Annotated in this window: 57 protein-coding genes and 1 riboswitch (2 of these 58 running past the window's edge); of the genes, 40 read left to right on the top strand and 17 right to left on the bottom strand. The window is 72.7% G+C overall.

The annotated features are described in order from the left end of the window. The 5 genes from ACYP53_RS06920 to ACYP53_RS06900 form a co-directional block, all read left to right on the top strand. A protein-coding gene (locus ACYP53_RS06920) for an LmeA family phospholipid-binding protein (protein WP_459646913.1) crosses the window boundary here: on the top strand, positions 1-343 show its final stretch. It extends 392 nt beyond the left edge of the window; 343 of the gene's 735 nt are visible here — the last part of the coding sequence; its start codon lies beyond the left edge, outside the window; the stop codon is at positions 341-343. A 251-nt stretch (positions 344-594) separates the two neighbouring features. Continuing rightward, the gene (locus ACYP53_RS06915) at positions 595-675 is read left to right on the top strand and encodes an Ms5788A family Cys-rich leader peptide (protein ID WP_350517234.1); all 81 of its coding nucleotides are present in this window, start codon (positions 595-597) and stop codon (positions 673-675) included. A gap of 234 nt (positions 676-909) precedes the next feature. Continuing rightward, positions 910-1,746: a sulfurtransferase gene (locus tag ACYP53_RS06910; protein WP_189924809.1), complete on the top strand. Its 837-nt coding sequence runs from the start codon at positions 910-912 to the stop codon at positions 1,744-1,746. 40 nt (positions 1,747-1,786) lie between these two features. Beyond that, positions 1,787-2,077, top strand: coding sequence for a DUF1416 domain-containing protein (locus ACYP53_RS06905; protein ID WP_030059605.1), 291 nt, complete (start codon positions 1,787-1,789; stop codon positions 2,075-2,077). A gap of 92 nt (positions 2,078-2,169) precedes the next feature. Next, the gene (locus tag ACYP53_RS06900) at positions 2,170-2,457 is read left to right on the top strand and encodes a DUF3099 domain-containing protein (protein WP_459646912.1); all 288 of its coding nucleotides are present in this window, start codon (positions 2,170-2,172) and stop codon (positions 2,455-2,457) included. Positions 2,458-2,475: 18 nt separating this feature from the next. On the opposite strand, the gene ACYP53_RS06895 is transcribed toward ACYP53_RS06900, so the two are convergent. After that, the gene (locus tag ACYP53_RS06895) at positions 2,476-2,838 is read right to left on the bottom strand and encodes a DsrE family protein (RefSeq protein WP_189924813.1); all 363 of its coding nucleotides are present in this window, start codon (positions 2,836-2,838) and stop codon (positions 2,476-2,478) included. 368 nt (positions 2,839-3,206) lie between these two features. On the opposite strand from ACYP53_RS06895, the gene ACYP53_RS06890 reads away from it, so the two are divergent. The 3 genes from ACYP53_RS06890 to ygfZ all read left to right on the top strand — a co-directional run bounded on the left by ACYP53_RS06890 (position 3,207) and on the right by ygfZ (position 5,353). Then, positions 3,207-3,791: a heme-binding beta-barrel domain-containing protein gene (locus ACYP53_RS06890; protein WP_189924815.1), complete on the top strand. Its 585-nt coding sequence runs from the start codon at positions 3,207-3,209 to the stop codon at positions 3,789-3,791. A 115-nt stretch (positions 3,792-3,906) separates the two neighbouring features. Beyond that, a complete protein-coding gene (locus ACYP53_RS06885) occupies positions 3,907-4,371 on the top strand; it encodes a Fur family transcriptional regulator (RefSeq protein ID WP_189924818.1) in 465 nt (154 codons plus the stop codon). Positions 4,372-4,390: 19 nt separating this feature from the next. After that, positions 4,391-5,353 (top strand): CAF17-like 4Fe-4S cluster assembly/insertion protein YgfZ, encoded by a 963-nt coding sequence (gene ygfZ, locus ACYP53_RS06880; RefSeq protein ID WP_459647958.1) that lies wholly within the window; start codon positions 4,391-4,393, stop codon positions 5,351-5,353. Positions 5,354-5,529: 176 nt separating this feature from the next. Here ygfZ and dtd read toward each other — a convergent pair whose 3' ends face one another. Then, a complete protein-coding gene (dtd, locus tag ACYP53_RS06875; protein ID WP_459646911.1) occupies positions 5,530-5,970 on the bottom strand; it encodes a D-aminoacyl-tRNA deacylase in 441 nt (146 codons plus the stop codon). 644 nt (positions 5,971-6,614) lie between these two features. On the opposite strand from dtd, the gene ACYP53_RS06870 reads away from it, so the two are divergent. The 3 genes from ACYP53_RS06870 to ACYP53_RS06860 all read left to right on the top strand — a co-directional run bounded on the left by ACYP53_RS06870 (position 6,615) and on the right by ACYP53_RS06860 (position 8,602). Continuing rightward, complete coding sequence (locus ACYP53_RS06870) at positions 6,615-7,235, top strand: RsiG family protein (RefSeq protein ID WP_229929176.1); 621 nt, start codon at positions 6,615-6,617, stop codon at positions 7,233-7,235. Between the two features lie 75 nt (positions 7,236-7,310). Further along, the gene (locus tag ACYP53_RS06865; protein WP_189924822.1) at positions 7,311-8,270 is read left to right on the top strand and encodes an asparaginase; all 960 of its coding nucleotides are present in this window, start codon (positions 7,311-7,313) and stop codon (positions 8,268-8,270) included. Positions 8,271-8,392: 122 nt separating this feature from the next. Next, positions 8,393-8,602 (top strand): dodecin, encoded by a 210-nt coding sequence (locus ACYP53_RS06860; protein ID WP_189924824.1) that lies wholly within the window; start codon positions 8,393-8,395, stop codon positions 8,600-8,602. Positions 8,603-8,678: 76 nt separating this feature from the next. Here the strand turns inward: ACYP53_RS06860 and ACYP53_RS06855 are convergent, their stop codons facing one another. Continuing rightward, positions 8,679-9,347: a biliverdin-producing heme oxygenase gene (locus ACYP53_RS06855; RefSeq protein WP_459646910.1), complete on the bottom strand. Its 669-nt coding sequence runs from the start codon at positions 9,345-9,347 to the stop codon at positions 8,679-8,681. Between the two features lie 260 nt (positions 9,348-9,607). Then, positions 9,608-10,099, bottom strand: a complete 492-nt coding sequence (locus ACYP53_RS06850; protein ID WP_189924907.1) for an inorganic diphosphatase — start codon at positions 10,097-10,099, stop codon at positions 9,608-9,610. A gap of 76 nt (positions 10,100-10,175) precedes the next feature. Here ACYP53_RS06850 and dacB point away from each other — a divergent pair, with 76 nt between their 5' ends. From dacB to folE, 6 genes are all read left to right on the top strand, one after another. Continuing rightward, entirely contained in the window at positions 10,176-11,807 is a 1,632-nt protein-coding gene (gene dacB / locus ACYP53_RS06845; RefSeq protein ID WP_459646909.1) for a D-alanyl-D-alanine carboxypeptidase/D-alanyl-D-alanine endopeptidase, read from the top strand. A gap of 425 nt (positions 11,808-12,232) precedes the next feature. After that, the gene (locus ACYP53_RS06840) at positions 12,233-13,402 is read left to right on the top strand and encodes a zinc-dependent metalloprotease (protein ID WP_189924831.1); all 1,170 of its coding nucleotides are present in this window, start codon (positions 12,233-12,235) and stop codon (positions 13,400-13,402) included. A gap of 321 nt (positions 13,403-13,723) precedes the next feature. Next, the gene (tilS, locus tag ACYP53_RS06835) at positions 13,724-14,851 is read left to right on the top strand and encodes a tRNA lysidine(34) synthetase TilS (RefSeq protein WP_459646908.1); all 1,128 of its coding nucleotides are present in this window, start codon (positions 13,724-13,726) and stop codon (positions 14,849-14,851) included. Positions 14,852-14,922: 71 nt separating this feature from the next. Next, entirely contained in the window at positions 14,923-15,477 is a 555-nt protein-coding gene (gene hpt, locus ACYP53_RS06830; RefSeq protein WP_030059589.1) for a hypoxanthine phosphoribosyltransferase, read from the top strand. Between the two features lie 227 nt (positions 15,478-15,704). Continuing rightward, on the top strand, positions 15,705-17,759 hold the full coding sequence (gene ftsH / locus ACYP53_RS06825; protein WP_189924841.1) for an ATP-dependent zinc metalloprotease FtsH: 2,055 nt from the start codon (positions 15,705-15,707) through the stop codon (positions 17,757-17,759). Between the two features lie 108 nt (positions 17,760-17,867). Beyond that, on the top strand, positions 17,868-18,473 hold the full coding sequence (gene folE, locus ACYP53_RS06820) for a GTP cyclohydrolase I FolE (protein ID WP_189924843.1): 606 nt from the start codon (positions 17,868-17,870) through the stop codon (positions 18,471-18,473). Between the two features lie 86 nt (positions 18,474-18,559). Here folE and ACYP53_RS06815 read toward each other — a convergent pair whose 3' ends face one another. Beyond that, positions 18,560-19,348 carry a ferritin-like domain-containing protein gene (locus ACYP53_RS06815; RefSeq protein WP_189924845.1) on the bottom strand — a complete coding sequence of 263 codons (789 nt, stop codon included), beginning with the start codon at positions 19,346-19,348 and terminating at the stop codon, positions 18,560-18,562. Between the two features lie 118 nt (positions 19,349-19,466). Continuing rightward, positions 19,467-20,621: an alpha/beta hydrolase gene (locus ACYP53_RS06810; protein WP_459646907.1), complete on the bottom strand. Its 1,155-nt coding sequence runs from the start codon at positions 20,619-20,621 to the stop codon at positions 19,467-19,469. A 379-nt stretch (positions 20,622-21,000) separates the two neighbouring features. Between ACYP53_RS06810 and ACYP53_RS06805 the strand changes: the two genes are divergently transcribed. From ACYP53_RS06805 to ACYP53_RS06775, 7 genes are all read left to right on the top strand, one after another. Continuing rightward, on the top strand, positions 21,001-22,842 hold the full coding sequence (locus tag ACYP53_RS06805) for a phosphatidylglycerol lysyltransferase domain-containing protein (protein WP_189924849.1): 1,842 nt from the start codon (positions 21,001-21,003) through the stop codon (positions 22,840-22,842). A 68-nt stretch (positions 22,843-22,910) separates the two neighbouring features. Next, a complete protein-coding gene (gene folP, locus ACYP53_RS06800; RefSeq protein WP_459646906.1) occupies positions 22,911-23,783 on the top strand; it encodes a dihydropteroate synthase in 873 nt (290 codons plus the stop codon). A gap of 28 nt (positions 23,784-23,811) precedes the next feature. Further along, the gene (locus ACYP53_RS06795) at positions 23,812-24,291 is read left to right on the top strand and encodes a nuclear transport factor 2 family protein (protein WP_189924853.1); all 480 of its coding nucleotides are present in this window, start codon (positions 23,812-23,814) and stop codon (positions 24,289-24,291) included. Between the two features lie 247 nt (positions 24,292-24,538). Then, entirely contained in the window at positions 24,539-24,898 is a 360-nt protein-coding gene (gene folB, locus ACYP53_RS06790; protein ID WP_030059580.1) for a dihydroneopterin aldolase, read from the top strand. A 44-nt stretch (positions 24,899-24,942) separates the two neighbouring features. After that, positions 24,943-25,542, top strand: coding sequence for a 2-amino-4-hydroxy-6-hydroxymethyldihydropteridine diphosphokinase (gene folK / locus ACYP53_RS06785; protein ID WP_189924855.1), 600 nt, complete (start codon positions 24,943-24,945; stop codon positions 25,540-25,542). A 336-nt stretch (positions 25,543-25,878) separates the two neighbouring features. After that, positions 25,879-26,367 carry a DUF3180 domain-containing protein gene (locus ACYP53_RS06780; protein ID WP_189924857.1) on the top strand — a complete coding sequence of 163 codons (489 nt, stop codon included), beginning with the start codon at positions 25,879-25,881 and terminating at the stop codon, positions 26,365-26,367. A 122-nt stretch (positions 26,368-26,489) separates the two neighbouring features. Then, complete coding sequence (locus ACYP53_RS06775; RefSeq protein ID WP_459646905.1) at positions 26,490-27,701, top strand: hypothetical protein; 1,212 nt, start codon at positions 26,490-26,492, stop codon at positions 27,699-27,701. A gap of 87 nt (positions 27,702-27,788) precedes the next feature. Here the strand turns inward: ACYP53_RS06775 and ACYP53_RS06770 are convergent, their stop codons facing one another. Both ACYP53_RS06770 and ACYP53_RS06765 read right to left on the bottom strand, forming a co-directional pair. Further along, positions 27,789-28,364, bottom strand: a complete 576-nt coding sequence (locus ACYP53_RS06770; protein ID WP_189924862.1) for a TerD family protein — start codon at positions 28,362-28,364, stop codon at positions 27,789-27,791. Between the two features lie 136 nt (positions 28,365-28,500). Next, positions 28,501-28,998 (bottom strand): hypothetical protein, encoded by a 498-nt coding sequence (locus tag ACYP53_RS06765; RefSeq protein ID WP_459646904.1) that lies wholly within the window; start codon positions 28,996-28,998, stop codon positions 28,501-28,503. Between the two features lie 138 nt (positions 28,999-29,136). On the opposite strand from ACYP53_RS06765, the gene arfB reads away from it, so the two are divergent. Beyond that, positions 29,137-29,571 (top strand): alternative ribosome rescue aminoacyl-tRNA hydrolase ArfB, encoded by a 435-nt coding sequence (arfB, locus tag ACYP53_RS06760; RefSeq protein ID WP_189924866.1) that lies wholly within the window; start codon positions 29,137-29,139, stop codon positions 29,569-29,571. A 28-nt stretch (positions 29,572-29,599) separates the two neighbouring features. Here arfB and ACYP53_RS06755 read toward each other — a convergent pair whose 3' ends face one another. Beyond that, entirely contained in the window at positions 29,600-30,136 is a 537-nt protein-coding gene (locus tag ACYP53_RS06755) for a flavin reductase family protein (protein ID WP_459646903.1), read from the bottom strand. A gap of 373 nt (positions 30,137-30,509) precedes the next feature. Here ACYP53_RS06755 and ACYP53_RS06750 point away from each other — a divergent pair, with 373 nt between their 5' ends. Together ACYP53_RS06750 and ACYP53_RS06745 are read left to right on the top strand one after the other, a co-directional pair. Continuing rightward, positions 30,510-32,297 (top strand): GGDEF domain-containing protein, encoded by a 1,788-nt coding sequence (locus ACYP53_RS06750; protein ID WP_189924878.1) that lies wholly within the window; start codon positions 30,510-30,512, stop codon positions 32,295-32,297. Positions 32,298-32,497: 200 nt separating this feature from the next. Next, entirely contained in the window at positions 32,498-33,505 is a 1,008-nt protein-coding gene (locus ACYP53_RS06745; RefSeq protein WP_459646902.1) for a carbohydrate-binding protein, read from the top strand. Positions 33,506-33,590: 85 nt separating this feature from the next. Here ACYP53_RS06745 and nagA read toward each other — a convergent pair whose 3' ends face one another. Next, positions 33,591-34,787: an N-acetylglucosamine-6-phosphate deacetylase gene (nagA, locus tag ACYP53_RS06740; protein ID WP_459646901.1), complete on the bottom strand. Its 1,197-nt coding sequence runs from the start codon at positions 34,785-34,787 to the stop codon at positions 33,591-33,593. After that, a complete protein-coding gene (locus ACYP53_RS06735; RefSeq protein ID WP_459646900.1) occupies positions 34,784-35,731 on the bottom strand; it encodes an ROK family protein in 948 nt (315 codons plus the stop codon). The genes nagA and ACYP53_RS06735 overlap by 4 nt, the downstream gene beginning before the upstream one ends. Positions 35,732-36,131: 400 nt before the next feature. Here ACYP53_RS06735 and ACYP53_RS06730 point away from each other — a divergent pair, with 400 nt between their 5' ends. Then, positions 36,132-37,370, top strand: a complete 1,239-nt coding sequence (locus tag ACYP53_RS06730; protein ID WP_189919791.1) for an extracellular solute-binding protein — start codon at positions 36,132-36,134, stop codon at positions 37,368-37,370. A 75-nt stretch (positions 37,371-37,445) separates the two neighbouring features. Here ACYP53_RS06730 and ACYP53_RS06725 read toward each other — a convergent pair whose 3' ends face one another. Then, positions 37,446-37,796, bottom strand: coding sequence for a cupin domain-containing protein (locus ACYP53_RS06725; protein ID WP_189920112.1), 351 nt, complete (start codon positions 37,794-37,796; stop codon positions 37,446-37,448). A gap of 114 nt (positions 37,797-37,910) precedes the next feature. On the opposite strand from ACYP53_RS06725, the gene ACYP53_RS06720 reads away from it, so the two are divergent. Both ACYP53_RS06720 and otsB read left to right on the top strand, forming a co-directional pair. Then, positions 37,911-38,138 (top strand): DUF3263 domain-containing protein, encoded by a 228-nt coding sequence (locus ACYP53_RS06720; RefSeq protein ID WP_189919793.1) that lies wholly within the window; start codon positions 37,911-37,913, stop codon positions 38,136-38,138. A 300-nt stretch (positions 38,139-38,438) separates the two neighbouring features. Beyond that, a complete protein-coding gene (gene otsB, locus ACYP53_RS06715; RefSeq protein WP_459646899.1) occupies positions 38,439-39,278 on the top strand; it encodes a trehalose-phosphatase in 840 nt (279 codons plus the stop codon). Here otsB and ACYP53_RS06710 read toward each other — a convergent pair. Both ACYP53_RS06710 and ACYP53_RS06705 read right to left on the bottom strand, forming a co-directional pair. Beyond that, positions 39,265-40,731 (bottom strand): alpha,alpha-trehalose-phosphate synthase (UDP-forming), encoded by a 1,467-nt coding sequence (locus tag ACYP53_RS06710; protein WP_459646898.1) that lies wholly within the window; start codon positions 40,729-40,731, stop codon positions 39,265-39,267. The genes otsB and ACYP53_RS06710 overlap by 14 nt on opposite strands. 58 nt (positions 40,732-40,789) lie before the next feature. After that, the gene (locus ACYP53_RS06705; protein WP_459646897.1) at positions 40,790-41,815 is read right to left on the bottom strand and encodes a glucosyl-3-phosphoglycerate synthase; all 1,026 of its coding nucleotides are present in this window, start codon (positions 41,813-41,815) and stop codon (positions 40,790-40,792) included. A 147-nt stretch (positions 41,816-41,962) separates the two neighbouring features. Beyond that, positions 41,963-42,097, top strand: a riboswitch (SAM riboswitch). A gap of 16 nt (positions 42,098-42,113) precedes the next feature. Between ACYP53_RS06705 and thrC the strand changes: the two genes are divergently transcribed. The 5 genes from thrC to ACYP53_RS06680 all read left to right on the top strand — a co-directional run bounded on the left by thrC (position 42,114) and on the right by ACYP53_RS06680 (position 46,901). Continuing rightward, positions 42,114-43,394 carry a threonine synthase gene (thrC, locus tag ACYP53_RS06700; RefSeq protein ID WP_189919807.1) on the top strand — a complete coding sequence of 427 codons (1,281 nt, stop codon included), beginning with the start codon at positions 42,114-42,116 and terminating at the stop codon, positions 43,392-43,394. A 41-nt stretch (positions 43,395-43,435) separates the two neighbouring features. Beyond that, the gene (locus ACYP53_RS06695; RefSeq protein ID WP_189919809.1) at positions 43,436-43,714 is read left to right on the top strand and encodes a MoaD/ThiS family protein; all 279 of its coding nucleotides are present in this window, start codon (positions 43,436-43,438) and stop codon (positions 43,712-43,714) included. 550 nt (positions 43,715-44,264) lie between these two features. Further along, positions 44,265-44,468 (top strand): cold-shock protein, encoded by a 204-nt coding sequence (locus tag ACYP53_RS06690; RefSeq protein WP_030289665.1) that lies wholly within the window; start codon positions 44,265-44,267, stop codon positions 44,466-44,468. Between the two features lie 322 nt (positions 44,469-44,790). Beyond that, on the top strand, positions 44,791-46,413 hold the full coding sequence (gene groL / locus ACYP53_RS06685) for a chaperonin GroEL (RefSeq protein WP_188308227.1): 1,623 nt from the start codon (positions 44,791-44,793) through the stop codon (positions 46,411-46,413). 131 nt (positions 46,414-46,544) lie between these two features. Then, the gene (locus tag ACYP53_RS06680; RefSeq protein WP_189919811.1) at positions 46,545-46,901 is read left to right on the top strand and encodes a hypothetical protein; all 357 of its coding nucleotides are present in this window, start codon (positions 46,545-46,547) and stop codon (positions 46,899-46,901) included. Here ACYP53_RS06680 and ACYP53_RS06675 read toward each other — a convergent pair. Continuing rightward, a complete protein-coding gene (locus ACYP53_RS06675) occupies positions 46,898-47,536 on the bottom strand; it encodes an HD domain-containing protein (RefSeq protein ID WP_459646896.1) in 639 nt (212 codons plus the stop codon). The genes ACYP53_RS06680 and ACYP53_RS06675 overlap by 4 nt on opposite strands. A 66-nt stretch (positions 47,537-47,602) precedes the next feature. Here ACYP53_RS06675 and ACYP53_RS06670 point away from each other — a divergent pair, with 66 nt between their 5' ends. From ACYP53_RS06670 to ACYP53_RS06660, 3 genes are all read left to right on the top strand, one after another. Then, on the top strand, positions 47,603-47,986 hold the full coding sequence (locus tag ACYP53_RS06670; RefSeq protein ID WP_189919815.1) for a PadR family transcriptional regulator: 384 nt from the start codon (positions 47,603-47,605) through the stop codon (positions 47,984-47,986). After that, the gene (locus tag ACYP53_RS06665; RefSeq protein ID WP_459646895.1) at positions 47,983-48,939 is read left to right on the top strand and encodes a hypothetical protein; all 957 of its coding nucleotides are present in this window, start codon (positions 47,983-47,985) and stop codon (positions 48,937-48,939) included. The genes ACYP53_RS06670 and ACYP53_RS06665 overlap by 4 nt, the downstream gene beginning before the upstream one ends. Positions 48,940-49,040: 101 nt before the next feature. Further along, positions 49,041-49,727, top strand: a complete 687-nt coding sequence (locus tag ACYP53_RS06660) for a copper homeostasis protein CutC (protein ID WP_459646894.1) — start codon at positions 49,041-49,043, stop codon at positions 49,725-49,727. A 41-nt stretch (positions 49,728-49,768) separates the two neighbouring features. Here ACYP53_RS06660 and ACYP53_RS06655 read toward each other — a convergent pair whose 3' ends face one another. Next, positions 49,769-51,820 (bottom strand): HelD family protein, encoded by a 2,052-nt coding sequence (locus tag ACYP53_RS06655; RefSeq protein ID WP_229928852.1) that lies wholly within the window; start codon positions 51,818-51,820, stop codon positions 49,769-49,771. A 313-nt stretch (positions 51,821-52,133) separates the two neighbouring features. On the opposite strand from ACYP53_RS06655, the gene ACYP53_RS06650 reads away from it, so the two are divergent. After that, the gene (locus tag ACYP53_RS06650; RefSeq protein WP_189919821.1) at positions 52,134-52,295 is read left to right on the top strand and encodes a hypothetical protein; all 162 of its coding nucleotides are present in this window, start codon (positions 52,134-52,136) and stop codon (positions 52,293-52,295) included. An 18-nt stretch (positions 52,296-52,313) separates the two neighbouring features. Here ACYP53_RS06650 and ACYP53_RS06645 read toward each other — a convergent pair whose 3' ends face one another. Next, positions 52,314-53,945, bottom strand: a complete 1,632-nt coding sequence (locus ACYP53_RS06645) for a DNA repair helicase XPB (RefSeq protein ID WP_459646893.1) — start codon at positions 53,943-53,945, stop codon at positions 52,314-52,316. A 27-nt stretch (positions 53,946-53,972) separates the two neighbouring features. Here ACYP53_RS06645 and ACYP53_RS06640 point away from each other — a divergent pair, with 27 nt between their 5' ends. After that, a protein-coding gene (locus ACYP53_RS06640; protein WP_459646892.1) for a recombinase family protein crosses the window boundary here: on the top strand, positions 53,973-55,458 show its 5' portion. 164 nt of this gene lie beyond the right edge of the window; only the first 1,486 of its 1,650 coding nucleotides appear in the window; the start codon lies at positions 53,973-53,975; its stop codon lies off the right edge, out of view.

Below are 55,458 nucleotides of genomic sequence, written 5' to 3'. Positions count from 1 at the left end.
GCTGCACGGCACCAAGCTGCCGGTGGGCACCGGCACCAAGCTGAGTCTGTCGTACGGCGGGCCGGGCAAGGTGAAGGCCTCCCTGGGGCCGATCGCGATCGGTGAGGGCACCGTGCACAACGACGGGAACACCGTCACGGTGGACGGCTTCCGGCTGAGCTCCCTGGCGGGGATGGTCGCCGGGGTCACCAACCAGCAGATCGAGCCGATGAGCTTCACCCTCGACACGCTGCCGGCCGGGCTGAAGCTGGCCGCCAAGGACGGCGACAAGGACGGGGTGACGCCGCTGCCGGAGGGCCTCCAGCTGTCCTTCGACGGCAAGGGCGTCAAGCTCCTGGGCTGAGCCCCGCCGGGCGGCCGTGCCGGTCGGCCCGCCGCCGTGCTTCATACCGCCGAAACGTTCCGCTCCGCGAGACGCGCTGTCCAGCGCGGGCCGCGGAGCGGTGTCGTTTCCGCCCGCTCCGCGTCGCCGCGGGGCGGCCCGGCCGGGCTCAGCAGGCCGCGGTGGGGGCAAATCCCACCATGCGGATGTTTTGATCCCAGTATTCGATACGCTGATGACAGCAGGCCGTCGGTGTCCCTAGCATCGTCGGCATGAAGCGACAGACGGATCTCACGAAGCGGCGGGCGGTCGACCTGTGCCGCGTGGCCGCCTGTCTGTGTCGAATGCGCTGAATCGGCGCCCTGGCAGGGTAGTTGACGCCCGCCGCCGATCTCCCCGGTGACCGTTCCCGGCCGCATCAGCGGGTCGGCGCCGACCTCTTCCGCAGTTCCCCGCCCGGCCGCACCGGTCCATCCGTCCCGTCCCAGTATTCGGACAGGGATTCGGACCGTCCCCGCCCGGGTGCCCTGCAGCACCTCCTGAGCACCGCACCTTCCGCAAACCGCCCTCGGATGGAGAACATCACCATGAGCCGCAGCGACGTCCTGGTCGACGCCGACTGGGTCCAGGCCCGCCTGGACGACCCGAAGGTCGTCATCGTCGAGGTCGACGAGGACACCTCCGCGTACGACAAGAACCACATCCGCAACGCCGTCCGGATCGACTGGAAGAAGGACCTCCAGGACCCGGTCCGCCGCGACTTCATCGACCAGGCCGGGTTCGAGGCGCTGCTCAGCGCCAAGGGCATCGCCAACGACGACACCGTCGTCCTGTACGGCGGCAACAACAACTGGTTCGCCTCGTACGCCTACTGGTACTTCAAGCTGTACGGCCACGGCGACGTCCGCCTGCTGGACGGCGGCCGCAAGAAGTGGGAGCTGGACTCCCGCGACCTGGTCTCCGAGGTGCCGGCCCGCCCCGCCACCGAGTACACGGCCCAGCCCGCCGACTCGTCGATCCGCGCCTTCCGCGACGACGTGATCGCCGCCATCGGCACGCTCAACCTGGTCGACGTCCGCTCGCCCGACGAGTTCTCCGGCAAGCTGCTCGCCCCGGCCCACCTCCCGCAGGAGCAGTCGCAGCGCCCCGGCCACGTGCCGAGCGCCCGCAACATCCCGTGGGCCAAGAACGCCAACGACGACGGCACCTTCAAGAGCGACGACGAGCTCAAGGCGCTCTACGAGGCCGAGGGCGTCGACCTGGCGACGGACACCATCGCCTACTGCCGCATCGGCGAGCGCTCCGCGCTCACCTGGTTCGTGCTGCACGAGCTGCTCGGCCAGGAGAACGTCAAGAACTACGACGGCTCGTGGACCGAGTACGGCAGCCTCGTCGGCGTGCCGATCGAGCTCGGCAGCAACTGAGCCTCCGGCTCGACCCGTAAGTCAGAAGGGAAGTACAGACATGTGCGGTGCGAAGGCCGGCGGCCCGGACCTGGCAGGAGTTGACGTGGCGAACGAGACGATCATCCAGGGTTCGGTCACCCGGGACGGCGAGCCGGTCAACGGCTACGTCCGGCTGCTCGACGAGGGCGGCGAGTTCACGGCGGAGGTGCCCACCTCCGCGACCGGCCAGTTCCGGTTCTTCGCCCGCCCGGGCAAGTGGACCCTGCGCGCGCTGGTGCCGGGCCAGACCGTGGACCGTCAGGTGGTGGCCTCCCAGGGCACCGCCGTCGAGGTCGCGATCGCGGTCTGACCGACGGGTCGCGACCGGAGTCGGCGCCCGGTACGGACGATTCCCCCCGAGGGCCCCTGCCGAGCAGGGGCCCTCGGCCGTACCGTGGAGGGGTGCGGGCAAAGCGGCGGCGTCGCTACTACTTCGCCATGATGGGCGTGTGCCTGGGCCTGTTCGTCATGGCCTGGGGCGTGGTGCGGTTCTTCTCGGTCGGCGCGGCGATCGGCATGTGCGTGGTCGCGATGGTGATCCCGCCGGTCGCCGCGGTGTTCGTCAACAAGCGGGACCCGGACGACGACTGGTGGAACGACCCGCGCTGGGACGACCCGAAGTGGGACGAGCCCGGCCACGACCGGGACCGGCCCGACCGGGAGCGCCCCGACCACGATCAGCGTCCGTAGCCCCGGGGCGTCAGTACGTCAGTAGACGAGCGCCTGGACGCCGTCCGCCATGATCTCGCTGACGAAGACCTGCGCGCCCGCGATCCGGACACCCTCGACGGTGTCCTTCTGCTCGATCCCGCGCCGGGCCGCGCACTGGGTGCACAGCGTCACCGAGCCGGCCGCCAGGATCGACTCCAGCAGGTCCGGCAGCGGCGCCGCGTGCGGCAGTTCGAACTCGGCCGCCCGGCCCGGCAGCGCGAACCAGGAGGACTCGCCGGTCAGCCAGAGCGAGACCTCGATCCCGCTGGCGACGGCCACCGCCGCCACCGTGAACGCCTGCGAGCACCGCTCCGGCGCGTCCGCCCCTGCGGTGACCTTGATGACCAGTTTCTTCGGCATGGCGCCACCTTAGAGGTCCCGCCCTCCCCGCCGTCCGTCATCACGGGAACCCGCGGGCAAAGCTTGGGCAGCGTGGTGGCGCCCGGCGCGAACCGCGCCGCCCGGCGCGAACCGCGACGTGGTGGGGCTCACCGCGACCGGCCGGAGCCCGACGGATAGAGTGAGCGGAGCAAAATCCACCACACTGTCGCCGCCTGGGAGCCCCCCGTGTCCGGTCTGGAAATGTTCTTCGACGGTCTGCTGGCCCTCATGGCCGTGCTGATCACCTGGTTCGCCATCTTCTCGGTGATGAAGCTGTACCAGGGCCAGCGCTGAGCCTGCCGTACGGTTGAGGCAGCCCCACACCGACGACGACAGCGACCAGGAACATGATCGAGATCCCCTCTGACCTCCACAAGGACGTCGTGCCGCTCGCCTTCCTCCTCGGCACCTGGGAGGGCGCGGGCGTCTATGACTTCCCCGGCACGGAGAAGTGCAACTTCGGCCAGGAGATCGTGATCCGTCACGACGGCCGGCCCTTCCTCGAGTTCCGCTCCCGGACCTGGGTGCTGGACGACGAGGGCGAGAAGGTCCGCCCGCTGGAGAACGAGCACGCGTTCTGGCGCATCACCAGCAACCACGACGGCACCAGCGGCGCCCGCGGGATCGAGATCTCCTCCGTCCGCGACGACGGCACCGTCGAGATCTGGTACGGCGAGCTGGCCGACGGCAAGCCGCAGATCGACGTCTCCACCGACGCGGTGGCCCGGATCGAGGGCTCCCCGGAGTACTCGGGCGGCAAGCGGCTGTACGGCTTCGTCAGCGGCGAGCTGCTCTGGGTCGGCGAGAAGGCCGCCCCGAACGTGCCGCTGCGCCCGTACATGTCCGCGCAGCTGAAGAAGGTGCTCAGCCCGGCGCAGCTGATCAAGGACATCAACGACCTGCCGGACGACGGCATCGCCTTCTTCAAGTAGGAACGGCGAGTACGCACGGCTCAGGCGACAGCTCAGTCCGCGCAAGTGTAGGGACCGGCCGCGGGCCGGTCCCTACACTGGCATCAGGACCCCCGACTCTGGCAGGGACAGCACCGTGGCGGACACCGGCACCACCGACTGGCAGCTCTCCGGCGACTGGAAGAGTGATCTGCGCGAGCGCGGCTACCGCCTCACCCCGCAGCGGCAGCTCGTGCTGGAGGCCGTCGACGTGCTCGACCACGCCACCCCCGACGACATCCTCTGCCACGTCCGGCGGACCGCCAGCGGCATCAACATCTCCACCGTCTACCGGACCCTGGAGCTGCTGGAGGAGCTGGGCCTGGTCTCGCACGCCCACCTCGGCCACGGCGCCCCGACCTACCACCTGGCCGGCCGCCACCACCACCTGCACCTGGTCTGCCGGGACTGCGAGAAGGTCACCGAGACCGGCACCGAGATCGCCCAGCCGCTGATCGAGAGCCTGCGCGCGCAGCACGGCTTCGACACCGACCTCAAGCATTTCGCCATCTTCGGCCGCTGCGCCGACTGCACCGCCAAGCTCGCCGACGACCGGTCGTAAGCTGGCCGGTATGACCGGTGTGAAGAGCCCGCTGCTTGCCCTGCCCGGAGCCGTCCCCGCCGAGGGGGCCGACGAGGGCGTCGCCGCCCACTACGGCGACATCTTCCGCGAGCAACGCAACCTCGCGCAGGGCACCGGCTTCGTCGACCTCTCGCACCGCGGCGTGGTCACCGTCACCGGCGCGGACCGCCTCGCCTGGCTGCACCTGCTGCTCACCCAGCACGTCAGCGAGCTGCCCGCGCAGCAGGCCGCCGAGGCGCTGGTGCTCTCCCCGAACGGGCACGTCGAGCACGCGCTCTACCTGGTGGACGACGGCACCACCACCTGGGCGCACGTCGAGCCGGGCACCCAGGGCGCGCTGGTCGCCTACCTGGAGAGCATGAAGTTCTTCTACCGGGTGGAGGTCGCCGACGCGACCGCCGAGTACGCCGTGGTCCACCTGCCGGCCGGCTCCACCGGCTCGGTCGAGGGCGCCGCCGCCGTCCGTGAACTCCCGTACGGGCGCGACCTGTTCGTCCCGCGCGCCGACCTGGAGAAGCTCACCGCCGGATACGGCCCGGCCGCCGGCGTCTGGGCGTACGAGGCGCTGCGGATCGAGGGCCACCGGCCCCGGCTCGGCTTCGAGACCGACCACCGGACCATCCCGCACGAGGTGGACTGGCTGCGCACCGCCGTCCACCTGCAGAAGGGCTGCTACCGCGGCCAGGAGACCGTCGCCCGGGTGCACAACCTGGGCCGCCCGCCGCGCCGGCTGGTCTTCCTGCACCTGGACGGCACCGAGGAGACGCTGCCCGCGCACGGCACCGAGGTGCGGCTGGCCACGGACCCGGACGGGCGGGCGCTGGGCTTCGTGACCTCCTCGGCCCGGCACCACGAGCTGGGGCCGATCGCACTGGCGATCGTCAAGCGGAACGTCCCGGTGGACGCGGTGCTGCTGGCCGGGACGGTGCCGGGCACCCAGGACGTGATCGTCCCGCAGTAGCGCCGACGGCCGCCCTAGGGCGTGTCTGACAATTCCCGCCGGGCGCGCGACGCCGGGGCACGCACCTCGCCGCGTTGTCGTCGGTCGCCGATGCTCCGCATGGACTCCCTCCTCCGCCTTGCGATGCACGCACCCCAACGCCGCGCGCTGATCCGACGCGAATTGTCAGACACGCCCTAGACCTCGACGAGGACGGTGAACGGGCCGTCGTTCACCAGCGCCACCCGCATGTCGGCGCCGAACCGGCCCGTCTCCACCTTGGCGCCGAGCGCGCGCAGCTGGGCGACCACCTCGTCCACCAGCGGCTCGGCGACCGGGCCGGGGGCGGCGGCGTTCCAGGTGGGGCGGCGGCCCTTGCGGGCGTCGCCGTAGAGCGTGAACTGGCTGATCACCAGCAGCGGGGCGCCGAGGTCGGAGCAGCTCTGCTCGACGCCGTCCTCGTCCGCCGGGAGCAGGCGCAGCGTCCAGAGCTTGCGGGCCAGTTGGGCGGCCTTGGCGGGGGTGTCGTCGTGGGTGACGCCGACCAGGACGCAGAGCCCGGGCCCCTCGATCGCGCCGACGGTCTCACCGGCCACGGTCACCCGGGCCTCGCTCACTCGCTGCACCACTGCTCGCATGCGGCCATTGTGCCGGAGCGCCGTACGGCCGCCGGAGGGCCCCCGGGGCCGTCCACCCGGCCGCGGGCCGACGCCCCTCGGACGCCCTTCCGCGGCCTTCGCGGGGCCCTCGCGCGGCCCTCGCCCGGCCCTCTTGCGGGGCTTGCGGCGGCGCCGTCACGCCCCCCGTCCGTCCCGTCGCGTCCCCCACGTGCGTCACAGGGGTTGTCCCAGGGCGCACGGGAGGGGCGCGCGCTGGGGTGGCGCACGCCGTGACGTGGGCGCCTGCGCGGGTTGGGGCGCCACTCTTCCTGCGGAAAGGGCCGGTCATATCAGCCACCCCCGTTCGCCAGGGGGCCGTTCGGGTGCACGGGCGGTGCGCCCGCGCCGGGCGGGGTGGCACGCTGGGGGACCGTACGAAGGGTCCGGGGCGCCATGAGGTCCGCCGCGCCGGGCCCGGGTTCGGCCGGGCGGTCGAGCCGGTGGGTCAGGTGTTCTGGTGGTGTCGCCCCGACGGGTGGTCACGGCCGGGGAACGGAACCTCCGGGGGGCTCCCGGGCGTGCCGACGGACGGAACGCCGAGCCCGTCGGGGGGACGGGCCGGCCGGCGGCAGGGACGGAGTGCCGCGAGCGGGCGGGATCGGACGACGGCAGGTGGTTGGGTGATGGACGCGAGCAGCGCGGCGCGGGACCGGTCCGGGCAGGTGGCGCGGGCCCCCGGGAGCCCGGGCGGGCCGGTGGCGGGCGTGCCGGGCGAGCCCGATCTGGAAGGGCTGGGCCTGGACCAGCTGCGGGTGCTGCGCCGGGAGACCCTGGAGCAGGAGGCCGACCTCTCCTACCTGCGGCGGCTGCTGCACGGGCGGATGGACATCCTGCGCGCCGAACTCGACCGGCGCCCCGGTGTGGGCCCGGTCCGCACGGCCGGCGTGCCCGGCCCCGACCCGGTCCCCGGCGACCTGCTGGACCGGCTGCCCGCCATCCTGACCGACGCGCCCTCCACCGTGCGGCGCTCGGCCCGGCACGTCACCCTGGGCCCGCCGCGCACCCTGGAGTCCCGGCTGGAGGCGGACGCGCTGATGGGCGACGTCCAGCTCGCCGACCTGGCCGCGCACCCGGCCGAGGAGCTGCTGGCCGCGCTGGAGCGGCTGCGGGCGCACGAGCGGGAGGTCTCCGGACGGCGCCAGCGGCTGCTGCGCACCGCCGACGGTTGCAATGCCGAGATCACCCGCAGGTACCGTGATGGGGAAGCACGGGTCGACGACCTGCTCGCAGGGGGGCCGCTCTGACCGGGTGAGTCGCCGTGGGCGGGTGGGGCCCGGCTCACTCCTCGGCTCACCCCCGCCCCGGAAGGCTCAACCCCGATGTCCCAGCTCGCCACCGCGCCCGTCCTCGCCGAGGTCATACGATCCGGCTTCGTCGAGGGCCACCACCACGGCTCCCTGGTGCTGCTCGCCGCCGACGGCTCGGTCGAGTTCGCGCTGGGCGACCCGGACGCGCCGGTCTTCCCCCGGTCGACCGCCAAGCCGTTCCAGGCGGTGGCGACGCTGCGGGCCGGGCTGGAGTTGGAGGGGGAGCTGCTGGCGCTGGCGGCCTCCAGTCACTCTGCAGAATCGTTTCACCTCGCCGGTGTGCGGGCCATCCTCGGCTCCGCCGGCCTCGACGAGTCGGCCCTGCGCACCCCGGCCGACCTGCCGCTGGACGAGACCGAGGCGGAGCTGCTGCTCGTCGCCGGCGGCCGCCGCGCCCCGATCCTGATGGACTGCTCAGGCAAGCACGCCGGCTGGCTGGCGGCCTGCGTCGCCAACGGCTGGGACACCGCGAGCTACCTCGACCCGGCCCACCCGATCCAGCGACTGGCCCGCGAGGCCCTGGAGGAGGGCACCGGCGAGACCCCCGCGCACGCCGGGGTGGACGGCTGCGGCGCCCCGCTGCTGGCCGTATCGCTGACCGGCCTGGCCCGCGCCTACCGCGGCCTGGTGCTGGCCGCCGAGGGCTCCGCGCCGCGCCGGGTCGCCGACGCGATGCGCGCCCACCCCGAGTACGTGGCCGGCACCCGCCGCGCGGACACCTGGCTGATGCGGGCCCTGCCGGGCGCGCTGTCCAAGATGGGCGCCGAGGCCGTCCAGGTGGTGGCGCTGCCGGACGGCCGCGCGCTGGCCTTCAAGATCGACGACGGTGGCGAGCGGGCCCGCGGCCCGGTGCTGGCGGCCGCCCTGCGCCGGCTCGGGGTGACCGGGGCGGACGAGACCGTCGACCGGATCGGCGCGGCCCCGCTGCTGGGCGGCGGTGCGCCGGTCGGCGGGGTGCGGGCGGCGTTCTAGGGCCCCCGCCCGCGGCCCCCTCGCCCCCTGTACGGCGGTCGGCGGGCGCCCGTCGGGGTGCGGGCGGCGCGGGGGCGGTGCACGGTGGACCGGGGGCCGTCGCACAGCTGAGGGAGTCCGCCATGAGCGACCACGTGTACCGGGTGACCGAGATCGTCGGGTCCTCGACCGAGAGCATCGACGCCGCGATCCGCAACGGGGTGGAGCGGGCCGCGCAGACGCTGCGCAACCTCGACTGGTTCGAGGTGTCGCAGGTCCGGGGCCATCTGGAGGACGGCCGGGTCAAGCACTTCCAGGTCTGCATGAAGGTCGGCTTCCGGCTGGAGGACTGACCCCGGTGAGCCGCGTTCCGGCAGCCCCGGCGGGCCGATCGCTCGCCGGGGCCGGTCCCGTCGCCGCGCCGGGCCGCTACGCGCTCAGCGGGTGGCGGGCGTCCAGGTCGCGGAAGACCGCGCCGTTGAGCACGAACGCCCGCTTGCACTCCTCGACCACCCGGCGCCGCTCGACCTCGTCCATCGCCGCGCCCGCCGCGTCCAGCTTGGCCCGGTATTCGCGCTTGAAGGCGGCCGGGTTGTCGACCTCCTCGAAGACGTAGAACCGAACGCCGTCGCCCTTGCGGGCGAATCCCCAGGTCTTCTCCGCCACGCCCCGGATGATCTGGCCGCCCGACAGGTCGCCCAGGTAGCGGGTGTAGTGGTGCGCGATGTACCCGGCGGGCCACTCGACGGCCAGCTCCTCCACCCGGGCGACGTACGCGGCGGTGGCGGGCAGCGGTGCCAGGCCGTCCCGCCAGTCGGGGCCGCGCAGGTGCGCCAGGTCGCGCTCGATGGCGGCGGTGCGCAGCAGTGCCCGGTCGACGAAGGGGCCGGTCAGCGGGTGTTCCGCGAGCTGTCCGGCGCGGCTCTCCAGGGCCCGGTAGACGTGCCAGAGCTGGCCGGTGAGGTCGGCGTACGCCTCGATCCCGAGCCGGCCGTTCAGCAGGTGGCTCATGAACGAGGAGTGCTCGGCGGCCTCGTGCTCCTCGCTGCTGGCGGTGCGGAGCACGGTGGAGAACGGGACGGGCCCGGGCGCGGTCATGCGGCCTCCAGTGATCGGCTGCGGCCGGGTCGGATCCGGCCCCGACGTTGTGGTTAGCCTAACCTAACTTCACGTCATGCCGACAGTCTGTCGGCAACCTGTGCCGCCAGTGTGCCCCGACCGCTCCGCCCCCGGCCGGCGGACCGCCCGGCCCCGGGAACGGCAGAGGCCGAGGCCCGCGGACGAATCCGCGAACCCCGGCCCCAGGCTGTCCCGACCTACCTCGAACTACCCTGATCGAACGAGATCGGAACGACGGCTCAGTGGCCGCCCTGCTCCGCCAGGCGCTTGATCGAAGCGGTGACCTCGGCCTCGGCCTCGACACGGCCGACCCAGTTGGCACCCTCGACGGACTTGCCGGGCTCCAGGTCCTTGTAGACCTCGAAGAAGTGCTGGATCTCCAGGCGGTCGAACTCCGACACGTGGTGGATGTCGCGCAGGTGCTCCCAGCGCGGGTCCGTCGCCGGGACGCAGAGCAGCTTGTCGTCGCCGCCGGCCTCGTCGGTCATGTGGAACATGCCGATGGCGCGGCACTTGATGAGGCAGCCCGGGAAGGTCGGCTCGTCAAGGATGACCAGGGCGTCCAGCGGGTCGCCGTCCTCGCCGAGCGTGCCCTCCACGTAGCCGTAGTCGGCCGGGTAGCGGGTCGAGGTGAAGAGCATCCGGTCGAGCCGCAGACGACCGGTCTCGTGGTCGACCTCGTACTTGTTACGAGAGCCCTTCGGGATTTCGATAAGGACGTCGAACTCCAACGGTTCCTCCAAGGTAGGGACTGACAGAATCCAAGTGTCTCCTACGGGAGTGAGTGCTCGGGAAAGGGGCCGGTCGGTGGGAGCAGGGGGAGGCGCGGCTCGCCGCCGCCGGGGGACGGCCGCCGGGCTGTTCGGTGCGGCATTGCTGGTCGCCGGAACGGTCCTGACCTCGGGCGGTGCGTACGCGCAGCCCTCCCCGCCCCCGGGCGGGCACAGCGCCGGGCAGGGCGAGGACGAGGACCGCGACGGCCAGGGCGGCCAGGGCGGCCAGGGCGGCCACGAGGGCAAGAAGGGCGAGCACGGGAAGAACGGCCCGAAGGCCGGGTCGGGCGAGAGCCCCGGCACCACGCCCACCCGCCGCTCCGGAGCGCCCGCCGCCACCCCCGGCGCCGGCGGTGCCGCGTCCGCCGCGCGCCCGGCCCCCGCGCAGGGCGCCGTCCTGGCCGCCGCCGAGGACGGCCCGCAGGCCGCCGTCCCCACCACGCAGGGCCTCCAGCAGGCCCTCGCCGCCGCCCTCGCGGACCGCGGCCTCGGAGACGTCACCTACGCCGTCGCGGACGCCGCCGGCGGCCAACTCCTGTACGGCTCCGGGGAGAACACCGCGGCCACCCCCGCCTCCACCACCAAGCTGGCCACCTCGGTCGCGGCCCTGTCCCTGATCCCCGGTGACACCCGGCTGACCACCAAGGTGGTCCGCGGTGCCGCTCCGGGCACGATCACCCTGGTCGGCGGCGGCGACCCGACGCTCACCGCACTGCCCGCCGACCAGGTGCAGATCGGCGGACAGCCCGCCGACGCCGACACCGCCCCAGCCTCCCTGGAGGCCCTCGCCCGGCAGACCGCCGACACCCTCACCGCGGCCGGCACCAGCTCGGTCAAGCTCGACTACGACCTGTCGATGTACGCGGGCAACCCGCGGCACAAGAACCACGACGGTGAGAACATCGCCCTGGTCGTCCCGCTGATGGTGGACGAGGCCAAGGTGGACCCGAAGAGCCGAGCGGACGCGCCGGCCCGCGTCACCGACCCGGCCCTCGCCGCCGCCGAGGCCTTCGCCGGCCTGCTCAAGGCCCGGGGCATCACCGTGGAGGGCGGGGCCAAGCCCACCGAGGCCCCGGCCGCCGCCGACGCGCCCGTCCTCGGCCGGGTCGACTCGCCCACGCTCGGTCGGCTGGTCGAGCGCCTGCTGACCACCTCCGACAACCAGCTCGCCGAGGCGATCGCCCGTCAGGTCGCGCTCGCCGCGCACCAGCCGGCCTCCTTCGAGGGGGCGGCCGCCGCCGTCACCCAGGAGCTCGTCCGACTCGGCGTGCCGATGGGCGACGTGGTCCTCAACGACGGCAGCGGACTGCACCGGGACAACCTGATCCCGCCCGTCGTCCTGGTCCGGCTGCTCTCCCTGGCCGCCTCCGAGCAGCACCCCGCCCTGCGCCCGGTCCTCACCGGCCTCCCGGTCGCCGGCTTCACCGGCACCCTCGGCAAGCGCTACGGCTCCGCCTCCGGCGCGGCCGCCGCGGCCGGCCTGATCCGCGCCAAGACCGGCACCCTGAGCGGCGTCAACACCCTTGCCGGCACCGTCGTCGACGCCGACGGGCGCCTCCTGGCCTTCGCCGTCATGACCCGCACCCCCGACACCGCCCCCGCCGACACCACCCGCGCCGCCATGGACCGCATCGCCGCCCGCCTCGCCACCTGCGGCTGCCACTGACTCCGTCTGCCTCGGTGCCCCGGGAGACTCCTGTCCGGGCCGGGGTCTCGGCGGCCGTCGGGCCTGCGGAGGCCTGGCCGGGCCTCGCGGGCTCGTCTGGGTTCGCCCGGTTCGGATGACTCCTGTCCGGGCCGGGGTCGGCCGGTGGGGATCGTCATCCGGCCGCCGCCTGTGGGCGTACCCGGAGGGCTTCGCGCCGGGCACCGAGTGGCCTGTGCGGGAGGCGCCGATCGGCCCCTGTGGCGCAGGGCGCGGGGTGTCCCTCGCGGGTGTGCCGGTCGGCTGGTGCGGAGCGTCATCCGGCCGCCGCCGCAGCCGAGTTGCCGGGTGCGCGGGGTCGCCGCCGGGGTGTGCCGGGGGGTCGGGGCGGAGGTGTTCGCGGCGGGTGGCTGCCGTAGGTGGTGGGGAGCACGTACGGTGAGGGCATGACGAGCGCGAGCGGCGGTGCTGACATGGTCGACTGGAATCTCGCGGTCGCAACCGCGACCAGGCTGGTTCGGCCGGGGCCCGAGGTGAGCCGGGAGGAAGCGGCGGCGGTGGTCGCCGAGCTGCGCCGGCACGCCCTGGAGGCGGAGGAGCACGTACGGGCGTTCACCGGCATGCAGTCGTCGAGCCTGGCGCAGGCCGCGGCGACGCCGGTGCTGGTGGTGGACCGCCCCGGCTGGGTGCGGGCCAACGTGGCGGGTTTCCGCACGGTCGTCCAGCCGCTGGTGGAGAAGTTGCAGGCGCGCCGGGCGAACAGCGCGGCGGCCGGCGTGTTCGGCACGGTGGGGGAGAAGGCCACCGGTATCGAGGTGGGGGCGCTGCTGGCGTTCCTGTCGACCAAGGTGCTGGGCCAGTACGAGACCTTCGCCCCGGCGGAGCCCTCGCTGGAGGCCCCGGACAGTCCGGCGGCGCTGTTCGACAAGCCGCGGCTGGGGCCGGAGGGCCCGGGGCCGGGCCGGCTGCTGCTGGTGGCGCCGAACATCGTGCACGTCGAGCGGGAACTGGACGTCGACCCGTCCGACTTCCGGCTCTGGGTCTGCCTGCACGAGGAGACGCACCGGACGCAGTTCACCGCGGTGCCGTGGCTGCGTGACCACATCCAGTCCGAGGTGCAGTCCTTCCTCTCCGAGACGGACGTCGACCCGGGCGCGCTGCTGGACCGGCTGCGGGACGCGGCGGGTTCGCTCGGCGGGCTGCCGGGCCTCGGCGGCCGGGAGGGTTCCTCGTCGAACCTGATGGAGATCGTCCAGTCGCCCGCCCAGCGCGAGATCCTCGGTCGGCTGACGGCGGTGATGTCGCTGCTGGAGGGTCACGCGGACGTGGTGATGGACGGCGTCGGCCCGGCCGTGGTGCCGACGGTCGCGGAGATCCGGGAGAAGTTCCAGCAGCGCCGGGACCGCGGCGCGAACCGGCTGGACCTGCTGCTGCGCCGGCTGCTGGGCATGGACGCCAAGCTGCGCCAGTACCAGGACGGCGCGGTGTTCGTGCGCGGGGTGGTGGCGCAGGTCGGCATGGAGGGGTTCAACCGGGTGTGGACCTCCCCGAACACCCTGCCGACCAAGGAGGAGATCCACGACCCGGCCGCCTGGGTCGCCCGGGTGGCGCGCTGAGCGCCCGTTCGTGACGCCGTGACGCCGTGACGCCGCGAAACCGGGGCGCTGCGGCCTCGTGACGCCCCGAGCCGGGCGGCAAGCGGCGCGGGGCGGTCAAACCCGCTCGTACGAGTGGTCCAATCGGGCATATCGCGAGTGAAGAAGCGTTTCTTCATTCACCCGAACGTGGGACGGTGGTCGTACCGGTGGCGCGGGTGGCGTAGCGGGTGGCTCCTTTCTGCCACCATCTGTGAGCGCCCGGTAACAGGGCGCTCACGCAGGTGCGCGGTCAACGCCGCCCGCCGCAGTCCTGTCCCCTCCGTCGAGGAGTCGTCCGCCGTGGGCCCTCACCCCGCTGTCGCCGCGATACGCCTGGCCGTTCGCCGCACGCTCACCGACCTCGCCGCCGAGGCCGGTTCCACCTTCACCGCGCCGGTGCGCGAACCCCGTGAGCGTCCGGCCGGGGCGCCGCTGGTCGGTGCCGCCGTCGGCACCACCCTGATCGGCAACGCCGCGCGCCACCCGTCCGGTCTGCCCCGCACCCCGGCCGCGCCCGGCTCGCCGCTGGTCCTGGTCGCCGTCAGCGGCGGCGCGGACTCGATGGCGCTGGCCATCGCCGCCGCCTTCGAGGCCCCCAAGATCGGCCTGCGGGTCGGTGCCGTCACCGTCGACCACGGCCTGCAGCCCGGCTCCGCCGAGCGCGCCGACCAGGTGGCCGAACGGCTGCGCTCGCTCGGCCTCGACCCGGTCGAGGCGGTCCCGGTGCGCGTCGGCCGCGCCGGCGGCCCGGAGGCGGCCGCCCGGGACGCCCGCTACGCCGCCCTGGACGAGGCCGCCGAGCGGCTCGGTGCGATCGCCGTCCTGCTCGGCCACACCCGGGACGACCAGGCCGAGACCGTGCTGCTGGGCCTGGCCCGCGGCTCGGGCGCCCGCTCGCTGGCGGGGATGCCGGCCCAGAAGGGCCGCTACCGCCGTCCGCTGCTGGAGCTCGACCGGGCCGCCACCCGGCAGGCCTGCTCCGCCCAGTCGATCCCGGTCTGGGACGACCCGCACAACTGTGATCCCGCCTACACCCGCTCCCGGGTCCGCCACGAGGTGCTGCCGGTGCTGGAGAAGCACCTGGGCGGCGGAGTGGTCGAGGCGCTGGCCCGCACCGCCCGGCTGTTCCGCGACGACGCCGACGCCCTCGACCAGTGGGCCTCTCTGGCCGAACGCGACCTCCGTACGGGGGAAGGCGCCCTGGACGCCGCGAAACTGGCCGAACTGCCGCCGGCCGTACGCCGCCGGGTGCTGCGCCGGGCGGCGCTGCGCGCGGGCTGCCCGGCCGGGGACCTGTTCGCCCGGCACCTGGAGACCATCGACCTGCTGGTCACCGGATGGCGCGGCCAGGGGCCGCTGCACCTACCCGGGGGCGTCGAGGCCACCCGCAGGTGTGGCACGCTGGTCTTTCGGCGGCAGGGCGACTGACGGGCTAGGCATGCCCCGGGGTGGCCGGCCGCCGGCCACAAAGACCCCGAACGTTTGAGGACGTATCCCCGGTGGACCAGAACGACATGGGCGCTGACCTCGCGAAGGTGCTCATCAGCAAGGACGAGATCGACGCCAAGCTCCTGGAGCTGGCCGAGCGCATCGACCGGGACTACGCAGGCAAGGACCTGCTGATCGTCGGCGTCCTCAAGGGTGCCGTGATGGTCATGGCCGACCTCGCCCGTGCCCTGCACTCGCAGGTCACCATGGACTGGATGGCCGTCTCCTCGTACGGGATGGGCACCAAGTCCTCCGGTGTGGTCCGGATCCTCAAGGACCTGGACACCGACATCGCCGGCCGTGACGTCCTGATCGTCGAGGACATCATCGACTCCGGCCTGACCCTGTCCTGGCTGCTGGGCAACCTGGGCTCGCGCGGTCCGGCCTCGCTCGAGGTCTGCACCCTGCTGCGCAAGCCGGACGCGGCCAAGGTCGAGATCGACGTGAAGTACGTCGGGTTCGACATTCCGAACGAGTTCGTGGTCGGCTACGGCCTGGACTACGCGGAGAAGCTGCGTAACCTGCCCTTCATCGGTACCCTCGCCCCGCACGTCTACGGCGGCTGAGGGACCCGTTCGGGCTATGGGCGGGAACAGTAGACCGTTCCCGCCCGTTGGACCGGGGGGACAAAGAACCGAAACCGTGTCGCCGTGCTCCCGCCATGGGCGGGTCCGACTGCGGTACGGTCCAATAAACCGCTCTTCACATGAGCAACCGACCGGACGCGCCGCGGCCTTCAGCCACACGGCGCCGTTGAGTGGCAGGAGGGACGGGGCGGCAACGCCCCGCATGGATGGACGTCAAGCGATACTTCCGTGCGCCGATCATGTGGATCGTGCTGGCCGTCCTCGCCGTCATCGTACTTATGCAGGTCGTTTCGGACTCGAACGGCTACAAGACGGTGGACACCGGCCAGGTCGTGGCGGCGATCGACGCGCACAACGTCAAGTCGGCGCAGATCACCACCGGTGACTCGAACACGATCAAGATCCAGCTGAAGGACGGCGCAACGCTGCCCAACGCCGGTACGGGCAAGACCCCGTCCGGCACCAAGTTCCAGGCCTCCTACATCGGCGACCAGGGTGTCGCGATCGCCGACAAGCTGCAGGCCCAGATCAACGACAAGGACTCGAGCACGCTCGCCGAGGGCTACACCGTCAGCCCGGAGAAGCAGAGCACCTTCGTCAGCCTGCTGCTGTCGATGCTGCCGATCGTGATCATCGTCCTGGTCTTCCTGTTCCTGATGAACCAGATGCAGGGCGGCGGCTCCCGCGTCATGCAGTTCGGCAAGTCCAAGGCCAAGCTGCTGACCAAGGACACCCCCAAGACCACCTTCTCCGACGTCGCCGGCGCGGACGAGGCGGTCGAGGAGCTCCACGAGATCAAGGAGTTCCTGCAGGAGCCGGCCAAGTTCCAGGCCGTCGGCGCCAAGATCCCCAAGGGTGTGCTGCTCTACGGCCCGCCCGGGACCGGCAAGACCCTGCTGGCGCGTGCCGTCGCGGGCGAGGCCGGGGTGCCGTTCTACTCCATCTCCGGCTCCGACTTCGTCGAGATGTTCGTCGGTGTCGGCGCCAGCCGGGTCCGCGACCTCTTCGAGCAGGCCAAGGCGAACGCCCCGGCGATCGTCTTCGTCGACGAGATCGACGCCGTCGGCCGGCACCGCGGTGCGGGTCTGGGCGGCGGTCACGACGAGCGCGAGCAGACCCTCAACCAGCTGCTGGTCGAGATGGACGGCTTCGACGTCAAGGGCGGCGTGATCCTGATCGCCGCGACCAACCGCCCCGACATCCTGGACCCGGCGCTGCTGCGCCCGGGCCGTTTCGACCGCCAGATCGCGGTGGAGCGCCCCGACCTCCAGGGCCGGCTGGACATCCTCAAGGTGCACCAGAAGGGCAAGCCGATCGCGCCCGACGTCGACCTCTCGGCCGTCGCCAAGCGCACCCCCGGCTTCACCGGTGCCGATCTGTCGAACGTCCTCAACGAGGCGGCGCTGCTGACCGCCCGGTCGGACAAGAAGCTGATCGACAACAACATCCTGGACGAGGCGATCGACCGCGTCGTGGCCGGTCCGCAGAAGCGCACGCGGATCATGTCCGACAAGGAGAAGAAGATCACCGCGTACCACGAGGGCGGTCACGCCCTGGTCGCGGCGGCCTGCCAGTACAGCGACCCGGTGCACAAGATCACGATCCTGTCCCGCGGCCGCGCCCTCGGCTACACCATGGTGCTGCCGGAGGAGGACAAGTACTCCACCACCCGCAACGAGATGCTCGACCAGCTCGCCTACATGCTGGGCGGGCGCGCGGCGGAGGAGCTGGTCTTCCACGACCCGACCACCGGTGCCTCGAACGACATCGAGAAGGCCACCGCCACGGCGCGGGCCATGGTCACCCAGTACGGCATGACCGAGCGTCTGGGCGCGATCAAGTTCGGCTCCGACAACGCGGAGCCGTTCCTGGGCCGTGAGATGGGCCACCAGCGCGACTACTCGGAAGAGGTCGCCGCGCTGGTCGACGAAGAGGTCAAGAAGCTCATCGAGAGCGCGCACAACGAGGCCTGGGAGATCCTGGTCGAGAACCGCGACGTGCTCGACAACCTGGTCCTGGAGCTCCTGGAGAAGGAGACCCTGAACAAGGAGCAGATCGCCGAGATCTTCGCGCCGATCGTCAAGCGCCCGGCCCGGCCGGCCTGGACGGGTTCCACCCGTCGTACGCCGTCCACCCGGCCTCCGGTGCAGTCCCCCAAGGAGCTCGCGCTCACCAACGGCGCCGCCGCCGGTGACACCGCTCCGATGGACGTCGTGAAGCTCCCGCCGCTGCCGGCCACCGAGCCGCCGGTCGAGGGCTGACCCCCGGTCCCGTAGGGAATGGTTGCCGCGTCACCAGGGTTTGTACCCTGGAGGCGCGGCATCCGTGCTGTTCAGCCAGAGTCTTCACACATCTAAGCGAGGCCCCGCATGATCGACCCGGTGACGCTCGACGGTCCGCCCGCCGTCGGGTTCTTCGACCAGAAGCGGGCCGAGAACGCCATCCGCGAGCTGCTGCTCGCCGTCGGGGAGGACCCGGACCGGGAGGGCCTGCTGGAGACCCCGGCCCGGGTGGCGCGTGCCTACAAGGAGATATTCGCGGGCCTGTGGCAGGAGCCCGAGGACGTCCTCACCACCACCTTCGACCTCGGCCACGACGAGATGGTGCTGGTCAAGGACATCGAGCTGACCTCGGTCTGCGAGCACCACCTGGTGCCGTTCCGCGGCGTGGCCCACGTCGGGTACATCCCGTCCCCCAGCGGCAAGATCACCGGGCTGTCGAAGCTCGCCCGGCTGGTCGACGTGTACGCCCGCCGGCCGCAGGTGCAGGAACGGTTGACCAGCCAGGTCGCCGACGCGCTGATGCGGATCCTGGAGCCGCGCGGGGCGATCGTCGTGGTCGAGTGCGAGCACATGTGCATGTCGATGCGCGGCATCCGCAAGCCCGGCGCCAAGACCATCACCTCGTGCGTGCGCGGCCAGCTGCGCGACCCGGCCACCCGGGCCGAGGCGATGAGCCTCATCATCGGCCGCTAGCGGCACCCGGCGGCACCGCTCGACGGCGGCACCGGTCGACGGCGGCTCCCGGCCGCCGAACGGCCGGGAGCCGCGGGCAGGACTCCTCAGGGCACCTCGGTCTTCGCGTGCGGCGGAGCCGGGGTGCCCATTGCGTTGCGGCGCTCGGGCATCCGCAGCGTGACCATCCGGCGCCAGCCGAATGCGCGGTCGTACAGGTAGAGCGCGTGCACCCCGAACGTGACCACGGCGAGCTGCCAGCGCGGCCAGCGCAGGATCCGGGCCATCCGGGCGGTGACGGCGAGGCCGACGTCCCGGTGGGTGCGGATCTCGCCGCGGGCGCTGGTCTCCAGGGTGTGCCGGATGTACGGGCCGTGGCCCTGGGCCCGCAGCCGCAGCAGCTCCTCGTGGCAGTACGCGAGGTGGTTGTCCTCGTCGGCGGAGATCATCCGCATCGCCCGGCCGAGCTCGGGGTTGTCCCCGTACACCTTGACCAGCTGGCGCATCTGCTCGGCGGCGCGCTGCTCGGTGACCCGGCTGTGCGCGAGGTAGGTGATGATCTCGCGCTCGGTCAGCGGCACGTCGCTGTTCAGCCGCTCGTGGGAGAGGCCGACACCCTGGCGCTCCAGCAGCATGCAGTAGTCGGCGTCGTCCGGGACGGGCACCTTGGGCAGGCCGCGCTTGTTCAGCAGCTGGGTGAAGATCCGGCCGTGCTTGCGCTCGTCGGCGCCGTGCCGGGCGACCTTCGGCGCGAGCACCGGGTCCGGGGTGAGGGCGGTGATTCGCTCGTTCTCCCAGCCGCCCTGGTCCTCGCCACCGGCCGCGATGCTGCAGAACAGCTGGTACGCCTGGTCGTTCCGGTAGATCTCGTTGAAGAGCGATCTGGTGCTCAGCACGGCGCCTCCTGCGCGGATCCGGGGCGGCGCCCGCCGGGAGTGGCGGGCGGACGGCCGCGATACGTTCCCCCGGGCCCGCGACCGGGCGGGCCGACCGGCGGGTAATCACCCGCACGCGTTAGCCGAGGTGGGTGCCCAGCCATTCGAGGGTGGCCGGCAGCTCCTTGGTCCAGCTGTCGAAGTTGTGCCCGCCGTCGTCCAGGTAGAGCGAGTCGACCTTGAACTGCGGGTTGGCCGCCGAGACCTTGGCGGCCTGGTCGACGAACTGGACGGTCTGCGGGAAGTCGCCCTCCGTCCGGGTGGAGACCACCAGCAGGTTGAGCGGCGGGACCGGCAGGTTCTGCAAGCGCCAGCCGAGGTCGTGCTGCTGGGCCAGCGCCTTGTCGCCGTTGAAGAGATCGCCGCCGGTGTAGTTGTCCTGGCGCACGGTGAAGTCGCCGTGCAGGCTCGCCGCGCCGCCGAAGACGCCGGGGAACCGCATCGCCAGCCGCAGCGCGCAGCTGCCGCCGGTGGAGTAACCGAACGCGGCCCAGGAGCCGGCCGTACGGCCGACCCGGTAGGCGGACCGGACGGCCTCGGGCACGTCCTTGGCGAACCAGGTCTCGGTGCGCGGCCCGCCGGGGACGTCCACGCACTCGGTGTCCCGGGACGGCACCACTGTCGGGCGGGCCATCACCAGGACGGTCGGTGGCATCTTGCCGGTGTGCATGAGGTCGATCGCGGACTGTCCGAACGGCAGTTCCTTGAGCAGGTTGACCGTCGTGCCCGGGTAGCCGGCGATGGCCAGCAGGACCGGGAAACGGATCAGGGCGAACTTCGGGTCGAAGTACTCGGGCGGCAGGTAGACGAACATCTGGTCGGACAGGCCCGACTCCTGGCCGCTGACCCGGACCGACTCGACCTTGCCGACCTCCTCGGGCGGCCCCTTCGGCAGGTTGGTGACCGTCTCCAGGCCGCCTTCGCCGGTGGGCTGGAGCAGCGCGTCGGTGACCGGGGTGCCGCCCTTGTGGTTCTCGTTGCTGGTCAGCGCGAGCTTGGTGCCGCTGGTTCCGAGCAGGTCGTCCCAGGACGTGTAGAACCCGAAAGAGTTGTTCACCGCGAGCGCGAGCACCGCCACGATGGAGGCTTGAACGACCGTCAGCAGGCCGATCCGGCCGAGCACCGGCAGGGGGCGCTGCCGCGCCAGCCGGGGCCAGATCCACAGGGTGGTGACCAGCGCCGCGGCGCCGAGTGCGAGCAGCGAGTTCACCAGCGCGTCGCTGGTCAGTTCCATGCCGTCGGCCTTCCGGTGGGACACTGTCGGTGCAGGCTTCATCGTCTGGCGGTCCGTCAGGCGGGGCCACCGCGGCTAGGCTGTCCGGGCGCTCGGGCGGAGGCCGGAGGGCGGGGGGAGGTCGCAGGCAACCGGCACCCTAGAATGCGGCGTCCACCGTACGTAAAGCGTCCCGGAGGGTCTTGCCGCGCCACGCTGCGGCGATCCCCAGGCTCCCACCGCCGGCTCAACCCGCAGCGCGTCCACGGTCCCGGTTTACCGACCGTTTCCGGGTCCTTGGTATGCGCATTGCCTGATGAAGGAATAGGCATGAAGGTCCATCACGCGTCCTCCCCCGGAGGGACGGGACACCCCACCGCAGCCTCTACGCTGAGCTTCCATGAGCGTTCCCGTGTCCGTTGAGCCGAGCCCCGAGCAGCCGCCGCGCCGTCGTCGCGGCCTGCAGACGCTGCGCACCCAGGCGGCCGCTGTTCCGAGGGCGTGGCTCCCCGGCGCGGTCGGCTACGCCTGTCTGCTGATCGGGCTGGTGGACATCGCCAGCGCGGTGTTCCCCAAGCTCCGGCACACCAAGATGCACACCTTCGCCGGGCAGCTCCCGGGCGGGACCACCAGCCTGGCCGCGGTCGGCACGCTGATGGTCGGCATCCTGCTGGTGCCGCTGGCCCACGCGCTGCGCCGGCGCAAGCGGCGGGCCTGGCGGGCGGTGTGCGTGCTGCTGCCGGTCGGCGCGGCGCTGCACATCGTGCGCTGGCACCAGGTCGGCCCGGCGGTCGTCTCGCTGCTCGTCCTCGCCGTGATGCTGGTCCACCAGCGCGAGTTCTACGCCAAGGCCGACCCGCGCACCCGCTGGCGGGCCGTGGTCAACCTGGTCGTCATGGGCCTCCTCAGCGTGCTGCTCGGCCTGCTGATCGTGAGCACCCGCACCAAGTACGAGATCGGCCACCCGGGCCTGAGCGAGCGCCTGCAGCACGTCGGCTACGGACTCCTCGGCTTCGAGGGCCCGGTCCGCTACACCAACGTGCGGATGTCCGACCTGGTCGCCTACCTGCTCGGCGGGCTCGGCCTGCTGACCGCCTTCACCACCGCCTACCTGGCGCTGCGCCCGGGCAAGCCGAAGCCCGAGCTCACCGAGGAGGACGAGGCGAAGGTCCGCGAGCTGCTGGCGCGGCACGGCGAGCGCGACTCGCTGGGCTACTTCGCGCTGCGCCGCGACAAGAGCGTGCTGTTCTCGCCCACCGGCAAGGCCGCGATCTCCTACCGGGTGGTCTCCGGCGTGATGCTCGCCTCCGGTGACCCGGTCGGCGACGTCGAGGCCTGGCCGGGCGCGATCAAGGTGTTCATGGCCGAGGCCCGCGAGCACGCCTGGGTGCCGGCCGTGATGGGCTGCAGCGAGGTCGGCGGCGAGGTCTGGACCCGCGAGGCGGGCCTGGACGCGCTGGAGCTGGGCGACGAGGCGATCGTCGACACCTCCACCTTCTCGCTCTCCGGCCGGGCCATGCGCAACGTCCGCCAGATGGTCAAGCGCATCGAGCGCAACGGCTACTCCTGCAAGGTGCGCCGGGTCTCCGAGCTCACCGCGGAGGAGAAGTACCGGATCGCCGACGCCGCCGCCCGCTGGCGCGGCACCGACACCGAGCGCGGCTTCTCGATGGCGCTGGGCCGCTTCGGCGACCCGCTGGACGACGACTGCGTCGTGGTCACCGCGCACAAGGACCCGGAGGAGGGCGAGAGCGGCGACGACCTGAAGGCCGTGCTGCACTTCGTGCCCTGGGGGCCGGACGGCATCTCGCTGGAGCTGATGCGCCGCGACCGCGCCGCCGACCCGGGCCTGAACGAGCTGCTGATCGTCGCCGCCCTGCAGGCGGTGGGCGCCATGGGCATCCGCCGGGTGTCGCTCAACTTCGCGATGTTCCGCTCGGCGCTGGCCCGCGGCGAGCGGATCGGCGCCGGCCCGGTGCTGCGCGCCTGGCGCGGACTGCTGGTCTTCCTGTCGCGCTGGTTCCAGATCGAGTCGCTGTACAAGTTCAACGCCAAGTTCCAGCCCGAGTGGGAGCCGCGCTTCCTGGTCTTCCCGAACACCCGGGACCTGCCGCGGATCGGCTTCGCCGCGATGCAGGCGGAGGCCTTCATCACGCTCGGCATGCCGCGCTTCGGCCGCAAGCGCCAGCGCGAGGGCCTGATGCCGGTGCCGTCGACCCGCGAGGTCACCGAGGCCGCCTGAGGCACCGGAGCTCCGAAACGGGCCCCCGCCGGGAATCCCCGGCGGGGGCCCCGTTCGATAATGGGCGCATGAGCGAAACGCCGTCCTTCACCCTGCCGGCCGGTCTGCCGCGGCTCGAGCGCTGCGCCGTGATGGGCGTGGTCAACGTCACGCCCGACTCCTTCTCGGACGGCGGGCTCTGGCACGACCCCGCCAAGGCGATCGCGCACGGGCTCGCCCTGCGCGCCCGCGGCGCGGACCTGGTGGACGTCGGTGGCGAGTCCACCCGGCCGGGCTCGCAGCGGGTGCCCGAGGAGGAGGAGCTGCGCCGGGTGATCCCGGTGGTGCGCGAGCTCGCCGACGCCGGGGTGATGGTCTCGGTGGACACCATGCGCGCCTCGGTCGCCGAGCGGGCCGTGGAGGCCGGCGCCGTGGTCGTCAACGACGTCTCCGGCGGCCTGGCCGACCCGGCGATGGCCCGGGTGGTCGCCGAGACCGGCGCGCCCTTCGTGGTGATGCACTGGCGCGGGCAGTCCGCCGACATGGACGCGCTGGCCGTCTACGACGACGTGGTGCGGGACGTGGTCGCCGAGCTGACCGCCAGGGTGGACGCGCTGCTGGCCGCCGGGGTCAAGGAGGACCAGCTGATCCTCGACCCGGGGCTCGGCTTCGCCAAGACCCCCGAGCACAACTGGGCGCTGCTCGGCCGGCTGGACGCGCTCACCGCGCTCGGCCGTCCCGTCCTCGTGGCGGCTTCGCGCAAGCGGTTCCTGGGTACGCTGCTCGCCGACCCGGCAACCGGGGAACTGCGCCCGGCCCGGGAGCGCGACGACGCGACGGCCGCGGTGTCGGTGCTGTCGGCCCGGGCCGGAGCCTGGGCGGTGCGGGTGCACGACGTGTCCGGCACGGCGGACGCCGTCCGGGTGGTCGCGGCTTGGCAGCGCGCGGCGCGGCAGGGGTGAGGGAGGGTCTGTGACAGGTGACGGCAGGTTGAGCGGCGGAACGGCCGGACGGGCCCGCGAGGCGGACCTGGAGGCCGTGCTGGCGGCGAACCGAGCGCTCTACGAGGCGCTGGAACGGGGGGACCTGGAAGCGGTCGAGGGCGCCTGGCTGGGCGCCGCGGACGCCGACGACAAGGGCGGCGTGGTGTGCGTGCACCCCGGCTGGCCGGTGCTGCGCGGCCGGGCGCAGGTGACCCGTTCGTACATGCTCATCATGATGAACACCGAGTACATCCAGTTCTTCCTGACCGATGTCGAGGCCGAGGTCCACGGTGATGTGGCCCTTGTCACGTGCACCGAGAACATCCTGTCCGGGGGCGAGGCGGAGGAGGAGGGCGAACTCGGACCGCTGGTCGGCGGAAAGGTCGTGTCGACGAATCTGTTCCGTCGTACCCCGGCCGGGTGGAAGCTCTGGTCGCACCACGGTTCACCCGTTCTGACCAGCGGTGACGAGGACGACGAGGACTGATTCCGGCGGCTGCCGGAATACGGTGCCGGTGCGCCGCCCGGGAATTCCCGAGTGGTCACCGAACGTTCACGTCAATCGCCATTCCGGCGCGCGTGGCGCCGTTCGGTGCCGGGTAGGACGGTCAGGCGTTGTCCGTGCTCGCGGGTAGATTCGAAACGGAGTGGCGGGCGTGCTGCCCGCCTTCGCCCTGCCCGTCCATGCCTTTCACCGGGCGGGGCCCGTCCGACTGGGAGCAGTGATTCGTTTGCTGGACCGCGTCACCCTGCGGGGGCTGCGAGCCCGGGGCCACCACGGCGTCTTCGAGCGGGAGCGCGTCGAGGGCCAGACCTTCGTGGTCGACCTCGTGCTCTACCTGGACACCCGCCCCGCCGCGTCCGGAGACGACCTCACCCGCACGGCGCACTACGGCATCGTGGCCGAGGAGGTCACCGCGATCATCGCCGGGGAGCCGGTCGACCTGATCGAGACCCTGGCCCAGCGGATCGCCGACCAGTGCCTCAAGCACGAAGCGGTCGAGGAGGTCGAGGTCACCGTGCACAAGCCGGACGCCCCGATCACCGTGCCGTTCGACGACGTGACCGTGACCATCCACCGGGGCCGCGCATGACCCCCACCGCGCGCCCGGTATCCGATGCAGAGGGAACCTTTTCGATGAGCAGCGACGACCCGACCGCCACGCCGAACGCGTTCGACCTGGAGAGCCGGGTGGACTCCGCCGACACGACCCTGCACAGCCAGCGCTGCGCGGTGATCGCGCTGGGGAGCAACCTGGGCAACCGGCTGGACACCCTGCAGGGTGCCGTGGACGCCCTCGCCGACACCCCGGGGCTGAGGATCAAGGCGGTGTCCGCGGTCTACGAGACCGAGGCCGTCGGCGGCCCCGAGGAGCAGCCCAGCTACTACAACGCCGTCGTCGTGCTGCGCACCTCGCTGCCGCCGCGGGACCTGCTGGAGCGCGGCAACGCGATCGAGGACGCCTTCGGCCGGGTGCGGACGGTCCACTGGGGCCCGCGCACCCTGGACGTCGACATCCTGACCTACGAGGGCGAGCTCAGCGACGACCCGCAGCTGCTGCTGCCGCACCCGCGCTCGCACGAGCGGGCCTTCGTGCTCGCCCCCTGGCTGGACGCCCAGCCGGAGGCCGAGGTGCCCGGGCACGGGCGGGTCGACGCGCTGCTGGAGGCGCTCGGCGGCCCGGACGCGCAGGGCGTGGTCCGCCGCGAGGACATCCGGCTGACGCTGCCGGAGTAGGCCGTCGGCGCCACCTGCCCCGAGCCGCGTCATGGGCGAGTGGGCGAGTGCCCGCCCCGAGCTGAAGGGGCGCGCCGGTGCCGAAAGGGAGAAGCGAGGAGGCCCGAGGGACGAGGGCCTTGGAGCGCCGACCGTCGGCGCCGGATCCGAGCGGCCCGGAGGCGAGTGGGCGAGTAACAGCCGGGGGAACTCGGCCGGGGGCCCGGCCGTACCAGTAGGTGTCCGCCGTTCGTGCGGGTGTCCGCCCGGCCGGGCCCGGTACGGTGGCCTGGCGCCGCCGCGTCGGGTCACCTGGCGGCCGGCCGGCTCTGGTACCCCGGGAAGGACCTCCTCCGAGTGAAGCTGCTTCGCCTCCGTCTGCTGATCGGCATCACCGCCGCCACGACGGCGCTGTCCTGGGCCGGCTCCAAGCTGTGGGCCTCCCTGGACACGCTGCCGGCCGTGCCGGGCGCGGCGCCGGTGGTTCTGGCGGCGGTGGCGGTGATCCTGCTGGCGACCGCGCTGTCGCTGCGGTCCCGGCTGAAGGCGGCGCGTGAGCGGCAGCCCGGCGCCAAGGGGGTCGACCCGCTGCTGGCGGCCCGGGCGCTGGTGCTGGGGCAGGCCAGCGCGCTGGTCTCGGCGGTGGCCACCGGCATCTACGCGGGGGCGGGGATCTACCTGCTGGGGGAGCTGGACGTGTCGGCCCGCAAGGACCAGGCCGTCACGGCCGGGTTCGCGGTGCTCGCGGGGGCCGCGGTGATCGCCGCGGCGCTCTGGCTCCAGCACGTCTGCAAGTTGCCCGAGAACCACGACGGTCCGAGTGGTCCGGCGGCCTCCCACCGCTGAGCAGGGCCTTCTTCGTGATCTTGGGTGAGAATCCGGGCACGTGCGGTAAAAACCTGCCCCTGTCAAGGGTGGAAGGGGACCCTGGGCTGACAGGGCCCCAATTCGCACGCTAGTTTCTTGGCATGTCTCGCGGACGCCACCGTCATTCCTCCGTCCTCGGCCGGGTCTTTCCCCCCACCGCCGCCGGCGTACTGCTGGTAGCCGCTCTGGCCGCACTCCTTTTCAGTCAGGACACCATCCTGGTGCGCTCGGTGGGCATCGCGGCGGTGATCGCGACGCTCGGCTTCGCGCTGTTGCTGCGTCAGCGGGACAAGGCGGCCCGGGCGGCCGCCGAGATGTCCGCGGCGCAGCGGCTGCGCGCCGAGGAGCGGTTCGAGGAGCAGCTGGCCGAGGCCGAGTACGCGGCCGAGGTCGCCGAGGAGCGGGCCACCCGCTTCGGGCGGCGGCTGACCGCGGAGAAGTCCCGGCTGGCGAAGGCCGAGACCGAGATCGCCCGGCTGCTGCGGGAGCGGGCCGTGTCGGTGGCCGAGCAGGCCCTCAAGGAGGCCGAGGCGGCCCAGCGGGCGCTCGCCGCGAGCCGTCCCAGGTATCCGGCCAGCCCGGCCGCGTTCGTGCGCGCGGCGGCCGTGCTGCGGCTGCTGGAGCGCCGTGCGGCCGAGCAGGAGGAGCGGCGGGCCCGTACGGCGGGTGCGGAGGTCGCGCTGCGGGCGCACGCCGCCCCGGCGACCAAGACCCCGAGCCAGCCCCAGAGCCAGACCCAGACCCAGCCCCAGGCCCAGCTCCAGACCCCGACCCAGGCCGCGCCGGTGGCGGTGCCCGCCCCGGTGGCCCCCGCGGTGCCCAGGCCGGCCGCGGCGCCGGTGGCCACGCCCCCGGTGCAGCCCGCGCCGGTGCGGCCGGCGCTGACGGCGACGGTGGGTCAGCTCGGCGGGGCGCAGGCCGCACCGGCCGCGGCGCCCGTACCGGCGGAGCGGCAGCGGCCGCGGCCGGCGCAGTCCGGGCAGGCGCGCGGACAGGGCTTCAGCTTCTTCGGCCGCGGTGCGGGCGGGGCGGTGCGCCCGGCGGCCCCGGCGCCGGCGGTGGGCAGCGTCGCCGAGCTGGGCGAGCGGACCGACCTGGCGGACGTGGTGGGCGACGAGGCGGTGGCCGCGAAGGCCGCGACCGAGGCCCGGGCGGCGGAGTCGGCCGCGGTGCGGGACGGCGGGCGGGAGCCGCAGCCGGTCGCCGAGCAGCCGCAGGGCGGTTCGCAGCCGGGCGGGCCGACCGTGGTGGACCTGACGCCGGAGGACGAGACCGAGCTGATCCAGCTGCCGGAGCTGCGCGCCTCGCGCTGAGACGGGTGCACGAACGCCGCGGCGCGGGAAGCCGGTCGGACCGACTTCCCGCGCCGCGGCGTTGTCAGGGGGTGCTCAGGGGGTGCGTCAGAGCTGGACGCCGAAGTCCTGGGCGATGCCCGCCAGGCCGGAGGCGTAGCCCTGGCCGACGGCGCGGAACTTCCACTCGGCGCCGTTGCGGTAGAGCTCGCCGAAGATCATCGCGGTCTCGGTGGCGGCGTCCTCGGAGAGGTCGTAGCGGGCGATCTCGGCGCTGCCGGCGGCGTTCACCACGCGGATGTAGGCGTTGCGGACCTGGCCGAAGTTCTGGCCGCGGGCGACGCCGTCGTAGATGGTGACCGGGAAGGTGATCTTGACGGCCTCGGCCGGCAGCCCGGCCAGGTTGACGTTGATCGACTCGTCGTCGCCCGCGCCCTCGCCGGTGCGGTTGTCACCGGTGTGCACGACGGTGTTGTCCGGCGTGCTGGTGTTGTTGAAGAAGACGAAGTGGGCGTTGGACAGCACCTTGCCGTCCGCGTTCAGGACGATCGCGCTGGCGTCGAGGTCGAACTCGGCGCCGGTGGTGGTGCGGACGTCCCAGCCCAGGCCGACGGTGACCGCGGACAGGCCGGGGGCCTCCTTGGTCAGCGAGACGTTGCCACCCTTGGAGAGGCTCACTGGCATGGCGATTGCTGTCCCTTCGTTCGCTTCGTGCGCTTTTCCCCGGGACAACGCAATACTCCCGGGACTTGGTTCCGCCCGGCCCCGTGAATTCTTCGTAAGCGTGAATGGCCGGGCAAAGCCGGGGCAAAGACCGCGGTCAGATCCGGCGGAACCGGCCCTGCAGTGACCAGATGTTCGGGTTGTCGGCCAGGTCGGGGTGCATGTCGCACAGGTCGGCGAGGGTGTCCTGGAGGAAGTCCCGGGCCTCGCGCCGCAGGTCGCTGTGGCGGATCACGGCGGTCGGCTCGTCCGGCAGCCAGGTGGCGGTGACCTCGACCCAGTTGAAGCGGCGGGCGAAGCGCAGCAGGTGGGTGTTCTGGGTGAAGTCGAGGTCGGCGGTCTGCACCCGGGCGGCCCGGCTGCCGCCCGGGTCGCGGTCCAGCAGCTCGGTGATGTCGCACAGCGCCCAGGCGAAGTCGAGCACCGGCACCCAGCCCCAGGAGGTGGACAGCTCGGCGCCCTCGGCGTCCAGGTAGACGTCGCCGCAGAACAGGTCGTACCGCAGGGCGTGCACGGACGCGGTGCGGTAGTCCGTCTGCGGAGGGTCGGGGAAGCGGTTGGAGAGGGAGTAGCCGAGCTCGATCACGTACGCCATTGTCGGGGTTCGGGGCGGGTGCGGGTAACCGGCCGCCCGGAGCCGAGCAGCCCGCTGCCCGCGCCGGGCAATCCGCCCCGGAGGCGAGCGGGCGAATAACTGCGTGACCGGGTGGGGCGGGCGCGGGATGATGGGCGCATGCCTGAGCCCATCCGCGTACGGGGGTCGGTGGTCGTCCCCGACGCCGAGCTCGTCTGGCGCTTCTCGCGTTCCTCCGGCCCCGGTGGCCAGCACGTCAACACCTCCGACTCCAAGGTCGAGCTGCGCTTCGACCTCGCCGCCACCAAGGCGTTGCCCGAGGTGTGGCAGGGGCGTGCCCTGGAACGGCTGGCCGGGCGGCTGGTGGACGGCCGGGTGCTGGTGGTCCAGGCCTCGGAGTTCCGCTCGCAGTGGCGCAACCGGGAGGCGGCCGCGGCCCGGCTGTCGGCGCTGCTGACCGAGGCGTGCGCGCCGCCGCCGAAGACCCGGCGGGCGACCAAGCCGAGCCGGGGGATGGTCGAGCGCCGGCTGTTCAACAAGAAGCACCGCTCCGACGTGAAGCAGGGCCGCCGGTCGCCGCGGGGCGGCGAGTAGGGCGCGTCTCCGCAGGACACGCCCCGGCTCAGCCCAGGGAGCGGTAGCCGCCGCGGAAGTAGAGCAGCGGACGGCCGTCCGGGGCGGGCACCGCGGCCTCCAGGACGCGGCCGAGCAGCAGGGTGTGGTCGCCCGCGGGTATCCGCTGCTCGGTGCGGCACTCGACGGTGGCCAGCGCGCCCTCGATCAGCGGGGCGCCGGTGCGCGGCCCGCGGTGGTGCGGGGTGTCCGCGAACAGCAGCCGGTCGCTGAGCCGGCCCTTCATGGCGAAGCGCGAGCCGATCGTCTTCTGTCCCTCGGTCAGCACCGAGACGGCCCAGGTGTCGACCCGGGAGAGCACCTCGTCCGTCCGGGAGTCCTCGCGCACCGAGATCAGCACCAGCGGCGGCTCCAGCGACACCGAGAGGAAGGAGGTGGCGGTCATGCCGATGTCCTCGCCGTCCTCCGGGTCGTGGACGGTCACCAGGCTCACGCCGGCGGCGAGCTGGGAGAGAGCTGCCCGGAACTCGTCGGGCGTGGCGTGGGGGGCAGCTTCGGGCTGCGGGGACGGGTACACGTACCGCACGGTAGTCGTCACCCGCGGGGAACGGCATCGGGCCTTGGTCGTAGGACCGGTGGCGAACCCGGGTGGCGAAGCCGGTGGCGCGGCCGGGGTCCGGACTCACCCTCAGGGGTGAAGCGGACGGACCGGCGGGCGCAGCCGGCTTCAGTCGTCGGCCGATGAGGTCGACCAAGGGAAAAGTACCGATAGCGCTTTATGTCCCGCTATGGGGCGGATGAGCTGATTAAGGGCGCATTAGTGTCGTGTGATTTAAGTCACAAGTGGCGTCCTATTGCTGACCGAGCGTGCCGAACGCTGTGCTCCCTGTGATTCAGTTCTTCTGGCAATCGGACGATAACCAATCAAGAACTATCCGAAGCAGCCGGGGAGCCCCCGCATGGAAGCCGAGTCGGAGCCGTACGTCCGTCTCGCGACCCTCCGCACCTTGCACCGGGTCGTGGCGGACCTCAACGCTGCCCGCAGCCTGGCGGGGACGCTGCAGGCCGTCGTCGAGGGCGCGGTGCACGGGCTCGGTTTCGACGCCGCCGCGGTCAGCCTGGTCCGCCCGGACGGCGACCTCGTGGTGGCGGCCGTCTGGGAGCTGGAGGAGAGCCCCATGGGCGGCCCCTCCGTGCTGCTCGGCCAGGTCGGGTCCCGCGAGTCCTGGGACCGGCTGCTCGGCGTCAGCGACCACTGGGGCACCCTGCGCTTCCTGCCGTACGACCGCGGCTGGGCCGTCGCCAGCGACATCCCGCGCTGGATCGGGGACGGCTCGCTGCCCGTGTACGCCAACGACTGGCACCCCGCCGACGGCCTGCTCGCCCCGATGTACAGCGCCGGCGGCGACCTGCTCGGGGTGCTCTCGGTGGACCGCCCGCGCAGCGGCAAGCGGCCCGGGGCCTGGACCCGCGAGGCGCTGGAGATGTTCTCCCTGCAGGCCTCCATCGCGATCGGCAACGCCCGGCTGCGGGCCGAGATGCAGCGCGCGCTGGCCCGCCTGGAGAAGGAGCAGCAGGCCCTGCGGGCCAGCGAGGAAAGCTTCCGCCAGGCCTTCGAGTACGCGCCGAGCGGGATGGCCATCACCGAACTGCACGGCGCCGGGCGCGGCCAGCTGACCAGGGTCAACGACGCGCTCTGCCGACTGCTCGGCCGCCCCCGGGCGGTGCTGCGCCAGCAGAGCTTCGCCGACCTCGTCCACCCCGAGGACCGCGCCCTGCTGGAGCGCACCAGCGCCGAGAGCGGCCGGGCGGAACTGCGGCTCTCCCGGCGCGACGGCGGCTACCAGTGGGTCTGTCTGCGCAACTCGATCGTGGCGGACGCGGCCGAGGGCCCCAGCTTCCTGCTGACCCACGTCGAGGACATCGAGGACCGCAAGCGGCACGAGTTCCAGCTCGCCCACCGGGCCAGCCACGACGCCCTCACCGGCCTGCCCAACGGCGCCGAGCTCAAGGCCCGGCTGGCCCGCCGGCTCTGCGCCCAGCCGCAGCCGGTCGGTGCCGCGGCCGGACCGGCCGAGGCGGCCTACCCGCCGCCGTACGGCTACCCGGCGGACTCCTACAGCGCGCACGCGGCGCACGACGGGCTGGAGGGCGCGGACCCGTACGCCGCCGCGGTGCACGGCTACGGGCTGCCCGAGGGCGGCCCGCCCGGTCTCGGCCCGGGCTTCGGGGAGCACGTGCACGCGGTGGTCCCGGCCGACCACGGGCCGGGCGGCGAGGCCTGGTCCGCGCCGTTCCGCTCCGGCGGCGCGGCCGCCGTGGACAAGGGCCTCGCGGTGCTCTTCTGCGACCTGGACGGCTTCAAGTCGATCAACGACCGGTTCGGCCACAACGCGGGCGACGCGGTGCTGGTCGAGGTCGCCCGGCGGCTCAGCCAGGCCGTCCGGGACGGCGACACGGTGGCCCGGCTCGGCGGCGACGAGTTCGTGGTGCTGGCCGACGGCATCGGCCGTGAGGAGGCCAAGGACCTCGCCCACCGGCTGCGCAACGCGATCATCCCGCCGATGCGGATCGACGGGCGGGCGATGCGGGTGGGCGTGAGCCTCGGCATCGGCTGGGCCGGCTGCGGGATGAGCATCGAGGAGGTGCTGCACACCGCGGACGAGCGGATGTACGACGAGAAGCGCGCCCGCGGCGGCGCGGTGCGCGGTGCGCGCGGCGAGCGCTCCCACCGGCGGGCGGGCTAGGGCGGGCCGTAGGACCGGACGGGGACGGACGACGCGGCACCGACGGCCCGTGGGCCGCCGGCCACGCCGGGTTACCCGCGAGTTGTCAAGGGTTCTTTTCCGGCTGTCAGGTACGGCAGGTAGGGTGCCCGGTACGACAGCGTCCATGATCTGCGCCGCCCGCAGCCGGCGGCGCGCACCGGATGGGGGAGCAGACCACCGTGACGACCGCCGGCAGCAACGGAATGCCCGAAGGCCAGGGGGGCGGTGCCCCGCAGGACGACGACCCGTTCGGCTACCTCTACCGCCCGGCCGACGGCTCCACCGGGCAGCCGGCCGAGCCGCAGCAGGGGGTCCCCCGGACGTCGTACAGCCGTCCGATGGAGGTCGGGCGCACCCAGTACGGCTACGGCTACCCGCCGCGGGCGCAGCAACAGCAGCAGCCGTACGGCCAGCAGGGGATGCCGCCGCAGGGGTACCCGGGCGGTCAGCCGCAGGCCCCGTACGGCCAGCCCGGCGTGCCCCAGCAGGCCGAGTACGGCGCCGCGCCCGCCCAGCAGGCCCGCTACGCCGAGCACTCCCGGCCGCAGCCGGGGGACGAGCGGCCGAGCAGCGGCCGCAGCAAGGGCGCGGTGATCGGCGCGGTCGCCGTGGTCGCGGCCATCGCGATCGGCGCCGGGATAGCGCTCTCCACGGGCGGTGACAAGGACGGCGACAAGACCGCCAAGGGCGGCGCCGCCACCACCGCCGTATCGGGCCCCACCACCCCGGGGCCGGCCAACACCACCGCCGGCGGCTCCCCGTCGGCCAGCTCCACCCCGATCGCCGGTCCGTCGACCGTGGACGCGGGCCAGCTGCAGGGGCAGAACGCGCCGTCCGGCAACAGCGTCAAGGGCGCCAAGTCGGCGGACGGGAGCTACCTGACCCTCCAGCCGGGCGGCTCGGTGACCTGGAACGGCGAGATCGCCACGGCCGGGACGTACAAGCTCACCGTGCACTACAACTACACCGGCACCGGGGAGTTCAAGGGCGCCGCGGCGGTGAACGGCAAGGACTGGCCGAGCGGGGTGACCTACAAGTCGTACGGTGCCCCCAAGGACCCGGCGTCCTCCTGGTTCACCACCTGGATACTGCCGAGCCTCCAGGCCGGGCCGAACTCGGTGAGCTTCACGGTGCCCGCCGGGGCGTCCATCCTGATCGACCAGATCGTCCTGGAGCCGAGCGGCTGAGCCGCCCGCCCGCCGGACGCACCACGGCCGCCCGTCCCCGCTGGGGGAGGGCGGCCGTCGGCGTTCGGGGCCCGGCGCGGAGCGGTCAGGCGGGCTTGACGGTGGGGAAGCGGTCGGCGCCGAGGATCCAGCGGCCGCGGCGCATGACGGCGACCAGGTCGTAGGTGTCGGAGTCGACCACGACGAGGTCGGCGAGCTTGCCTGCCTCCAGCGAGCCGATGGAGTCGCTCAGGCCGAGCAGCCGGGCCGGGGTCGCCGACAGCGACTCGACGGCCTGGCCGAGGGTCAGGCCGTTGACCGTCACCGAGCGCTTGAACGCCACGTCCAGGGTGAGGGTGGAGCCGGCGATCGCGCCGCCCTCGACCAGCCGGGCCACGCCGTCGGTGACCTGGACCTGGAGGGGGCCGAGGGGGTAGAGGCCGTCGCCCATGCCGGCGGCGCCCATGGCGTCGGTGATGAGGGCGACGCGGGTGGGGCCGGCGGTGCGGTAGGCGAGGTCGAGGACGGAGGGGTGGAGGTGGACGCCGTCGTTGATGAGTTCGACGGTGACGCGGTCGTCTTCGAGGAGGGCGACGATGGGGCCGGGGGCGCGGTGGGCGATGCCGGGCATGGCGTTGAAGAGGTGGGTGGCGACGGTGGCGCCGGCGTCGACGGCTTGGAGGGTGGTGGTGTAGTCGGAGTCGGTGTGGCCGACGGCGGCGATGACGCCGAGGTCGGCGAGCATGCGGACGGAGTCGAGGCCGCCGGGGAGTTCGGGGGCGAGGGTGAGCATGCGGGCGTGGCCGCGGGCGGCGTCGACGAGTTTGCGGACGAGGGCGGGGTCGGGGTCGCGCAGCAGGTCGGGGCGGTGGGCGCCGCAGCGGTTGTGGGAGATGAAGGGGCCCTCGAAGTGGATGCCGGCGAGGATGCCGTCCTCGACGAGTTCGGCGAGGACGGCGGCCTGGCGGGTGAGGTCGTCGATCTCGCCGGTGACGGTGGAGGCGACGGTGGTGGTGGTGCCGTGTTCGAGGTGGGTGCGGGCGGCGAGGAGGGCTTCCTCGGCGATGCCGGAGGTGTAGGAGGCGCCGCCGCCGCCGTGGACGTGCAGGTCGACGAAGCCGGGGACGACGGTGTACCCGGTGAGGTCGAGGTCGCCGGGTTCGGTGCCGCCGTCGCTCGTGGCGTTCGTGACGGCGGCGATCCGCTCGCCCACGACGGACAGGCGGTCGCCCTCGACGACGCCGCCGGGCAGGACCAGGCGGGCGCCGGCCAGGGCAGTACGGTCACGGTCCGCGGTGGTCACGCGGTCACCTCCATCGAGAGCAGGTCCCAGGCGAGCAGGCCCGCGCCCAGGGACGCGGCGGTGTCTTTGAGCATGGCGGGAACGACCTCCGGGGGCATCTGGAAGGTCAGACGCTCGGTGACCGCCGCGCGCAGCGGGGCGAAGAGCGTGTCACCGGCCTCGGCCAGCCCGCCGCCGACGATCACCGTGGACGGGTCGAGCAGGCTCTGGGCGAGGATGATGCCGTCCGCCAGGGCGTCGACGGCCCGCTGCCAGACCGCGAGGGCGCGGTCGTCCCCGGCGTCCACCGCGGCGGCGCAGGATGCCGCGTCGGCGTCGGGGTCGCCGCTGGCCTCGGCCCAGGCGCGGGAGACGGCGGAGGCGGAGGCCAGCGTCTCCAGGCAGCCGCGGGCGCCGCAGCCGCACGGCGGTCCGCCCGGGCGGACCACGACGTGGCCGATCTCGCCGCCGTAGCCGTGGGCGCCGGCCTCGATCCGGCCGCCGATGCCGATGGCGCCGGCGATGCCGGTGCCGAGGGCGATGAACAGGAAGCGGTCCACGCCCCGTCCGGCGCCGAGCCGGCCCTCCGCCAGGCCGCCGGACCGCACGTCGTGGCCGAGGGCCACCGGCATCGCGCTGCCGTCGGGGCCGGCCAGGCGCTCGCCGAGGAGCCTGCGCAGGGGGAGGTCCCGCCAGCCGAGGTTGGCGGAGAAGACCGCGATGCCGTTCCTCTCGTCGATCGTCCCCGGGACGGCGACACCGGCCGCGAGCGGGGCGACGCCGAAGCGGCTGCGGCCCTCGTCCGCCAGGTCGGTGGCGAAGTCGAGGATGGCGGCGACGACGGCGTCCGTGCCGTGCTCCCGCCCGGTCGGTCGGCGTGCCTCGAACAGCACGGAGCCGTCCTGGGCGAGCAGCGCGGCCTTCATGCCGGTGCCGCCTACATCGAGTGCGATGACGTGCTTCACGGAGGACAGTTTCCCTTGGTGGGTAGAAGAGGTCTAGTCCAGTTGTCGGATTGGTCTGGTCCATGCGGGGTGAGCTTTGTCGCAGCTGCGGGGGTGTGCGGCGGTTTGGGGCGGTCGCCGGAGCGGGGGCGGACGCGGGGTGTCCGGGGGATTGAATCCAGGTTGTCCGAGTGTGATCCGGGGGTGGGCGGGCGTGGGTGTTGCGCATCGTGCAACGACCCGGGGCACTTCGATAACTACTGGGTCGGGGTGGGCCAGTGGTGTGGACCAGTGGACGGCCGGTTTGGCAGTGTGGCGCCTCCCCCTGCCGGATTCCCTCGTTCCGGCGGCAGTTCTTCCCCCTAAGGCGGTACCCGCGTTGAACAGGCGCGTCCACGTTCCCACCCGTGTGCTCGGCAGTGTGCTGGCCGGAACCCTGGCACTCACCGCGGTCGGCGCGTGCGGCGGGCAGGACCAGGGGACCGTCACCCTCAAGCTGGTCGCGGCGGACTACGGCGAGAACGCGGAGACCGGCTCCGCGCACTACTGGGACGGGGTCGCCAGGGCCTTCGAGGCCGCCAACCCCGGGATCAAGGTCAGCGTCGAGGTGGACAGCTGGACCGAGATCGGCAAGAAGGTCGAGGACATGATCGCGGCCGGCAAGTCGCCGGACCTGCTGCAGACCGGCGGCTTCGCGGACCAGGTCGCGGCGGACCGGCTCTACCCGGCGTCGGACGTGCTCTCCGTGGACACCCAGGCGAACTTCCTGGACACCTTCACGCACGCCGGGCAGGTGCTCGGCACCCAGTACGGGATCCCGTTCGTGTCCTCCTCGCGGGTGCTCTTCTACAACAAGGCGATGTTCCGGCAGGCGGGGATCGCGCAGCCGCCCGCCACTTGGAACGAGCTGAAGCAGGACGCGGAGAAGATCAAGGCCAAGGTGCCGGGAGTGACCCCGTACGGGCTCCCGCTCGGGCCGGAGGAGGCCCCCGCCGAATCCATGCTGTGGACGCTGAGCGGCGGCGGGAGCATCTCCGACGACGTGGGCAACTACACCATCGACAGCAGCCAGAACCAGGCGACGTTCAGCTGGCTGAAGAACAACCTGGTGAGCCCCGGGCTGACGTACCCGGAGCCGGGCAAGATGAACCGCACCCCGGTGTTCCAGGACTTCGCGACCGGGAAGGTCGCGATGCTCAACGGGCACCCCACGCTGCTGCGGATGGCGACCGCCGGGAACATCGACTTCGGGACGGCGCCGATCCCCAAGAAGGACGGCCTCGGACGGACCGGCAGCCTCGGGGTCGCGGACTGGATGATGGCGTTCAAGGCCAACGGGCACAAGAACGAGATCAAGAAGTTCCTGGCGTTCGTCTACGGCCGGGACAACCAGCTGAAGTTCGACGAGCAGTACAACCTGCTGCCGGTCACCCAGGACGCCTTCAACCAGATGTCGACGGACCCGAAGCACGCGGACCTCAAGCAGTTCGCGGTCGGGCTGAGCAACGCCAGCTTCTATCCGTTCGGGGACCCGGCCTGGGGTGAGGTCAGCAACCGGATCAAGGCGGGGATCGGGCAGGCGGTGACCACGGAGCCCAAGCTGGTGCTCGGGGGGCTGCAGGATGCGGCGGCCAAGGAGGCGGCGCGGGTGCGGAAGTAGGGCGTGGGCCCGTCGTGTGTGGTGTGAGGCCCGGTCCCGGGGTGGGGGGCCGGGCCTCTGGAGCCTCGGTGCTGGTCAGGGGAGGGTGATGGCGTAGGCCTTGCGGAGGGTTTCGTGGACCGTCCAGGTGGTGCGGTCGCCCTCGCGCAGCACGGCGCAGTCGCCGGGACCGACCTCCAGGGTGGGGCCGCCCTCGACCTCGATGGTCGCCCGGCCGCTGAGGACCACGAACATCTCGTCGGCCTCGACGTCGGTGACCACGCCCGGGGTGATCTGCCAGATGCCGCGCAGCTGGCGGCCGTCCGCGGACTCGGCGAGGACCTTGCCGGTGACCTCGGGGGTGCCGGAGACGATCTGGGCCGGGTCGAGCGGGTCGGGGTCGAGCTCGGCGTCGGGGATGTGCAGGGCGAAGCTGGGCGTGGTCATGGGCGTGGTCATGCGGGTGACGTTAGCGGCGGCGGGCGGGCGGAGGGGCGAGCAGTGTGTGTCGGGGGCGCGCGGGAGAATGACACTCCGTAGTGGTGGACGGAGGTGTGCGCGGTGGGCGAGCTGAGTGAGCGGGACCGGGCGGTGCTGGCGCTGGAGGGGCGGCAGTGGCGGACGGCGGGGGCCAAGGAGCGGGCGATCCGGGAGGAGCTGGGGCTCTCCTCCACGCGGTACTACCAGCTGCTGAACGCTCTGCTGGACCGGGAGGAGGCGTTGGCGCAGGCGCCGGTGCTGGTGAATCGGTTGCGGCGGGTGCGGGATGCCCGGCGGGCGGCTCGTTGAGGGGTTCCGCTGCGCGGGGCTTGGGTGTGGGTGGGGCTCTCGGGAGGGTGGGGGCGGGGCGGCTCCGGGGTGGGTGCTCCGGGGGCTGGATGATTTTCAGACTGCCGACTCTGTGGGTGGGGGGTGGTCGCCGTTGGCAGTCTGAAAATCACCCGCAACGCCCCTCTCCGCACCCACCCCCTGCGCCGCCCCTTCCGCGGCACGTCCCTCTCGCCGGGACGGGGCGGGGGAGGTGGGGGGTGGGTGCGGATGGGTGGGTGCGGGTGGTGGGGGTTGGTGGTTGGGGGTATGGGGCTCGGTATGGGATTCGAAGAGGTGTGGGTGCCGGGGACCGAGGCTGGGCGGGATGGGGTGCGGGCGATTCTGCGGGCGCCTCGGGAGGCGGTGGTGGGGTTGGACTTCGATGGGACGTTGGCGCCGATCGTGGCTGATCCGAGTCGGGCGAGGGCGCATCCGGGGGTGGCGGGGGCGTTGCGGGTGCTGGCGGCGGAGGTGGGGGCCGTGGTGGTGGTGACGGGGCGGCCGGCGGCGTTGGCGGTGGAGTACGGGGGGCTGGCGGGGGTGCCGGGGGTGGTGGTGCTGGGGCACTACGGTGCCGAGCGGTGGGAGGACGGGGAGGTGAGCGCGCCGGAGGTGCATCCGGGGGTGGCGGCGGTGCGGGAGGCGTTGCCGGGGGTGCTGGCGCGGGTGGGGGCGCCCGAGGGGGTGTGGCTGGAGGACAAGGGGCGCTCGGTGGCGGTGCACACCCGGCGTACGGAGGCGCCGGAGGAGGTGCTGGAGTCGTTGCGGGCGCCGGTGGCGGAGTTGGCGGCCGGGCACGGACTGGTGGTGGAGCCCGGGCGGCTGGTCCTGGAGCTGCGGCCGCCGGGGGTGGACAAGGGGGCGGCGCTGACCGGGTTCCTGCGGGAGCGCGGCGCCCGGTCGGTGCTGTACGCGGGGGACGACCTGGGTGATGTGGCGGCCTTCGCGGCGGTGGAGGAGCTGCGGGGCGAGGGCGTGGCCGGGCTGCTGGTGTGCAGCGGGGCGGTGGGGGACGCGCCGGTGCGCGAACTCGCCGACCGGGCGGACCTGGTGGTCCCGGGCCCGGCCGGCGTGGTCGAGCTGTTGGGGGCGTTGGGGGAGGAACTTAAAGCGCGTTGAGCTGGTCGAGGAACCACTGCTGCGGGGGGAGTGCGGTGGCCGCCGCCGCGAGGCGCTTGGTGCGGTCGGCGCGCTCCTCCGCGGGCATGGTGAGGGCGGCGTGCAGGGCGTCGGCGGTGGCGATGACGTCGTACGGGTTGACGGTGAGGGCGTCGTCGCCGAGTTCGGCGTGGGCGCCGGCCTCGCGGGAGAGGACGAGGGCGCAGCCGTGGTCGGAGACCACCGGGATTTCCTTGGCGACCAGGTTCATGCCGTCCCGGATCGGGTTGACGAGGGCTACGTCGGCGAGGCGGTAGGCGGCCAGGGAGCGCGGGAAGTCGTCGTTGACGTGCAGGATCAGGGGTTGCCAGGTGGGGGTGGCGAATTCGGTGTCGATGGCCTCGGCGAGTTCCTGGACCGCGGCGGTGTAGTCGCGGTATTCGGCGAGGTCGGTGCGGGAGGGGTAGGCGAAGGCGATGTGCACCACCCGGTCGTGCCACTCGGGGCGGGTGCGGAGCAGGTGCCGGTAGGCCAGGAGGCCGCGGACGATGTTCTTGCTCAGCTCGGTGCGGTCGACCCGGACGATGGTGCGGCGGTCGCCGACGGCCGTACGGAGGGTGGCGAGGCGTTCGTCGACGTCGGGGCGGTGGGCGCGTTCGCGGAGGAAGTCGGCGTCGGCGCCGAGGGCGTGGACGCCGAGGTGGGTGGTGCGGCCCTCGTGGGTGACGGTGAGGGCCTCGTGGCCGACGGTGGCGCCGAGGAGGTCTTCGCAGCAGGCGGCGAAGGCGCGGGCCCAGCGTTCGGTGAGGAAGCCGGCCCGGTCGGCGCCCAGGATGCCGGTGAGGACGGCGCGGGCGACGTCGTCGGGGAGCAGCCGGTAGTACTCGGGCGGGGCCCAGGGGGTGTGCGAGAAGTGGCCGATCCGCAGGTCGGGGCGGGCTTCGCGGAGGAGGGCCGGGGTGAGGGACAGGTGGTAGTCCTGGACGAGGACGGCGGCGTTCGGGGCGGCTTCGGCGGCCAGGGCGTTCGCGAAGGCTTCGTTGTAGGCCTGGTAGGCGGCCCATTCGGTGCGGAAGTCGGCGTCGAAGGCGGGTGCGGTGGGGGTCGCGTAGAGCAGGTGGTGGACGAACCAGAGGGTGGAGTTGGCGACGCCGTTGTAGGCGCGGGTGAAGGTCTCGGGGTCGATGTCCAGCATCCGGACGGCCTGTCCGCCGACGTCGTGGCCGGCCAGGTCGAGGCGGCCGTTCGGCGCTTCCGCGGCGGCTCTGCGGTCCGCGTCGCCGAGGGCGGCGCAGACCCAGACGGCGTTCGGGTCGTCGATCGCGGAGAGCCCGGAGACCAGGCCCCCGCCGCCGCGCCGCAGGGTCAGCGTGCCGTCGTCGGCGGTGCTGAACGACACCGGTCCCCGGTTGGACGCCACCAGGACGGGGGCGGTGCCGGTCGCACTCGAACGTTCGGTCGTGAGATCGCCCATGGTTGGGATGTTGCCGGGGGCCCGGCGTGGCAAACCCGTCGACGGGGCCGTGAACCCGTCAATGTCGGGTGGCGTACTCGGGGACGGTGTGCATCGGGGGGCGTTCCAGGGCGGTGATGTCGTAGGTGCGGGGGGTGAAGATCGGGGTCCCGCCGTCGGTGGGCCGGGGCTCCGGGTCGCGGGTGAACTGGGTGAGGTGCGGGCGGACCAGGTCGGCGGAGGCCTTGAGCCGGTGGGCCCGGTCGAGGCGTTCGAGAGCGGTGCGGTAGATGGTGGCGGCCATCCGGCCGAGGGCCTGGCCGTCCTGGTGGCGGTGGTGCCGGACGCCGACGTCCACCTGGGCCAGGGCGTCCAGGCCGACCAGCTCCAGGGCGTCGACCAGCAGGCCGAGTTCGACGCCGTAGCCGGTGGGGAAGGGCAGCCGTTCGAGCAGGGAGCGGCGGGCCGCGTACTCGCCGCCGAGGGGTTGGACGAAACCGGCGAGTTCCGGCCAGTGGAGGTTGAGGAGGGGGCGGGCGACGAGTTCGGTGACGCGGCCGCCGCCGGCCGGGACGATGACGCCGCTGTCCGTCTCGAGGGGGCGGTCGTACATGGCCTTGACCAGCTGGATGGACTCGTCGGTCAGCAGTGGGCCGACGATCCCGGAGACGAAGGCCGGGTCGAACTCGCGCAGGTCGGCGTCCACGAAGCAGACGATGTCGCCGCGGGTGACCAGCAGCGAGCGCCAGAGCACCTCGCCCTTGCCGGGGGCGGCGGGCAGCCGGGGCAGGATGGCGTCGCGGTGCTCGACCCGGGCGCCGGCCTCGGCGGCGACGGCGGCGGTGGCGTCGGTGGAGCCGGAGTCGACCACGACGAGTTCGTCGACGAGCGGGAGGCGTTCCATCAGCTCGCGGCGGACGGTGCGGACGATGTCGCCGACGGTGGCCTCCTCGTCCAGGGCGGGGAGGACGACGCTGACCGTGCGCCCGGTGCGTTCCTTGGCGTCGAGAAGGGTGCGGACCGGCCGGTCCGCCGCGCTCCAGGACCGGCGGCGTAGCCAGGACGCCGCCTGCGGGAGGAGCTCGGGGGTCGGTTCGGCGGGCACGGAAGTCTCCTCGGCGGGTCGGGTGGGACGGGTCATCTCGCGTGGCGGACGGTCCCGTTCAGGAATGACGCCTTCGGATACAGTCTTCGTACAGCGGTCGGACCTTCGCACGCCGGGGTCACCGTTGAGCGCCACCACAATTTCACAAGCTCATCCAGAGGGACTGAGGGAACGGCCCGTTGACGTCCCGGCAACCTTCTCGCTCGGCTGTCGTCACAGGCCCCGGCGGGACAGGTGCCAATTCCGGCCTGTGGCGCGACCGTGCCACGGGGAAGATGAGGAGAGAGGCCTCGCCATCATGGCTATCGACACCGTCGCACCTGTTTCCGTGGACCTCGGCCCCGCCACCGCCCTGTCCTGTCGGGAGTGCGGCACCCGTTTCCCGCTCGGTCCCAGCTTCGCGTGCCTGGAGTGCTTCGGCCCGCTGGAGATCGCCTACGACTTCGGCAGCGAGGGCGCCGAGGAGTTGCGCAAGCGGATCGAGGCCGGTCCGGCGTCCGTCTGGCGCTACGCGCCGCTGCTGCCCGTCCCGGCCGACGTCGCCTCCAAGCCCAACCTGAACCCGGGCTGGACCCCGCTGGTGAAGGCGGACAACCTGGGCCGGGAGCTCGGCTTCACCGCCCAGCTGCACATCAAGGACGACTCCGGGAACCCGACGCACTCCTTCAAGGACCGGGTGGTGGCCTGCGCGATCGAGGCCGCCCGGGCCTTCGGCTACACGACGCTCTCCTGCTCCTCCACCGGCAACCTGGCCGGCGCGGTGGGCGCGGCGGCCGCCCGGGCCGGGTTCCGGTCCTGCGTGTTCATCCCGCACGACCTGGAGCAGGGCAAGGTCGTCATGGCCGGGGTGTACGGCGGCGAGCTGGTCGGCATCGAGGGCAACTACGACGACGTGAACCGCTTCTGCTCGGAGCTGATCGGGGACCCGGCCGGCGAGGGCTGGGGCTTCGTCAACGTCAACCTTCGGCCGTACTACGGCGAGGGCTCCAAGACGCTGGCGTACGAGATCTGCGAGCAGCTCGGCTGGCGGCTGCCGGAGCAGATCGTGATCCCGATCGCCTCGGGCTCGCAGCTGACGAAGATCGACAAGGGGCTGCAGGAGCTGATCAAGCTCGGCCTGGTCGAGGACCGGCCGTACCGGGTCTTCGGCGCCCAGGCCGAGGGCTGCTCGCCGGTGTCGGCGGCCTTCAAGGCGGGCCGGGACGTGATCAAGCCGGTCAAGCCGGACACCATCGCCAAGTCGCTGGCGATCGGCAACCCGGCCGACGGCCCGTACGTGCTGGACATCGCCCGTCGGACCGGCGGCGCGGTGGAGGACGTCACGGACGCGGAGGTCGTGGCGGCGATCCGGCTGCTGGCGCGGACCGAGGGCATCTTCGCGGAGACCGCGGGCGGGGTGACCGTCGGCGTGCTGAAGAAGCTGGTCGAGACCGGGCAGCTGGATCCGGCCAAGGAGACCGTCGCGATCAACACCGGTGACGGCCTGAAGACCCTGGACGCCGTCTCCGACGCCGGGATGACCGCCGTCATCCGCCCGACGCTGGACTCCTTCCGCGCCGCCGGCCTCGTGTCCGCCTGAACCACCCCGCCCCGCAAGGCCCCACCCCCGCAAGGAGAGCCATGAGCGCCAACGTCCGCATCCCCACCATCCTGCGCACCTACACCGGCGGCGCCGCCGAGGTGAGCGCCGAGGGCACCACCCTGGCCGAGGTCATCGCCGACCTGGAGCGGAACCACCCGGGCATCGCCGCCCGCATCCTGGACGACACCGGCAAGCTGCGCCGCTTCGTCAACGTCTACGTGAACGACGACGACGTGCGCTTCGCCGAGGGCCTGGCGACCGAGATCAAGGACGGCGTCGGCGTCTCGATCATTCCGGCGGTGGCCGGCGGCTGCTGAGCCGCGAACTCCCGCCATTCGGCCGCCCGCGCGTACGGAATTCCGATCTCCGTACCCGCGGGCGGCCGGTTGCATTCCGGCTGGAATATTTTCGAATGGAGTCGGAGTAGAGTGTCGCTCGACTGGGAACAGGGGTTCCCTCTCGGCCCGGCGGCAGGACCGGGCGAGGTTCCGTCGGAGGACGTCCGGCCGGTGAGACCGGTCCGTGAAACATGTCAGGCCGATGTCAGAATTACCGCGGGGATTTGAGTAATTCGTCCGCTATGCCCGGCGTGAAATGCCGAGATCTTCCCGATTCAACCCGTCCTGTCCCCTGCCGTCGCAGCGGAATTACCGGCGGTTGACCCTGTTGCAGAGGGCTTCGGTCCGGATACATTCAGCGGCGGTCGACGCAATCACCCGCTCACCGGAAGCCGTACGGCGACCCGCGCGGAGGGCTGCGGCGTGCACGGCTGCGCCCAGGGGGGGTTCCCCGGGCCGGCCTTCAACCAACCCGGGCCCGCGACCTGCGGGCACGTGAAGGGCCAGCACAGCACAAGGGGAGTTCGGAATGGCTCAGGGCACCGTCAAGTGGTTCAACGCGGAGAAGGGCTACGGCTTCATCGCGGTCGACGGTGGTGCGGACGTCTTCGTCCACTACAGCGCGATCCAGATGGACGGCTACCGCACCCTCGAGGAGGGCCAGCGGGTCGAGTTCGAGATCTCCCAGGGACAGAAGGGCCCGCAGGCGGACATGGTTCGCGCGGCGGTCTGACCCCTTCCGACTCCAGGAGCTCGGCCCGGCCCACCGCTGGTGACCACTCGCTTCTCGACGGGCCCGTACGACACGTGTCGTACGGGCCCGTCGGCGTTCCCGGGCGGTCCCAGCGGGGGCTCGCGGGTTGGCGATTGGGCTTGCACTCGACCACCGTGAGTGCTAATCATTGGCGTTAGCACTCACAGCGTGAGAGTGACAGCGGACCGGGTCGGTGAGGCCCCCGGGAGCGGTAGGGGAAAAGACCCCCGCACACCAGGGCCGTCCGTCGCGGGCACCCCTTGGTCCGAGCAGTCGACCGTGTCCCGGAGGACCACTTCTGATGGCCAAGATCATCGCCTTTGATGAGGAAGCTCGCCGCGGCCTTGAGCGTGGCATGAACCAGCTCGCCGACGCCGTGAAGGTCACGCTCGGCCCCAAGGGCCGCAACGTCGTGCTGGAGAAGAAGTGGGGCGCCCCCACGATCACCAACGACGGTGTCTCCATCGCCAAGGAGATCGAGCTCGAGGACCCGTACGAGAAGATCGGTGCGGAGCTCGTCAAGGAGGTCGCCAAGAAGACGGACGACGTCGCGGGTGACGGCACCACCACCGCCACCGTGCTCGCCCAGGCCCTGGTTCGCGAGGGTCTGCGCAACGTCGCCGCCGGCGCCAACCCGATGGCCCTGAAGCGCGGCATCGAGAAGGCCGTCGCCGCCGTCTCCGACCAGCTGCTGGCCCAGGCCAAGGACGTGGAGACCAAGGAGCAGATCGCCTCCACCGCCTCCATCTCCGCCGCCGACACCCAGATCGGCGAGCTCATCGCCGAGGCCATGGACAAGGTCGGCAAGGAAGGCGTCATCACCGTCGAGGAGAGCAACACCTTCGGTCTGGAGCTCGAGCTCACCGAGGGCATGCGCTTCGACAAGGGCTACATCTCGGCCTACTTCGCCACCGACCTGGAGCGGATGGAGGCGACGTTCGAGGACCCGTACATCCTCATCGCCAACTCCAAGATCGGCTCGGTCAAGGACCTGCTCCCGCTGCTGGAGAAGGTCATGCAGAGCGGCAAGCCGCTCGTCATCATCGCCGAGGACGTCGAGGGCGAGGCCCTGTCGACCCTGGTCGTGAACAAGATCCGCGGCACCTTCAAGTCCGTCGCCGTCAAGGCCCCGGGCTTCGGCGACCGCCGTAAGGCCATGCTCGGCGACATCGCCATCCTCACCGGTGGCACCGTCATCTCCGAGGAGGTCGGCCTCAAGCTGGAGAACGCCGGCATCGACCTGCTGGGCACCGCCCGCAAGGTGGTCATCACCAAGGACGAGACCACCATCGTCGACGGTGGCGGCGACAGCGAGCAGGTCGCGGGCCGCGTGAACCAGATCCGCGCCGAGATCGAGAACAGCGACTCGGACTACGACCGCGAGAAGCTCCAGGAGCGCCTCGCCAAGCTGGCCGGCGGCGTGGCCGTCATCAAGGCCGGCGCGGCCACCGAGGTGGAGCTCAAGGAGCGCAAGCACCGCATCGAGGACGCCGTCCGCAACGCCAAGGCCGCCGTCGAGGAGGGCATCGTCGCCGGTGGTGGCGTCGCGCTGCTGCAGGCCGGTGTCGCCTTCGACAAGCTGGAGCTGGAGGGCGACGAGGCCACCGGTGCCAACATCGTCAAGGTCGCGCTGGAGGCCCCGATCAAGCAGATCGCGACCAACGCCGGCCTGGAGGGTGGCGTCGTGGTGGAGAAGGTGCGCAACCTCCCCGCCGGTCACGGTCTGAACGCCGCCACCAACGAGTACGTCGACCTGGTCGCCGCGGGCATCATCGACCCGGCCAAGGTCACCCGCTCCGCGCTGCAGAACGCCGCCTCCATCGCGGCGCTGTTCCTCACCACCGAGGCCGTCATCGCCGACAAGCCGGAGAAGGCCGCCGCGGCCGCCGGCGGCGGCATGCCGGGCGGTGACATGGACTTCTGATCCTGATCGGATTCCGATCGGATCGGCTGATCCTCGTCCGCGTGGGCGGTTCCCTTCGGGGGGCCGCCCACGCGGCGTTTCCGGCGTCGGGCCCGTTTTGAACCCATGGGCGGGCCACGGAGAATGGACGGATGGCTTCCGACGACATCGAGACCGCCCTGCACAACGCCCGGGCCCTGATCCTGGCCGACCTCACCGCGCGGGACGTGGCGGACGCCGCCGTCGTCTCGCTGGTGGAGCAGGCCGTCACCCACCGGCGCTGGTGGCTGGAGCAGTGGCCGGACGGCACCGAGTACGTGCTCGGGCTGGTCGCCCAGGACGTCCAGGACGCGCTGCTGGAGGCGTACGGGCGCTGGCCGCTGTGCGCCGACTGCGCGGACGACGGCGACCCGCACGCGCTGGGCGTGGAGCCGGAGCTGGGGCCGGAGCCGCACTGGGTGTGCGGCAAGCGGGGCGCGGTGGTGGCGCCGGTGGGCAAGCTGTCCTAGGGCTCCAGCTGCCGGAGCTCGGCCGTCAGGTTGGCGCGGGCGGCGTCGGCGAAGCGGGCGTGGGCGGCGGGGGTGCGGTAGAGCGCGGGCAGCGCGAGGAGGCCGCGCAGCACGGCGGCGCGGCCGGCCCGGAAGTCCGGCGCGGGGACGAAGCCGTACTCCTCCCGGACGGCGGCCGCGTACGCCGCGTACGCCTCCGGGGTGCAGCCGAGGACGGCGAGGTCCGCGTCGCAGAGCACCTCGCCGTCGCGGTCGCCGGTCGCCGGGTCGTGGCCGACGGTCAGCAGGACCAGCCGTTCGACCTCGGCCACCCGGGCGGCGGGCAGGCCGGCGGCGGTCAGCGCCCGGACGGCCAGGGCGGCGCTGCGCTCCTCGTTCTCGCTGCGGTCGGGGCGGTAGACGGCGTCGTGGAACCAGGCCGCGAGGCGGACGGCGTCCGGGTCGGCGGCGTGCCCGGCGAGGTCGTCGACGTGCCGCAGGACCGCGCCCAGGTGGTCGGTCGTGTGGTAGCGGCGCTGCGGCTCGGACCAGCGGCGCAGCAGCTCCCGGCCGTACGGCTCGGGGTCGGCGGTGGTGCCGCAGCGGAGCAGCAGGGCGGTCCAGGCGGTGAGCAGGTCTTCCTCGGTGGTGGGCATGACGGCCATTGTGCTGGGTCGGCCCGGGGCTGGACCTATAGGTAGGTTGACGATATATGTAGTCGTATGACAGAACGCTCCATGCAGGAGCCCACGCTGCTTCTGCTCACCGCCCTGGCCGACGCGCCGAGACACGGCTACGCGCTCATCCAGGAGGTCGCCGCGATCTCGGACGGCCGGGTCAAGATGCGCACCGGCACCCTCTACGGCGCCCTCGACCGGCTGCTCGGCCAGGGCCTGATCGAGGTGGCCGCCGAAGAGGTGGTGGACGGCCGGGCCCGGCGCACCTACGCGCTGACCGGAGCCGGACGGGAGGCGCTGGCCGCCGAGGCCGGGCGCCTGCGGGCGGTCGCCACCGAGGCCGAGCGCCGGCTCACGAAGATCCGGGCGATGCTGCCGGGGAATGCCGGGTCGCAGGGGCGGCCCGCGTCGGGGGGAGGACTCTCATGACCATGCCGGTGATCGGTGCCGCGCCCTCGGTGGCGCTGCGGGCCGCGCTGCAGCTCTACCCGGAGCGGTACCGCCGGGAGCGCGGCGAGGAACTGGCCGAGGTGTTCGCCGACACCACGGCGGCGGGCGGCCGTGCGGCGGTCGCCCGGGAGGTGCTCGGCCTGGCCGTGTACGGGCTGCGGGTGCGGCTCGGGCTGACCGGCGCCTCGGCGGCCGGCCGGCTGCTCGCGCTGGCCGCGCCGATGATCGCCGGCGCGGTGGTCGGCGCCACGATGGTGCCCTGGCTGGCCACCGTGGACCGGACCACCAGGTGGCTCGCCTGGGACGACTCGCTGGGGAACCACGTCCGGGCGTTCGCCCCGCCGGTGGCCGCGCTGCTGCTCGCGGTGGCGGCCCTGCTGGGGCGCTGGACCGCGGTGCGGGCCACCGCGCTGGTGCTGGGCGTCATCGGGCTGAGCCAGCTGGGCGAGGCCGTGTTCACCTCGCACTTCGACCTGTGGTGGTCCGGCTACATCGGGATGGCCTCGCTGCCCTTCGTGGCGGCGGCGCTGCTGCTGGTCGCCGCGCCGACCGACCTGCTGCCCCGGCCGACCCTGCGGACGGCGGGGCTGGTGCTGGCCGCGGCGGTGGCGGGCGGACTGCTGGAGGCGGCCCAGAACTGGGACGACACCACCTTCCCGCTGGACCGGTGGTGGGTGGTGGCGATGCTCGTCGCCCCGCTGCTGCTGACCTTCGCCGCGCTGCGCGGCCGGACGGTGCCGACGGCCGTGGGGATGACGGCGCTGGTGCTGACCGGGCCGGGGTGCGTGTTCAACATCTGGCGTGAGGCCCACGGGGTCTCGAACCTGCTCCCGATGGCGGTGCCGGCGGCGGGGCTGCTGGTGCTGGTGGCGGTGGCGGTGCACCGGTACGGCCGGCGGCCGGCCGTACCGGCGGTCCACCGGACGGCCTGACGGGCTCGCCCCGGGCGGGGCGCGGCGGGGGTTGCCGTCCCGGTGCGGCCGGACGGGGGTGCGCCCTCGTCGGGTCCGGCCGGATGTGGCAACCTACTGATATGTCTAGACCAATTTTCGAAGTCATCGCGCTGACGCCCCAGGATGCCCAGGCCGCCGAGTCGGGCGGCGCCGACCGGCTCGAACTGGTCACCGACATGGCCGCCGACGGGCTCACCCCGTCCGTCGAGGACTTCGCCCGGATCCGGGCCGCCGTCGGCCTCCCGCTGCGCGTCATGCTCCGGATCCGGGACGGCTTCGCCCCCGGCGACCTGGACGGGCTGTGCGCCCGGGCCGCCGCCCTGCGGGCCGAGGGCGCCGAGGAGTTCGTCCTCGGCTTCCTCGACGCCGACGGCGCCGTCGACCTGGCCGCCACCGCGGCCGTCGCCGAGGCCGTGGCCGGCTGCCGCTGGACCTTCCACCGGGCGATCGACCACAGCGCCGACCGGGCCGCCCTGCGCGCCGCCGTCGGCGAGCTGCCCGGGCTGGACACCTTCCTCACCTCCGGCGCGGCCGCGGGCGTGGACGCCGGGCGCGCGGTGCTGTCGGCCGAGCTGGCCCGGGCCGGGGAGCCCGGGTACGGGCAGCGGATCCTGATCGGCGGCGGCCTGCGGGCCGAGCACCTGGCGGGGCTGCTGGCCGAGGGCTTCGACGCCTTCCACGTCGGCGGGGCGGTGCGGGCCGACGGCTGGCGGACGCCGGTGGACGCGGCCAAGGTCGCCGAGTGGCGGGCGCGGATCGACGCCTGAGCGTCCGCGAAAGGGCCGGCTCCCCCGGCCCTTTCGCGTGGTCAGCGCAGCTGCTCGGGCAGCGGCTCGGCGTGCAGCACGGTCAGCCCGGAGACGGCACGGGTCAGCGCCACGTACAGCCGCCGCAGGCCGGTCCGCTCGTCCGGCTCGCCGGCGACCACCGCGGCCGGCTCGTCCAGCACCACGTAGTCGTACTCCAGACCCTTGGCCAGCGAGGCCGGGACGAGGGTGAGCCGGGACTCGGCGCTGGTCTCGTCGCCGGGGGAGAGGTACGACAGGCCGGCCGCGGCCAGCGCCTCGGCGAGCCGCGGGATCCGGGCGTCGGCGGCGATCAGGCCGGTCGAGCCCTCGTGCTCCAGCGCCTCCCGGCAGGCGCGCAGGGCCGCCTCGACCGGATCCCCGTCGGCGACCGGGCGGATCGTCAGCGAGCCGGGCGTCTCGCGCACCGAGGTGGCCGGGGCCAGGCCCGGGGCGATCGCCGGGAGCAGCCGGGAGGCGTACACGATGACCTCCTCCGGCACCCGGAAGCCCTTGGTCAGCTCCTCGATGTGGGCGTCCGCCTTGCCCAGGTGGCGCAGCGCCTCCGGCCAGCTGGCCGTCGCCCACGGGGTGGTGCCCTGGGCGAGGTCGCCGAGGACGGTCGCCGAGCCGGTGGTGCAGCGGCGGCCGACGGCGCGGTACTGCATCGGGGAGAGGTCCTGCGCCTCGTCCAGCACCACGTGGCCGAGCGAGGGCGTGCGCTGCACCAGGTCCGTCGCCTCGTCCACCAGGACGGCGTCGGCCGGTGTCCAGCGGGCGGTCTTCACCGAGCGTCCGGGCTTGGGCCACAGCACCGCCCGCTGCTCCTCGGGCGTCAGCACGCCCTCGGCGCACTCGGCCAGGAACTCCGGCTCGGAGAGCAGCCGCAGCACCAGCTTGGCCGGGTCGACGGCCGGCCAGCACTCCTTGACCACCGCCTTGACCGCGGTGGTGCGGGCCACCGCGTCCTGCACCCGGTCGTCCGGGGCCTCGCCGCCCTGCTCCATCTTCAGCAGCACGGCGTGCGCGAGGCGCTGCGGCAGGGCGTCGCGGGCGGCCCCGTAGCGGATCTCACGGCCCTTCAACTCCTCGATGATCTCGACGAGTTCGTACGCCGGGACGCGCCAGCGGCGGGAGCCGCGGACCACCACGCAGGGCTCGGTGGGCAGCGAGATGCCCGCCCGCACCGCCCGGCGCAGCACCTCGGCCATCCGGGCGTCGCCCTTCAGCCGGGCCGCCTCCGGGTCGTCCTCGCCCCGGACCTCGACGTGCCCGACCAGCTGCTGCACGGTGGCCTGGGCGACGTCCAGCTCGCCGAGGGCCGGGAGCACCTGCTCGATGTAGGAGAGGAAGGCGTTGTTCGGCCCGATCACCAGGGTGCCGGTACGGGCCAGGCGCTCGCGGTGCGCGTACAGCAGGTAGGCGACGCGGTGCAGGCCGACGGCCGTCTTCCCGGTGCCCGGCGCCCCCTGGACGCAGATGGTGCCCGTGAGGTCCGAGCGGACGATCTCGTCCTGCTCGGGCTGGATGGTGGCCACGATGTCGCGCATCGGGCCGACGCGGGGCTTCTCGATCTCGGCGGCGAGCAGGGCGGAGGTGGTGTCCGTCTCGGCCGGGTCGGTGAGGTGCTCGTCCTCGTAGGCGGTGAGCTCGCCGCCGGTGTAGCCGAAGCGGCGGCGGCGCTCGACGTCCATCGGCTCGGTGCGGCTGGCCCGGTAGAACGGCTGGGAGACCGGCGCGCGCCAGTCGATCACCATCGGGTCGCCGTCGGCGTCGTGGACGTGGCGGCGGCCGATGTAGAAGTTCTCCCCTCCTCCGCCTTCACTCAGCTCCTCGCTGACCGCGTGCAGGTAGTCGAGGCGGCCGAAGAAGAGCGGGGTGTGGGAGAGGTCGGCCAGGGCGGCGATCCTGGCCTCGATCTGGTTCTGGAGGACGACGGCGGACACCCAGGTGCCGGTCACGTCGCGCAGGTCGAGCGACTCGACGTCCTCGCGCATCGCTCGCAGCGCGGCCCGGGACGAGGCCAGGTGGTCGCGTTCGCGCTGGAGGGGGTCGGTGGTGGGGGTGGCGGGCACAGCGAACCTTCCCGGCTGCCCCGGTGGCGGGCGCAGCGGATCGATGGAGCTCACGGTGGGGTACAGCCGACCGGTTGCCGTGCGGTCGGCGCCTCCCCCGGCTGCCTGCGGGACTTCAGCAGGTACCACGGTTCGGGAGGGGGCAGACGGACGATCTTAGACCCGTCCGTCCCCGGGGACCAGCCGTGCAGGTCTCGGGGTTCCCCCTACTTCCGTCCGGGGTCCGCCGTACACCCGGAGGACGACCTCCGCCGCGGCGGATACGGCCTTTGGAGTGATGCCCGTGGCCGGTCGGGTGCCTACCGTTGAAGACATGAGCACCAAGACCCGAACCCCCCGGACCGGCCCGCACGGCGCCACCGCCGCCAACGGGCGCCACCGCAACCCGCTGAGCACCGCCGTCCGCAACGTCGGCATCGCCCTGGACACCGCCGCGCGCGTGATCTTCCTCGGGCGCGACGGTGTCCGCTACTGAGCCTGCTGCCGGGACTGCTTACAGCACGTCGTCCGCGTCGATGATCCGGTACGCGTAGCCCTGCTCGGCCAGGAAGCGCTGCCGGTGGGCCGCGAAGTCCTGGTCCACGGTGTCCCGGGCGACCACCGAGTAGAAGTGGGCCGAGTGGCCGTCCGCCTTGGGGCGCAGCACCCGGCCGAGGCGCTGGGCCTCCTCCTGGCGGGAGCCGAAGGTCCCGGAGACCTGGATGGCCACCGTGGCCTCGGGCAGGTCGATCGAGAAGTTCGCGACCTTGGAGACCACCAGGACGCTGATCTCCTTGTTCCGGAAGGCGTCGAAGAGCTTCTCGCGCTGGGCGTTGCTGGTCTCGCCCTTGATCACCGGGGCGTCCAGGACCTCGCCGAGTTCGTCCAGCTGGTCGATGTACTGGCCGATGATCAGCGTCTGGTCCTTCTCGTGCTTCTTGACCAGCGCCTCCACCACCCGCCGCTTGGTCGCCGTGGTGGCGCAGAAGCGGTAGCGCTCCTCCGGCTCGGCGGTCGCGTAGGCGAGCCGCTCGGAGTCGGTCAGGGTGACCCGGACCTCGCAGCAGTCGGCGGGCGCGATGTAGCCCTGCGCCTCGATCTCCTTCCACGGCGCGTCGAAGCGCTTGGGGCCGATCAGGCTGAACACGTCGCCCTCGCGGCCGTCCTCGCGCACCAGCGTCGCGGTCAGGCCGAGCCGGCGGCGGGCCTGGAGGTCCGCGGTGAACTTGAACACCGGGGCGGGCAGCAGGTGCACCTCGTCGTAGACGACCAGGCCCCAGTTGCGGGCGTCGAACAGTTCCAGGTGGGCGTAGACGCCCTTCCGCTTGGTCGTCATCACCTGGTAGGTGGCGATGGTGACCGGGCGGATCTCCTTCCTCGTCCCGCTGTACTCGCCGATCTCGTCCTCGGTGAGCGAGGTGCGCTTGACCAGCTCGTGCTTCCACTGCCGGGCCGAGACGGTGTTGGTGACCAGGATCAGCGTGGTCGACTTGGCGTGCGCCATCGCGGCGGCGCCGACCAGCGTCTTGCCGGCGCCGCAGGGCAGCACCACGACGCCGGAGCCGCCGTGCCAGAAGCCCTCGACGGCCTGCGACTGGTACGGGCGCAGCTGCCAGCCGTCCTCGGCCAGGTCGATCGGGTGCGCCTCGCCGTCCACGTACCCGGCGAAGTCCTCGGCGGGCCAGCCGAGTTTGAGCAGCACCTGCTTGATCTGACCGCGCTCGGAGGGGTGCACCACCACGGTGTCCGGGTCGACCCGGGCGCCGACCAGCGGGGCGATCTTCTTGGAGCGCAGCACCTCCTCCAGCACCGGCCGGTCGGTGGTGGCCAGCACCAGCCCGTGCGTGGGGTGCTTGAGCAGCTGGAGCCGGCCGTACCGGCCCATGGTGTCGGCCACGTCCACCAGCAGCGCGTGCGGCACCGGGTAGCGCGAGTACGTCACCAGGGCGTCCACCACCTGCTCGGCGTCGTGCCCGGCCGCCCGCGCGTTCCACAGCCCGAGCGGGGTCACCCGGTACGTGTGCACGTGCTCGGGCGCCCGCTCCAGCTCGGCGAACGGCGCGATGGCACGGCGGCAGTCGGAGGCCTTGGGGTGGTCGATCTCCAGGAGAAGAGTTTTGTCGCTCTGGACGATTAGGCAGGACACACATACCTCCGTGGATAGGATCGCCGCGTGACAGAGACCACGACTGCCACCGTTCGGGCCATGCCCCGAGCCCGTCGCCGGAAGGGCGTTCCGGCCAGCGCACCAGGTATGCGCGCAGCTATCTATGTTCGCCTATCGCGCGAGACAGAGGAAACCACTTCGCCAGAGCGCCAGCGGGCGGCCTGCGAGCAGTTGTGCGCGGCACGCGGCTGGACCGTGGTTGCCGTCGAGGAGGACATCGACGTCTCCGGGTTCTCGCGCGGCCTGGAACGCCCCGGGCTCCAGAAGATCCTGGAACGGCTCGACGAGTTCGACGTGATCGTGTTCTTCAAGATCGACCGACTTGCGCGGTCCACGGTGGACTTCGCCGAGATCATGAAGATCACCGAGGCGCAGAGCGTCGCACTGGCGTCGGCGACGGAACCGCTCGACCTCACGTCGTCCCTGGGACGGGCCATGGCGAAGGTGATCGCGGTCTTCGCCGAGCTGGAGTCGGACACCATCGGCATGCGGGTCGCCGGCGCCCACGAGCACTTGCGGCGGGAGGGCCGCTACACCGGGGGACGCGTCCCCTACGGCTACGAGGTGGCCCCGAACCCGGACGGCGCGGGGAAGGTGCTGGTGGTCAACCAGGAGGAGGCCGAGACCATTCATTCGATCGTGAAGCGGGTGCTGGCCAAGGACTCGTTGATCCAGATCGCCATCGACCTCACCAAGGCCGACATCCCCTCGCCGGGGCACACGTCGCGGCAGACCACCGGCAAGCGCAGCAACTCGAAGAAGTGGTACACGACTTCACTGCGGAGTCTGCTGAGCAACCCGCAGTTGCTCGGGCAGGTCATCGAGGACGGCAAGCCGATCCTGCGGACTGATGGACTGCCGTTGGTCAACCGGCCGCCGATCCTGGACATGGACACCTGGCAGGCGCTCCAGGACGAGCTGGGCCGCCGGTCCACCAATCCGGGCGAGCGCAGGCGGGAGGCGACTTCGCTGCTGCGCGGGGTGGTCCATTGCGCGCTGTGCGGCTTCCGGATGTACACCTACGTGGCCAGCGGGCGGACGCGGTACCGGTGCATCGGTCGGCTCAAGAAGCGGCAAGGTGGCGTCGCTGTCGACTGCTACGGCGTGAGCATCGCGGGCAAGGGGATGGAGGACCACGTCGAGGTCGAGTTCCTTCGGAAGTTCGGCCGTCTGCCCGTTGTGCGGGTGGTGGAGCACGCAGGGGAGAACTACCGCCCGCAGATCAGGCAGGCCGAGGAGGCACTGACCGAGCTGGAGAAGGACCGGTACGAGCGCGGTCTTTTCAAGGGCGACGACGGCGCGGAGCGCTTCACGACGCAGTACGCCCGCCTTGAGGAGCGGATCGCGGAACTCAAGGAGCGGCAGCGGAACGCGAAGCCGGCGGGAACGGAGGTCGTCCCGATCGGCAAGACGCATGAGGAGGTCTGGCGGGATGCCGACGTGGCCGGGAAGCGGGACCTGTTGCTCAGCACGGGCGCGTACGTCGAGGTGG

It is taken from the genome of Kitasatospora sp. Ki12, assembly GCF_054601375.1.
Note: the sequence above shows the minus strand (reverse complement) of the source record. Positions and strands in the feature narration are given on the sequence as shown.

Coding starts and splice junctions, on each gene's coding strand:
- ACYP53_RS06915 (WP_350517234.1), top strand. CDS start 595: ATGAAGCGACAGACGGATCTCACGAAGCGGCGGGCGGTCGACCTGTGC.
- ACYP53_RS06910 (WP_189924809.1), top strand. CDS start 910: ATGAGCCGCAGCGACGTCCTGGTCGACGCCGACTGGGTCCAGGCCCGC.
- ACYP53_RS06905 (WP_030059605.1), top strand. CDS start 1,787: ATGTGCGGTGCGAAGGCCGGCGGCCCGGACCTGGCAGGAGTTGACGTG.
- ACYP53_RS06895 (WP_189924813.1), bottom strand. CDS start 2,838: ATGCCGAAGAAACTGGTCATCAAGGTCACCGCAGGGGCGGACGCGCCG.
- ACYP53_RS06890 (WP_189924815.1), top strand. CDS start 3,207: ATGATCGAGATCCCCTCTGACCTCCACAAGGACGTCGTGCCGCTCGCC.
- dtd (WP_459646911.1), bottom strand. CDS start 5,970: ATGCGAGCAGTGGTGCAGCGAGTGAGCGAGGCCCGGGTGACCGTGGCC.
- ACYP53_RS06870 (WP_229929176.1), top strand. CDS start 6,615: ATGGACGCGAGCAGCGCGGCGCGGGACCGGTCCGGGCAGGTGGCGCGG.
- ACYP53_RS06865 (WP_189924822.1), top strand. CDS start 7,311: ATGTCCCAGCTCGCCACCGCGCCCGTCCTCGCCGAGGTCATACGATCC.
- ACYP53_RS06860 (WP_189924824.1), top strand. CDS start 8,393: ATGAGCGACCACGTGTACCGGGTGACCGAGATCGTCGGGTCCTCGACC.
- ACYP53_RS06855 (WP_459646910.1), bottom strand. CDS start 9,347: ATGACCGCGCCCGGGCCCGTCCCGTTCTCCACCGTGCTCCGCACCGCC.
- ACYP53_RS06840 (WP_189924831.1), top strand. CDS start 12,233: ATGACGAGCGCGAGCGGCGGTGCTGACATGGTCGACTGGAATCTCGCG.
- ftsH (WP_189924841.1), top strand. CDS start 15,705: ATGGACGTCAAGCGATACTTCCGTGCGCCGATCATGTGGATCGTGCTG.
- folE (WP_189924843.1), top strand. CDS start 17,868: ATGATCGACCCGGTGACGCTCGACGGTCCGCCCGCCGTCGGGTTCTTC.
- ACYP53_RS06810 (WP_459646907.1), bottom strand. CDS start 20,621: ATGGAACTGACCAGCGACGCGCTGGTGAACTCGCTGCTCGCACTCGGC.
- ACYP53_RS06805 (WP_189924849.1), top strand. CDS start 21,001: ATGAGCGTTCCCGTGTCCGTTGAGCCGAGCCCCGAGCAGCCGCCGCGC.
- folP (WP_459646906.1), top strand. CDS start 22,911: ATGAGCGAAACGCCGTCCTTCACCCTGCCGGCCGGTCTGCCGCGGCTC.
- folK (WP_189924855.1), top strand. CDS start 24,943: ATGAGCAGCGACGACCCGACCGCCACGCCGAACGCGTTCGACCTGGAG.
- ACYP53_RS06775 (WP_459646905.1), top strand. CDS start 26,490: ATGTCTCGCGGACGCCACCGTCATTCCTCCGTCCTCGGCCGGGTCTTT.
- ACYP53_RS06770 (WP_189924862.1), bottom strand. CDS start 28,364: ATGCCAGTGAGCCTCTCCAAGGGTGGCAACGTCTCGCTGACCAAGGAG.
- ACYP53_RS06765 (WP_459646904.1), bottom strand. CDS start 28,998: ATGGCGTACGTGATCGAGCTCGGCTACTCCCTCTCCAACCGCTTCCCC.
- arfB (WP_189924866.1), top strand. CDS start 29,137: ATGCCTGAGCCCATCCGCGTACGGGGGTCGGTGGTCGTCCCCGACGCC.
- ACYP53_RS06750 (WP_189924878.1), top strand. CDS start 30,510: ATGGAAGCCGAGTCGGAGCCGTACGTCCGTCTCGCGACCCTCCGCACC.
- ACYP53_RS06725 (WP_189920112.1), bottom strand. CDS start 37,796: ATGACCACGCCCAGCTTCGCCCTGCACATCCCCGACGCCGAGCTCGAC.
- otsB (WP_459646899.1), top strand. CDS start 38,439: ATGGGATTCGAAGAGGTGTGGGTGCCGGGGACCGAGGCTGGGCGGGAT.
- ACYP53_RS06710 (WP_459646898.1), bottom strand. CDS start 40,731: ATGGGCGATCTCACGACCGAACGTTCGAGTGCGACCGGCACCGCCCCC.
- thrC (WP_189919807.1), top strand. CDS start 42,114: ATGGCTATCGACACCGTCGCACCTGTTTCCGTGGACCTCGGCCCCGCC.
- ACYP53_RS06695 (WP_189919809.1), top strand. CDS start 43,436: ATGAGCGCCAACGTCCGCATCCCCACCATCCTGCGCACCTACACCGGC.
- ACYP53_RS06690 (WP_030289665.1), top strand. CDS start 44,265: ATGGCTCAGGGCACCGTCAAGTGGTTCAACGCGGAGAAGGGCTACGGC.
- groL (WP_188308227.1), top strand. CDS start 44,791: ATGGCCAAGATCATCGCCTTTGATGAGGAAGCTCGCCGCGGCCTTGAG.
- ACYP53_RS06680 (WP_189919811.1), top strand. CDS start 46,545: ATGGCTTCCGACGACATCGAGACCGCCCTGCACAACGCCCGGGCCCTG.
- ACYP53_RS06675 (WP_459646896.1), bottom strand. CDS start 47,536: ATGCCCACCACCGAGGAAGACCTGCTCACCGCCTGGACCGCCCTGCTG.
- ACYP53_RS06670 (WP_189919815.1), top strand. CDS start 47,603: ATGACAGAACGCTCCATGCAGGAGCCCACGCTGCTTCTGCTCACCGCC.
- ACYP53_RS06665 (WP_459646895.1), top strand. CDS start 47,983: ATGACCATGCCGGTGATCGGTGCCGCGCCCTCGGTGGCGCTGCGGGCC.
- ACYP53_RS06660 (WP_459646894.1), top strand. CDS start 49,041: ATGTCTAGACCAATTTTCGAAGTCATCGCGCTGACGCCCCAGGATGCC.
- ACYP53_RS06650 (WP_189919821.1), top strand. CDS start 52,134: ATGAGCACCAAGACCCGAACCCCCCGGACCGGCCCGCACGGCGCCACC.